We start from the raw sequence: 57,671 nt of genomic DNA, 5'->3' as shown, positions 1-57,671 counted from the left end.
TCTGCGCCCGCTTGAGCAAGGCTGACCGCCATCATCTGTCCTAGTCCTTGCCCCGCACCTGTGATTGCAATGACACTGTTTTTTAAATCCATATCTGTACTCCATTACTGGACAACTTCCATGCTCAAACGCCTGATAGGGAATCTCGCTTTTAGCCCTTCTGATTCTTATAGAATTCAAACAAGCTAGAGAAATCGAGTTCTGCATGACCTGCTGCGTTATGGAATGCATAAAGATTACGAGCCAAAGAGCCCATCGGAACAGAAGAGTTGGTTTGCAGCGCCGCATCCAAGCCTAAGCCAAGATCTTTGAGCATCAACTTGCTCATAAAGCCGGGATTGTATTGATTACTCGCTGGCGCAGAGTCCATCACACCTGGGCATGGGTTATAGAGCTCCAGCGCCCAGTTTCGACCAGAGCTTTGCAGCATGATATTGGATAAGACTTTCGGGTCGAGACCGTGATCAATGCCGAGATTGAGTGCCTCACAGGTTCCCGACATCAAGATACCCAACATCAGGTTATTACAGATTTTTGCCATCTGACCGTCGCCCGCTTTACCAGCGTGGAACACGTTCTTGCCCATGTATTGCAAGATCGCATTGGCTTTGGAGAACGCCTCATCCGAGCCACCAACAATAAAGGTCAGCGTTGCTGCTTTTGCACCTGCTACACCACCGGAGACGGGAGAATCGACAAACAACAGTCGTTTGTTCTGAGCTTCGTTCGCCACCAAGCGTGCGGAATCTGGATCGATGGTCGAACAGTCAATCAGCAATGCGTTGTCCTGCACAATGTTAAGCAGACCGACACCACCGTGTAAATCCCCCAAGTACACCGCGCGCACGTGTGCACCTGCTGGTAGCATGGTGATGACCGTTCCTGCGCCATCTACGGCTTCTTCTAACGTACTGGCAACCACCGCGCCAAACGGTTCAAGTTGCCTCGCCGCGTTCACATCCACATCGAACACTTGCACGTGAAACCCTGACGCCAATAGGTTTTGTGCCATTGGACTGCCCATGTTGCCCAAGCCAATAAATGCAATGGTACTCATGTTGTTTCTCCTTATTTTCCTAGCTGTGCAAGTGGATGTTCCTCTTCTGACCAAAGAGAAGTGAACAAGGTATCGATGACGCTCTCATCGACTTCACTGACGCTGTTAAACATCCATTTTGGATTGCCGTCTTTATCAACTAATCGAGAGCGCACGCCCTCTTCAAATTCACCGAGTAATGCGCTACGAACTGACAAGGTTAGCTCTAGACGGAAGCAATCCGCCAACGACAAACGATGGTACTCTTTGACTTGTCTAAAACAGATATGTGCGGTGATCGGACTGCCCGCAACAAACGATTTTTGTGCGTTCTCAAGCCATTGGGTGTCGCCTTCCATTGCTTGAATACGTTGGGCAATCTGATTTAAGTCATAGCCTTTGCAGGCTTCTTTAATTTGGTCGAGATAAGGGCAAATCTGAGTTGTCGGCTTGCTGTCGATGACTTGATCTTCCATCAATTGAAGTAACGCACTGACGAGCGATTTGGCATCGGCAGAGCCCCAATCGACTTGCTTCAGCTCTTCTAACAGTGCCGGATATTGCTCTTCCAACAGCAACCATTCTGCCAGCCCTATAGTGACAGCGTCACTTGAATTCACCATTGCGCCAGTCAAACCAAGGAACAAACCTACCTCTGGGTCGATTTGGCTTAAGAACCAAGTGCCACCCACGTCCGGGTAAAGCCCGATATTGATCTCCGGCATCGCAAGGCGAGATTTAGGGGTGACGACTCTGTGGCTAGTGCCCATAAACAAGCCCATGCCGCCGCCCATCACAATGCCCTCTCCCCAGCCAATGATTGGCTTTTGGTAGGTATGAATCAGGTAGTCGCATTCGTACTCAAGCGAGAAGTAGTCAGAACAGAACTCGGCAGTTTCTTCTTTACTTTTCTCGTGCATGACGTGGTACATGGTTCGTACATCGCCCCCTGCACAAAACGCTTTTTCACCCGCGCCATTGAGGATGACACACACCAAATCAGGGTCATCTTGCCATTCGATAAGTTGGTCGTTGAGCTCTGCCAACATGTCGTAAGTCAACGCGTTCAAAGAAGCCTTGTTGTCTAACGTCGCGATACCAATTCGGTGCACGCCGTCTAAGCAATCTATTTCGCTAATGGTTACTTTCCCTGTCATGCGACCTCCTATTGATTCTTCCAGTTGGGTTTACGTTTTTCTAAGAAGGCACGAACCCCCTCGGTTTGATCTTCGGTATCGAATAAGTTTAGAAACAGTTCTCGCTCTTTTATCAGACCATGTTTGAGTGGCGCTGAGCGCATGTTTTGGATAAGCGCTTTACATGCGGTTACCGAAGACGGCGATTGATTGGCAACCGACTCTGCAAGCTCAATGGCTTTATTAAGCGCTCCACCTTTTGCCACCACTTCTTCTGCTAACCCGAGTTCTCGCGCTTGTGCTGCACCGACTTGTTCACCACACAATATGATGCGTTTCGCCCAACCTTCACCGACCAATGCGGTTAGGTTTTGCGTACCACCAGCACAAGGCAGTAAGCCTACTTTCGCTTCTGGCAGTGCCAGCACGGCTTGCTCTTCCACCACACGAATATCACAAGCCAATGCGACTTCTAATCCGCCTCCCATGGCGTAGCCGTTAATGGCTGCGATGGAAACCCCTCGAAATGCAGAGAGCGTTTCAAAGGCTTCACCAAAGATACGCGCCATTTCTAACGCAACCGCTTTATCGCCATCAGCAAACAACTTGAGGTCTGCACCTGCAGAGAAAAACTTCTCACCATTCCCTGTGAGCACTAGAGCGTAAACGTCTTTATTGTCGTTTAGCGCCAGCACTAGCTCTTTCAACGCGGTTAAACTTTGTGACGTCCAAGTATTGGCGGGCGGGTTGTTCATGGTCACCACCGCAACATGATTGCTGATGGTATGTTGAATCGCTTGTTGTTCTGTTAGTGACATATCTCTGAATCCTTTCTTGATGAAAATGACCTGAGCTTTACGGATAAAAGCAGAGCTTGTCGGCGCATTTATAGCAATGCCGACTCCTCTGCGAGCAATCGACGCGCGATGATCAACCGCATGATCTCGTTAGTACCTTCCAAAATTTGGTGTACTCGAACATCACGGAAATAGCGCTCCATTGGGTATTCTTTGATGTAACCGTAGCCACCGTAAAGTTGCAGTGCTTGGTCACAAACTTGAAAGCCGACATCGGTTGCAAAGCGTTTTGCCATAGCACAATAAGTCGTGGCATCTGGGTCACCTCGGTCTAACTTGCTGGCGGCGTAACGTACCAGTTGGCGAGCAGCGACAAGCTCGGTTGCCATGTCTGCCAATTTGAACTGCAATGCTTGGAATTGAGCTAATGATTTGCCGAACTGTTTACGTTCTTGCATGTACTGCGCCGCTTGATTCAACGCTTGCTGAGCCGTGCCGACCGAACAGGTCGCAATGTTGATGCGTCCACCATCTAAACCTTTCATGGCGAACACAAACCCTTGTCCTTCCTCCCCGAGCAGATGTGATGCGGGAATAGAAACATTGTCGAAAGTCACCGCGCGTGTTGGCTGACTGTTCCAGCCCATTTTCGGCTCTTTACGTCCGTAGCTAACACCGTCTGCATCGGCGGGGACAACAAACGCGGATACGCCTTTCGCACCTGCATCGCCGGTTCTCGCCATCACGACTAAAACGTCAGTATCGCCTGCGCCAGAGATAAAGGTTTTGCCGCCGTTGAGTATGTAGTTACCACCTTGCTTAGTCGCAGAAGTCGTTAGAGACGCCGCGTCCGAACCTGCGTTTGGTTCAGTTAAGCAATAAGATCCGAGAAACTCACCCGTAATGAGTTTTGGGCAGAATGCGTCTTTTACTTCATCGGTCGCAAAGCTCGCGACCATCCAAGTCACCATGTTGTGAATGGTCATAAATGCGGTGGTCGATGTGCACCCCATAGAAAGTTGCTCGAAAATGATAGACGCATCTAACCGGCTTAAGCCCAAACCGCCTTGTTCTTCTGGGGTGTAGAGGCTCAAGAAACCGAGTTCTCCTGCCTCTCGTAGGATGTCTTTGGGGAAGATTTGTTTTTCATCCCACTCTGCTGCCATTGGCGCTAAACGCTCTGCCGCAAACTGCTGAGCCGTGTCGGCAAACATACGTTGATCTTCGTTGAGTTCAAAATCCATATGAGCTCCTTACTTCGTTAGCGCAAGTTAATAGTGAGATTTGGACCGGTTGGGATATCGTCATCAAACCAACGTGCCGTCACGGTTTTGGTCTCGGTGTAGAAGCGCACCGCTTGTTTGCCGTAGGCGTGCAAATCTCCGTAGAAGCTGCCGCGCCACCCAGTAAACGAGAAGAATGGCAAAGGCACTGGAATCGGCACGTTTACACCTACCTGACCGACTTGAATCTCATGTTGATACTTTCTCGCCGCCGCACCATTTGCAGTGAAGATGGAGGTTCCGTTGCCGTATGGATTGCGATTCACGAGCTCTATCGCTTCTTGTAACGTGTCGACCTCAATACACACCAAAACAGGTCCGAAGATTTCTTGGGTATAAATCGACATCTCGGTGGTGACGCCACTGAATAAGGTTGGACCAACCCAGTTACCCTCTGGGAAGCCTTCGACTTTGCATTGGCTACCATCAAGTTCACACACCGCCCCTTGTTGTTTGCCTTCTTCAATCAAACCGAGCACACGCTGTTTTGCTTGTGCGCTGATCAAAGGACCATACGCTGCATTCTCGTCATCCCAAGCGCCGGGATGCACTTTCGCCATTTCTTGTTTTAAATCGGCAATCCACTCTTTCGAACTGCCTACAAACACTGCGACGGATATCGCCATACAACGTTGCCCTGCCGCACCAACCGAAGAGCCAACTAAGTTGTTCACCACTTGGTTTTTGTTCGCATCTGGCATTACTACCATGTGGTTTTTCGCGCCAGCAAAGGCTTGAACACGTTTGAAGTTCTGTGTGCCTGTGGTGTAAATGTATTGCGCTACAGGTACAGAACCAACGAAAGAAACGGCTTGGATATCGGGATGTTTCAGCAACAAGTCGACCTGCTCCTTACGACCATGCACGATTTGCAGCACACCTTTTGGCGCACCCGCTTCTTCGAACAACTCAGCCAAGCGAATGGACGTTAGCGGCACTTGTTCAGAAGGTTTTAGGACAAAGGTATTCCCGCTCGCAATCGCAATTGGGAACATCCAGAGAGGGATCATGGCTGGGAAGTTAAACGGCGTAATACCGCAGCACACCCCAAGCGGTTGAATCAGCGAATAGCTGTCGATATCTGTAGCAACATTCTCGACGGTTTCTCCCATCATGTTGCTGGCGATATTGGCAGCTTGCTCGACCACTTCGATACCACGCCACACATCCCCTTTTGCATCCGCAAAGATCTTGCCTGTTTCATGAGAAAGTAACGTCGCCAATTCATCATGATGTTCTTTCAGTAGATGTTGGTAGCGCAGCATTAAACGCGCTCGCTCAGACACGGCGACATCTTTCCAACAGGTAAAGGTGGCTTTTGCACTTTCAATTGCCGCGTGCATCTCTTCATCCGTTGCGCATGGCAAACGCGCAATCACGTCATTTGTGGCTGGGTTTGTCACTTCTACCCAATCCGTTGCTTGAGATTCACGAAACTCACCATCGATGAATAAGGGAACCGTGCGAGTCATAATCTAGTCCTTCTTTACGTTATTCGATAATTGGAATTAAAGCGGTATCTCAATACCAATAGCAGTGGCTTCACCACCACCGATACACAGTGATGCAATACCTCGCATCACTTTTTTATTGTTGTTGTCGCCATCTACACCAAGCGATTGCAGTTGGCGCAGGCTATGAATGAGAGTCACTAAAATACGAGCGCCACTTGCGCCAATTGGATGCCCAAGCGCACACGCACCGCCTTTGATGTTTACTTTGTCTTTATTGATGCCTAATTGGCGCACCGCGATTTGCGTGACAACGGCGAACGCTTCGTTGATCTCCCAAAGATCGACCTCGTCTACTGACCAATCGAGTTGAGATAACAACTGCTCTATTGCAAAGACGGGCGCGAGGGTAAATTCGGCGGGCTTTCTGGCGTGGGTCGAGTGTCCTTTGATGATTGCTAATGGCGTTAAGCCTTGATGCTGTGCCACCTGCGAGTCCATTAACACCAAGGCTGCAGCACCATCGGATATCGCACTTGAGTTTGCAGCCGTCACCGAGCCGTTCTTATCGAATGCGGGTTTGAGTTGGGGAATCTTGTCGAGCTTAATCGAGCGAGGATGTTCATCGTAATCCAAAGTTGAAGCGCCATGACGAGTCGTGATTTCTATCGGCGAGATTTCGTCGTCAAACAGACGCTGCTCTTGCGCTTCCAACGCTCTTGTCGCAGATAGGATTGCCCATTCATCCATTTGTTCACGAGTAAACTCAGAACGGTCAGCCGTCTGCTGCGCATAGACTCCCATCAAATGCCCTTCATACGCATCTTGAAGACCGTCGAGAAACATATGGTCGTAAGTAGATTGGTGACCCATTCGCATGCCGTTACGCGCTTCTTTAAGCAGATACGGCGCATTGGTCATGCTTTCCATACCACCGGCGATGGCACTGCGAATGCTGCCCGCTTTGATAAGATCGTGAACCAGCATGACGCTTTTCATGCCAGAGCCACACACTTTGTTGATGGTGGTACAGCCTGTCGTCAGCGGAAGATCTGCACCTAGTGCTGCTTGTCTGGCTGGTGCTTGCCCACATCCCGCAGGTAATACGCAGCCCATATAGACTTCGTCGACTTCGCTAACGCCGCTCGCATCCATTGCCGCTTTGATAGCAAATGCCCCTAATTGAGGCGCTGAATAACCTTGTAACTGACCTTGAAAGCGCCCGATTGGCGTTCGCTTTGCACTGACAATCCAGATGTCGTTTCCCATGTTCTCGTCCCTTCTGACGATAATTCACAGTTCACGAACTCATCCCTCACACCTGCTACCACGGAGCTTTCACACAGAATGTGGTGTCACTCCAGCCTCTCATAAAACGATGAATTTTCGCACTGTGATTTCTTGACGTTTACGTAAGCATAGCACTAACATTTACGTTAACGTAAAGAAACACATTAATAACAACACAAATTTACTCTCATGCTTTTAGCTAGACCGTTTAGTTCAAGGCTTGAAGGGATTTTAAGAAGCCAAAACTATTCATTAGAGGGAAAAACCGAGTGGATAAATTCAAGATAAGTGACCTCGCCAAAGAGTTCGACATCACGACCCGAAGTATTCGTTTTTATGAGGATGTCGGGCTGATAGAGCCGGAACGAAAAGGAAATATTCGCGTATATCAACGCAGGGATAAGATCCGTCTCAAGCTGATTTTACGTGGTAAGCGATTGGGCTTTTCGCTTGCGGAAATTCGAGAGTTGTTCGAGCTTTACGATACCCAACAAAGCGATGGTCAGCTGCTTAAAATGCTAACCATTATTGATGAAAAACAAGCGCACTTACAGCAGCAACTGGACGATATTAGCGTTGTAATGAATGAGCTGGAAACCGCCAAAGAGCGATGCAAACAAGCGCTAAGCGACAATAAAACTACAGCCAATAACTAAAAACTTGTAACGACTAAAACAAACAAGAATAACCATAATTTCCAAGCCCAAGCAGTGTAACTCGAACTAACAACCGCAGTACTTTCAACAGGGAAATGTTATGAAAAGCAGCTACACCCCACTCAACTTTGGGCTTGGTGAAACCATCGATATGCTCCGAGACCACGTCAACGCGTTCGCCACCGAGCATATCGCCCCCATCGCCGCAGACATCGACCGCGATAACCAATTCCCCAATCATTTGTGGTCCAAGTTTGGTGAAATGGGCTTGCTTGGCGTAACCGTCGACGAAGAGTTTGGCGGTGCAGGCATGGGCTATCTTGCTCATGTTGTTGCGATGGAAGAGATCAGTCGAGCTTCGGCGTCTGTAGCACTCAGTTACGGCGCACATTCCAACCTTTGTGTTAACCAAATCTTTCGCAATGGCTCTCCTGCTCAACGAGAAAAGTACCTACCTAAACTCATTGATGGTTCTCACGTCGGTGCATTAGCCATGAGTGAGCCGAACTCAGGTTCTGATGTGGTTAGCATGCAGCTACGAGCCGAAGATAAAGGTGACCACTATCTGATGAACGGCAACAAAATGTGGATTACCAATGGTCCTGATGCCGATACCTTAGTGGTTTACGCGAAAACCGATCCCAGTGGTGGGTCTCGCGGCATCACCGCCTTCATTATTGAGCGGGATTTTGAAGGCTTTAGCCATGCGCAAAAGCTCGACAAACTTGGTATGCGCGGCTCCAACACCTGTGAATTAGTGTTCCAAGACTGTGTCGTGCCAAAAGAGAATGTGCTGGGAGAGTTAAACCGTGGTGTTGAGGTGTTAATGAGCGGTTTGGATTACGAACGCGTGGTATTAGCAGCTGGACCGCTTGGCATCATGCAAGCCTGTATGGACGAAGTGGTTCCGTATGTTCATGACCGCAAACAGTTCGGCAAATCCATCGGTGAATTCCAACTAGTGCAAGGAAAGCTTGCTGACATGTATTCACGCATGAATGCCGCCAAAGCTTACGTTTATACCGTCGCTGCCGCCTGTGACCGAGGTGAATGCACACGTAAAGATGCCGCTGGCGTGATCCTTTACAGCGCCGAACTTGCCACGCAAATGTCCCTCGATGCTATTCAGCTGTTAGGCGGCAATGGCTACATCAACGAATACGCGACTGGGCGATTACTCCGTGACGCCAAACTGTATGAGATTGGTGCTGGCACTTCTGAAATTCGCCGCATGCTGATTGGACGAGAGTTGTTCGAAGAATCTCGCTAACCCACCGACAAGGAAGTCACTATGGCAATCATTAAAAGTAAAACCAAGCCAACCGACGAGCTATTTTTGTCGAACAAAGCGGTCATGATCGAGTTGGTGAGCAACCTTAAAGCCAATATAAAAGCCATCAAACAAGGTGGCGGACAAAAAGCCATTGACCGCCAACGCCTGAAAGGAAAACTGCCCGTTCGTGAACGTGTTATGCATCTTTTAGATGAAGACAGCGAGTTTCTTGAAGTCGGACAATTCGCCGCGTGGAACGTCTACGAAGAATCAATTCCATGTGCAGGTGTCGTCGCCGGCATTGGCACCGTAGAAGGCATTCAATGCATGGTGATCGCCAACGATCCTTCCGTCAAAGGCGGCACCTACTACCCGCTCACCGTGAAAAAGCATCTACGCGCGCAAGAGATCGCCCAACGTTGCCAATTACCCTGCGTCTATTTGGTGGACTCTGGTGGCGCGAACCTTCCTCATCAAGCAGAAGTCTTTCCAGATAAAGAACACTTTGGACGTATCTTCTTCAATCAAGCCAGAATGTCAGCGCAAGGCATTCCTCAAGTCGCGGTTGTGATGGGGCTTTGTACCGCAGGTGGCGCTTATGTGCCAGCGATGGCGGACGTTTCCATCATGGTCAAAGAGCAAGGCACCATCTTCTTGGCAGGTCCTCCGTTAGTTAAAGCCGCTACGGGAGAAATCGTCACCGATGAAGAATTAGGCGGTGCCGATGTGCATTGTCGTAAGTCTGGCGTTGCCGATTACTACGCAGAAAACGACCAACACGCATTGCAACTGGCACGCGAAGCTATCTCCAATACCAATCAATCACTCCCTATTCAAAGCGACAAACCCGTGTTGCCACCACGTTATGATGCAGAAGAGATGTACGGCATCGTCAATGCGAATCTGCGCTTGTCTTTTGATGTTAGAGAGATCATCGCTCGTGTGGTCGATGACTCAGACTTCGATGAATTCAAAGCTCTTTATGGCAAGACCTTAGTATGTGGCTTCGCACGAATTCACGGCCATCTGATTGGCATTGTGGCGAACAACGGCATCTTGTTTTCTGAGTCCTCACAGAAAGGCGCGCACTTTATTGAACTGTGTGCCAAACGCAAAATTCCCCTACTGTTTTTGCAAAACATCACTGGGTTTATGGTGGGCAAAAAACTTGAAGCAGAAGGTATTGCCAAGCACGGTGCGAAACTGGTGATGGCGGTTGCGTGTGCGGATGTGCCTAAGTTCACAGTGATTATTGGCGGCTCTTACGGTGCAGGCAACTACGGCATGTGCGGTCGTGCTTATGACCCAACCATGATTTGGATGTGGCCAAACGCACGAATCTCCGTCATGGGCGGAGAACAAGCCGCTGGCGTGCTCACTCAAGTACGTCGAGAAGTGAAGAAACGCCAAGGTGAAGAATGGCCAGAGCCCGAAGAAAGTGCATTCCGAGAATCTATCGTAGACTTGTATGAGTCTCAGGGGCATCCCTACTACGCCAGCGCGCGTTTATGGGATGACGGCATCATCGACCCAAAAGAGACGCGTCAAGTATTGGCTCAAGCCTTAAAAGCCGCGCTCAATGCGCCAATTCCTGACAGCAACTTTGGCATATTCAGAATGTAGAAATGTAGAGAAGAAAGGACGTCACATGCAGGATCATCAACCGAGTATCATCCCCAACACCCAACGACAAGATGAAGTACTTTGGAACGTCGATGAATTCGGCGTCGCAACGCTTACGCTCAATCGCACAGAGAAGCACAATGCGTTTGATGCTTGCATGATTGATTTGCTGATCCACAGACTGGATTACCTCGCTTTGCGTACCGATGTTCGCTGCTTGGTGCTTCGAGGAAACGGCAAACATTTCTCCTCTGGGGCTGATTTGAATTGGATGAAATCCATGGCAAGTAGCACCAGAAAGCAAAACCTAGAAGACGCGCAGAACCTTGCACGCCTGATGCATACACTGGACGCTTTCCCTCAGCCTACTATTGCTGTTGTGCAAGGTTCCGCTTTTGGTGGCGCATTGGGCTTGATCTGTTGCTGTGATATCGCCATCGCAGCGGAGAATGCGAACTTCTGCTTGAGTGAAGTCAAACTGGGGCTGGTTCCCGCAACCATCTCTCCTTATGTCATGCGAGCAATGGGCAACCGACAAGCTCGTCGTTACATACTCAGCGCCGAAGTGATTAACGCCACCAAAGCTGAAAAGTTTGGCATTGTGCATGAGGTTCATAAGCTGGATAAAATCGAAGCCGTAGTAGAAAGCTTGATTGATTCTTTGCTGCTCAATAGCCCAGATGCGATGCGAAAAGCCAAAGCGTTATGCCATCAATGCCACCAAAATCCGATTGATGGTCAGCTTATTCAATACACGAGCCAGCTTATCGCAGACATTCGCGTATCGCCGCAGGGACAAGATGGCTTGCAAGCCTTTCTGGAGAAACGAGAACCGGGTTGGATAAATAAGCCAGCTAAGGGCAAGAAATGAATTTGCCAAACAAGGTAAATATTGTCGAAGTGGGTGCGAGAGACGGTCTGCAAAACGAATCACCAGTGTCCACGCAAGCCAAGATCCGCTTAATCGACCTGCTCTCAGATACAGGGCTCACCCATATTGAGGCAGGCTCTTTTGTGTCGCCTAAATGGGTGCCTCAAATGGCGGATTCGCGCGATGTGATGAAGAAAATCACCCGCCGCCACAACGTCACCTACTCAGCCCTAACGCCTAATGTGCAAGGCTTTGAAAAAGCGCTTGAAGCCGGCGCTACCCAAGTCGCCATCTTCACCTCTTCATCGGAGGGCTTTTGCCAACACAACATCAATTGCTCGATTGCAGATAGCCTTACCCGCTTTGAACCAGTAATGGAATTGACAGCAAAGCATAACATTCCCGTTCGGGGTTACTTATCTTGTGTGGCAGACTGCCCCTACGACGGGCCAACTAAACCAGAACAAGTCGCAAGAGTTGCCAACCTGCTGATGGAATTAGGCTGCTATGAGGTTTCACTTGGAGACACCATAGGTACAGGTACGCCTATGCGCATCGCTAAAATGCTCGAGGCTGTGCAAGTAAAAGTCCCAACCGACAAGCTCGCTGTGCATTTTCACGATACGTGGGGTCAAGCGTTAGCAAATATCTACCAAGCCTTAACAATGGGTGTCCAGACCGTCGATAGTAGTGTAGCTGGACTTGGGGGCTGCCCTTATGCTCATGGCGCTTCAGGTAATGTTGCTACCGAAGATGTGCTCTACCTTTGCCAAGGCTTAGGAATCGAGACCGGAGTAGATTTGGAGTTGCTCGCCAGAGCCGGATGGATGATCAGTGAAGAGTTGAACCGCCAGCCGACCTCAAAAGTCTCACTGGCGTTAAAGCAGCACTAGATCTCGTAATTCGCTTTGATACCGATATCAAAATGCAGCGGCATACGCCACTTAGCAAAAGACAGAAAGCCCATGACTAATCCAGCCAACAACATAGTAATGGCAGCAAGGATTGGAAGGTTAAACCACAATGCAAACGTAGCTACAGCGAGAAACGCGGGCACCATCTTCAAGCCTGGCACTTTAAAGCAAAAAGACTCTTTAAGCGCAATACCCGAAAAGGTCACAAAGATAAAGCCAAGCCCTAACCAAGTGCGCTGAAACTCCAAGTCACTCACCATCAATACCAAGCCAATCCAAGATGCCCAACTGATCACGGCTCGTACGTGTTTACTGTAAACGTGGACATTCGCGGCAGATAACGCGCCAGCCACACAAAGCACAATGACTGAGGTTTGGTAAACCAATGGTGAACTAGAAATTGCACCAGAGACAAGAACCGAAAAAACAAGCAGCGCCATTGCAAACAAAGTGATACCAAAGCGATACAAGCACACGCTGATTTTATCGAGTGAATCCAGCGTCTCTTGATGTTCTGTGTTTGCCATGGAAAGCATCCTGCCTAGAAATGAAAAGGAACAAAAAGCCAACGAGGGTGAAATCGTTGGCTCTATAAACTTAATTACGCCCGTTTGGGAAAGCGAAGTTTACCGCCAGTTCGGTAGATCACCAAAGAGAATAAGATAAGAGCGCAGCCGACGAGTTTATTAGAGGTCAGCACTTCGCCATACCAAATCACACTTAGAATCACAGTCCAGACAGGTTCAAGGATCATAATCAGTGCAGCGTTACCCGCTTGGACAAACTTTTGCCCCATGGTTTGCATCACATAACGCAAGCTGGTTGCCAAAAGCGTACTCAGCGCAAACCAAATCCAAATAGACGTCGATACTTCAGTTGGCACCGTTTCCACCAAAGATGAAATCAACAAACCAATCAAACCCGTGACAAACAATTGGATGCACGTCAGTAACAACACAGGCAATTTTTGCGAATACTTGCTGTTTACGTTGAAGTGCAGAGCGAGCATCAAAGCAGCGCCTAAGAACCAAAGTTGACTGCTAGATTGTTGCCAACCACCAGCTAAAGACAAACACCCTAAGCCAAGAATCGCGATTGGTAGTGACACCCAAAAAATTCGTTGAGGTCTTTGACGAAACATAATCCACGCGACAATGGGTACGAACAGCATTGATAGGCTCATGATGAATGCACCCTCACCTAACGTATCACTGATTGAAATCGCATAGATCCAACACATCAGCGCGCCTCCCAAAAGCACACCAACGCCTGCCGCGGCAAAAATATCTTTCTTGTTGGCAGCACGAAGCGGTTTGATACACAGAGGCAACAAACACAGTGAAGCGATAGTGAATCGCAGACCGATAAATCCGAATGGAGGGAGACCTTGAATGGTTTCTTTAGAGAAGATCCACCCTAATGCCGCTATCATCGTAGTAGCGACGAGCACGAATGCAGCTTTGCGTTCTGAGTTAAACATAATTACTCACAAAAAAGACCCTACGAAGGATTCGTAAGGGGTTCATATATCATTGATTTTAATGCGTGATTGCTAGTTATATTTACATCGCAAATGCTGGACTAAATGTGTACTTAGACTGAGGAGTGTTAACGTTTGCGAAGCGTTCACAGTATACATTGTGACTAATTCATCATCGAGAAAATTACTGTGAAACCCTGTCATTATTTTGTTATTTGAAACCATCAGAATTACAAGTAATCCTTTAGGTAAAAACTCAAATACAGTACGGAATAACCTAAGTCTAAATTCGGGGCAAAATGTTACAATAGCAACGAAACAAAATAGACGTCAGGAGGTACTTTATGAGACATTCAACCGTACTCTTTTTCATTCTGATCGCCTTGCTTATCATTGCTCCAATTGCGCTCGGCTCGCTGTTTAGTCTTATCTCCTCTTTTCGCGTGAGTACTATCGAAGCCGATCCAATATCCACCACACATATCTACGACATGATGATCTACCGTGGTCGATAATGTGTTTTGAAAGATCTCCTATTCTCTAACCGCTCTTGCTTATACCCAAGTAGCCTCGAGATGCTAGGTTCAGCGAGAATAACTTAGTTTGTAGACGCGGCGGCGATTTAAAAGTCTAGTGGGTATAAATCAGGGCGGTTTTCAATTTCCTTCATCCTCTTAAAACAATACTGAGCCCACTCAAATCAAACAAAACTCGCCATTTTTCAAAAGGCAAAAGCTAAGCACCTCTTTTCACTTTAGTTGTATTGGTAATGATTTTGTCCAATCCATCGAGTTGGCGCGTATTAGTAATGAAAACCACAACTAAATCGGCTTGTACATAGCGATATCGCCAGTACCTGCTTACTCTTTAACCTACAACAATAAAAAACAAACCCGTTCATTCACCTCACGAATAAGAGCGAAGAGCCTGTTTGTAAAACGCCCAAGTTAGTGAAAACGCATTCAAATTACTAGGGAATCAGTGATGAGATTAAAGAACACACAATGCATGAGCACAGTGCTGAAGACGGCTCTCGTCGTCACTATGTGCTTCTCTCCGATCACCTTCGCATCCGACACCAATACCGATGCTCAATTTGAGGTTGGTAAGGAAAAGGCGAAAGTATGTATGACGTGTCATGGTACCGACGGAATTTCTACTATCGACGCCTACCCGAATTTGCGCGGTCAGAAAAAGAGCTATCTAATTTCGTCTTTGAAGGATTACAAAGCGCGTGAGCGCACAAGTGGTCTGGCGGTATTAATGCAGCAGCAAGCTGATGCACTTTCTGATCAAGATATCGAAGACATCGCCCATTACTACTCACAGTTAGGTAACGAGCCGCAGCCTTAAACGAGGAGCGTTCTTATGGAACAAGCAGCAACTCAATACAACACTCAAGTTGTGAAGTATTTTGTGTTGGCATCGTTAGTGTGGGCTATTGCAGGGATGATCATCGGTGTCATTCTTGCCGCGCAGTTATATTGGCCCGTGCTCAACTTTGATTCTCAATACTTCCAATTCGGTCGCCTGAGACCATTACATACTTCCGGCGTGATATACGGTTTTGTCGTCAACATATTGATGGGTACTTCTCTTTACATCGCTCAACGCACCGGACGCTGTAATCTCTTCAATCAAAGTTTATCTTGGATGGTTTTCTGGGGATGGCAATTGGTGCTGTTCTTAGCACTCGTTACGTTACCAGCTGGCTACACGACATCTAAGGAGTATGCAGAATTAGAGTGGCCAATCGACGTACTGATCGTCTTGGTCTGGGTGCTCTACGCTGTGCTGTTTTTTGGCACGATTGCGAAGCGGAAAGTTGACCATATCTTCGTTGCGAACTGGTTCTTCGCCGCCTTCATCATTGTTATTGCGATGATCTTCATCGTGAACAACCTTGCCATGCCCGTCTCTTTGATGAAGTCCTATTCAGTGTTTGCCGGAGCGCAAGACGCTATCGTGCAATGGTGGTGGGGTCACAATGCAGTGGGCTTCCTACTGACTGCTGGTGTGATTGGTATGAACTATTATTTCATACCTAAAGCCGCTGACCGCCCTATCTACTCTTACCGTTTGTCTGTGATCCACTTTTGGGGCTTGGTTGGTTTTTACACTTGGGCAGGTACTCATCATTTGGTTTATTCATCAGTACCTGTTTGGGTGCAAAACATTGGCATCATCATGTCTCTCATCCTTTGGCTTCCTTCTTGGGCAGGCGCTTTCAACAGTGCGATGACACTTCTACAAAACAAAGAGAAGCTCAAGTCTGACTACATTTGCCTGTTCTTCTTCTCGGCAATTCTTTACTACTGCTTGGCCACATTTGAAGGACCTCTATTGGCGATTCGCTGGTTCAATATGCTAGCGCATAACACCGAATGGGTGATCGGGCACGTTCACTCTGGCGCATTAGGTTGGGTGGGCATGTCCGGCATTGCTGTGTTCTATTACTTCATCCCGCGTCTGTGGAACAAAACCGAACTTTGGTCGCAGCGTTTGATCAAGTGGCACTTCTGGCTAGCCCATGCTGGTGTCGCCATCTACGCTATCGCACTTTGGGTAGCAGGTATTGGCGAAGGCTACATGTGGCTAACCCAAAACGAGAATGGCGAACTGGTTTACAGCTTTATTGAAGCCATGAACTTTAAAGCGCCATGGTTGTTCTTACGTTTCTTCGGTGGCGCACTCTTTGTACTTGGTTTGTTCCTGATGGCGTTTAACTTGTATAAGACCGTGCGTTCTCCATCCGTACTAGTGGCAAAGGAGGCATAAGATGAGCAAAGACTTTACTCACTCGGTTATCATCTTAATCATCACCACGGTGGTTGTAGCTTCTTTTTCACTCGCAGTTTGGGTTGTGCCGAATATTCTTCGCACGGATGACATCGCCAAAGGCAGTTTAGCTAAGCCCCTAACCGCAATTGAGCTTGCGGGGCGCGATATCTACATCAGCGAAGGTTGCCATGTGTGCCACACACAAATGGTTCGCCCATTGGAACCAGAAATCAAGCGCAATGGCCGCGCTAATCAAGAGTCTGATGATATTTACGAGTTTCCAAATTTGTGGGGGTCTAAACGTACTGGACCAGACTTAACCAACCTAGGTCGGAAATATTCGGACCAATGGCATGTATTGCACCTTATCGATCCACGCCAAGTTGTACCAACATCCATCATGCCTGCTTACCCTTGGTTGTTTGAGCAAACTCTGTCTGGTAATGCCATTGGCAACAAGATGGAAACACTGCGTACGTTAGGCGTACCCTATACCGACCAAGAGATATCAGACGCACGTCTACAAATTCGAGGTAAAACCAAGGGTGAAGCTTTGATTCGTTACCTTCAAAGCCTTGGTCAAGACACAGCACAGGAGGTGGCACCATGAGCACATTCTGGAACTGGTGGGCAGTTGCCTGCACCATAATATTTTTTGCCCTTATGGTAAGTGTTATCGTCAAGTATTGGCGAAGCAACCACAAAGCAGATCAAGACCACACCATTGCTTCTTTTGATGGTATAGATGAGAAAGATGCCCCACCACCTAAGCTGCTGTTTATAAGTTACGCTGTCGCGTTTTTACTCTCTGCAGGCTATTTAGTGTTGTATCCAGGGCTAGGTGAATGGAAAGGATTGGTGAATTATGACCAAGGAAATGACAAACTCAGCTCACCTTCGACCACACTCGATCAGCAGTTTAGCCAAGTAACAAACACCTCTTTGGCGGTACTTGCACAAAATACCGACATCGTACGCACTGGACGCATGCTGTTTCAGACCCATTGCGCCGCTTGTCATAGAGATAACGCGCAAGGGCAAAAACACTTTCCTAACCTTATCGATAAAGAATGGATGTATGGTGGAGATGACGATGCCATTATTCACTCCATCGCAAAAGGGCGTAACGGTGCTATGCCGGGATGGGTAGAGGTAATGAGAAAAGACGAAGTAAATAAAGTCGCCTATTACCTCGCCTCTCTCAATCAACGCCACAGTGACGTGCCAGAGGTAAAAGTTGAACTTGGTAAACGTCTGTTTGTGGAATACTGCGCTTCATGCCATGGAGATGGCTCCATCGCAAACCAACAAACCGGTGTGCCTGATTTGTCAGACAGCGTTTGGCTTCATGGCGGCAGCATCGAAGAGATTCAACACACCATCAATTACGGTTTGAATAATCTGATGCCAGCGTTTGAGAACCAGCTTTCTGAGCACGAAATCCTCGCGCTTGGTGCTTACATCCGTAAAGCGGGTGAAGAGCAAGAGCAGAAACTCGCAGCGCTTAATGCCGAGTCTGTCGAACGTGGCGAGTACTTGGCACACGCCGGTGATTGTGTCGCTTGTCATAGTGCGGAAGGTGGCGAACCTTTTGCGGGCGGTCTGCCGTTTGTTACGCCTTTTGGTACCATCTACTCCACTAACATCACGCCTCATGCCAGTGAAGGTATTGGTGAGTATAACTATGATGACTTTCGTGATGCACTCGTGAAAGGTAAAGGCAAGCACGGTTATCTCTACCCTGCTATGCCTTACACCTCATATCAATATCTGACTGAACAAGATATGACGGATTTGTGGCAGTACATGCAGTCTATCCCTGCCGTGGCGCGTCGTAACGATGAAAACCACATGATGTTCCCATCGAACATTCGTCTTGGTCTCCTTGGTTGGAACATTGTCTTTATGGACACCGATCCTATCGACTACAACCTACCTTCAGAGCTTGAGGGCGTGGTGGAGGACGTCGAGAAGTGGCAGAAAGGTAAATATTGGGTGGCAGGTTTAGGGCACTGTTCAGAGTGCCATACGCCGCGTAACATTGCTCAAGCGCTAATCCCTGAACGCATCTTCCAAGGCAACTTGATAGATGGTTGGAACGCACCTGACATTACGTCTACAGAGCTAAATGTAGGCGGTTGGGATGAGAAAACACTAACCGACTTCTTGCACACTGGCCACTCAGACAAAGGTACCGCTTTTGCCGGGATGGCTGACGTGGTCAAAAACAGCTTGAGTTTGATGACGCGCGAAGACATCGAGTCCATGTCCTATTACCTACTCAGCGGTGACGTAAACAACTTCATTGCTGCCGATGCGGTGCCTTTAGAGCCGAAAGGGTTCGATGAAGCTGCCTATCAAGATCCGATCTATGCTACTTACAAACAAACGTGTGGCGCGTGTCATGGGAACGATGGTAAAGGTCGAGACCCTATAGCACCAACGCTCTTGAACAATGGCATCATCATGCACAGTGACCCATTCAACACTATTGCGGTAACGGTGCGTGGCTTGCAGCCTACCTATATTGATCCGGAGCGTAACTTCATGCCGATGGCTAGTTTTGAGGATATCCTCTCTGACGCACGTTTAGCCGAGCTCATTACCTTTGTACGTAGGCATCTCGGGGATCAACAGCAGGAAGTGACGGCGGCAGATGTGCGAGAAGTGAGAGAAACATTGGAAGCGGCTGGATATGCTGGCGGTCTGCACACCACCCCAGACATGTACGACAGGCGCGACAACACTATCAACATTCGCTAGGGTCAGCAGACTTCAGGACCTGTTTTTCCAAGCTAACAGGAATAAAAAAAGCCAATCACAATTGGGTGATTGGCTATATATTTCTGTGAACAATCTGGTTCACTAACAACGTCAGTTGGCTAGGTGACCCTCGGCTTAAAAGGGTCGTATAAACTAAAGCATTAGACATGCCAACTTTTCGATGCAGTAAAACCGATTGTTATTTAATCATTTGCAGTCAAATTGAACGAATAATCACACTAACCACTTTCCACTTATTGCATATTGCGAACAAGACCTTGCAATATGCAAATACAATCTTCAATTCATTTATGGCTTACGGGCGAGATCTCTCGCTAAAATTAATGCCAAACCGAAGACTTGAAGAAACAAACCAATACTTTTATACCAAGCCATCTTTTCTTCCAAACCTGTCATCACTTCCGTGGTTTCCAAGCTGGCAAGGTAATAGCTGTCTATACGATTACGGTAGTTATTTTGCGCCTGATTGATCTCAGACATCAGATTAGGTAACTGTTCAATTTGGATTGGACTTACTTCCTGCCCTGTCCATGCTGACAAATGCCCTCTCAACACTTGGTTCATTTCTTCTGAAACAGGTTCACTCTGAGCAAGGTGCAAATGCAACAACAATACTTCCCGCTTTCGCTCCAATGTTTCGACACTATTCCAAGCGAGTTGTATCGAATAGAGGTTATCGGCTTTTTGTTCAGCCAGTAAACTGATCTCTTTACCGAGTTTATCTAACACAACACTGGTTAAGATAATCGCAGCAATATTAAGAACCAGTCCAACAAACACCAATAGCCATGCAGGCGGTAAGTATGTCGATTTTTTTACCATAAGCTCCCGTAAGGTAAATAGATCAAGTTAAGGGCTACTAAACCAATCATAGTAAAGAAGGTTAACTTCATCCCTGTAATTCGACCTTTTAAATCCTCACCGAGAATTCCCTTTGCGTGAATCACACGCCCAATCACAAATACAATACCAGCAAGGTGTATCCACAGTAGCGAAGCGCCGTTGTATTCTAATAACGCCATTAAAATGAGAGTGATAGGAACGTATTCACTTGCATTGCTTTGTGCGCTGCGAGCGATTTGAAGCGCCTCAACTCCACCATCGGCGTAAGCGATTTTGTTGCTGCGGCGTTGCTTGATGACTTGAAAAGCGAGCCAGATGAGCAGTAATGCGAGAATAGATGCGTAAAGCGCGGTAACCATAAAACTTCCTTCTTTAGATATTATTTTGAGCTAATTATTCTATAAAAAACATATTTATAAAATACATACATTCTTGATTTAGAGTGACTAGATCTTTAAATCGCCGCCGCGTCTACAAACCAAGGCATTCTACCTGAACCGGGCATCCCGAAGTTGCTTGGGTATAAATTAGCCCTATAAATCTAAAGAAAGAAATCATCAAAGAGAGTGGTTAGCGAGCTTTTTACGCTTAGAAAGCTTGGCGATACCTTCGCAGATCGTGAACAGCAGACCCACCCAAATAAAAGCAAATGTCACCGCTTTTACACTATCGAATAGTTCACCAAAGAACACGACAGCCAATACAAATTGAAGACTCGGTTCAATGTATTGCATCAACCCTACTGTCGACAGGTTAGTAATTCGGATCGCAATCGAATAAAAAATCAGTGGGAGAATAGTTACTGGCGCACTTCCTAAATAAAGCATGAACGTGGTCATGTCGACGGTTGAAGATAACTCACCGATCGTCCATTGCTTAAACATCAGATATGCCAATGCGATTGGGGTAAGCACCACCGCTTCAATAAAGAGTGTTGTACTCCAATCAAAGTTAATCTTTTTCTTAAATAAGCCATAAAGAGAAAAGAATAAGCCCATTGTCAGTGCCACTAATGGTAACTGACCATATTGGATAACCTGATAAACTACACCGATGGTTGCTAAAAGAATGGCGATGAACTGACCTTTTGACAGCTTATCACCAAGGACAAAAACACCCAGCGCAACAGAAACCAAAGGTCCAATAAAGAAGCCTAAGCTCGCATCAATAACACGGTTATTGGTTAACGCCCAAGTGAATGCAACCCAAGAAATACACATTAGGCTACTTGCAACAAAGGTATACCAAAGGGACTTTTTATCTTTCCAGATAGCAGCCCATTTCGGCATGTGATGCGTGATCGCCAGTACCAATAGAAACCCCACAGGTACAGAGCCAATGATGCGCAGCGCTAACAGTTCATCCATTGATGCATTTGGCAGAAAACGATAGTAAACAGGCAACAATCCCCAGATAACAAAGGAAAGTGCAGCCATAAAATTACCGTAACGATTGTTGTTCATAACTGACTCGACAAATAAAAAAGTGACGCGATTCTATAGAGCAAATTTGGTTTGTAAAGCGAAACAAAAGGACCAATATTCGCTATAAGGCTAGGCCTTGAATTACCGCGGTAATTCCACTAATAAAACACAGCGCTAGCGCACCGAAACGCACTTTTTCTTTAGGCAAGGACTGTGTTGTTTTTATTGCCAACCAATAGCCGAACGCGGCTGCAGGCAGTAAAGGCAAAGTAATGATCAAATGATGAAGATTGAAGAATCCCACCGGAATTTGAACCACCAACGAGATAATAGAGCTAAACACAAAGAAAGCAGAAAGGTTACCGCGTAACTGATTCGCTTCTTGATGCTGAAGTAGTAACGCCATCGGCGGGCCACCGATCGCGGAGCTTGTACCAAAGAGCCCCGAAAAGAAACCTGCAAACGTCATGCGTCCTGGTGTTGGCTCAATGCGAAAAGGTAAGACACTCACAGCCACAGCAAAAAGCACGAGAAAACCAATCCAAAGCGTTAACGCTTCTGTCGAAACATAAAACAGCAGCGCCCCACCCGCTAACGATCCGGGAATACGACCGATCAACGCCATCTTTAAACCACCGAGTTCAACATTACTGCGGTGCTTCATCGCATTCATTAATGAAATAAACAATGCAACTAAACAGATGGGAGCAGGAACGTATTCCGGAGCCCATAGAATAAGTAGTGGGGCCGCGACAATAGCCAAGCCAAAGCCAATAGCCGTTTGTACATAAGAGCCGAGGAAAATCAGCCCCATTGCAAGCAAATTAGTAGAATCGAATTCCATCGATGCGTTCTTATATTTTATCTATTTATTAGAGAGTTAGTTAAATATAAATTATCTATTATTCACCTACTCTCGCCCTGCGTAGGATTCATCAAACCTATCTAAAACACAATCAAAATATTTCAATAACCGAACTTTAGAGGCTCACTTTCTGCAACTTCGAATTTTGTACAAAGATGCAATGTTTAATTTATCAATACACCTCTATCCAGAACACAAAATCGACATTATAATCAGCGGCTTTTATAGCGTGAATGCACTATCAAAATTCACCACACGTAGAATTTCACAGTCTAAGGCACTAAATAAAAATAAATATTAGACTATCGTATCAACCTAACTTAAAGATGGTTTATGAAAAGAAAATCAGGTTTTACTTTAATTGAGCTTGTTGTTGTAATCGTAATTCTTGGCATCCTTGCTGTCACTGCCGCCCCCCGCTTCTTAAACATTCAAGATGATGCTCGCGAAGCGCGTTTGGAAGGAATGAAAGGTGCAATTGCATCAGCTCTGAACATTGGGTATGGAAAAATGGCGATCGCGGGTCTCGAAGGTCTCTCCTATGTTTCTAATGATACTGACTATAAAAATCATGATGGAAGCATGCTAGTCCCGATGCAAGGTTTACCCTTTGATGGATGTGAAAAAAGTTCAAGCACGCATTGCGCGTTTGAATATGGTTATCCGCAAGCAGATACAACATCATTAACTGTACTTGTGCAAGAACTAGGTAGTCATGTTGAATCAACTGATTGGATGATACGAATGCTTCCAAACAGAACGGCTTACATAACAGCTCGTGATGACAAATCCGCCAACGAAAATGAATGTAGTATTATCTACGCTCCGCCAGAAAACGCTAAAGCCAAATACACTCTAAAAATAAACAAATGTTCATAACCAAAAAAGGCTGCCAATCGGCAGCCTTTTGTCATCTTGTTCTCTGCTTATGCAAAGTTAAACACGTATTTATCCATCATATTGACCATACGACCAATCTCTGGCTTAGTAATCGTGTCATTTGCCCCTAGTGATAGTGCTTTCGCACGGTTATCTTCACTCATTAGAGAAGAAAACATCACGATTGGCATTTCATTGTAGGCTTCCGTTTCACGTAGTCGTTTTACCAAGTGCATACCATCCATACGCGGCATTTCAACGTCGGTAACAACAGCATCAAGCAGCTCACGCACTGGCAGTTGTTCTTGTTTCGCTACTTCGATGAGACTCATTAACTTCTCGTAAGCTTCGCCGCCGTCTTTACATGTGATCACGTTATAGCCTGCTGATGCTAAAGTATCTTGAATCAGTGAGCGAATAAACGCTGAATCGTCCACAACCATAACGGTTTTCGCATTACGCTTACCAACCATACGCTGGTTAAGGTCAACCGATTTATCACCCGTTACGTCGTATTTTTCCATACTCAGCTCTGGGTTGATGTCTGCAATGATTTTCTCGAAATCGAGGATCATGATCAGATTGCCATCTTTGCGAACAACAGCAACCACACAGTCCTGTTCACCAGCTTCTAGGAACTGGCTCGGTGATTCTACGTCATTCCAAGAAATACGGTGGATGCGTGAAATGCTGTCAATCAAGAAGCCATTCGTCATCTTGTTGAAATCCGTCACAATCACAAACTTACGCTCTAAGTCGCGACGAGTCGGAACGCCAAGCCAACCAGCAAGGTCCACCAACGGAGTTAACACTTCACGGGAAGAGAACACGCCAATCATATGCGGTTGTGCGTTCGGATAATCGGTAGTCTCTGGTACGCGAATCACTTCGCGAACTTTAGCGACGTTAATACCGTAATAACATGTTTTTGTGCTGCCATCTGGCATCTGTTTTTCTAGGTGGAACTCAATGATTTCAAGCTCATTGGTACCACTCTCAGTCAATATAGTGCTGGTTACGTTACTCATAAACACAATTATCCAAAATACGCACCAAGAAAAAGGCTTGATGCAATGCCACAGAGAATCACTTCACAGGCGAAAAAATCCAAGAGTCCTTTTGTAGTCGTTGAGACAGAATTTGTAAATAATCAAAAGGATGCTGACTGCACACTTCTATATCAAATGCTTAAAATTTGTCTCATTTTTGTACAAAACACATTCAAGTATTCAATATTGCAGCTGGGTTCCTTAAGTTAACGGCAGGGAAAACAAAAAGTTTAGCCATAATTAGTAAAGAATCAGTGAGTTTTAATGACCGCTTCGTTATCTACGCGATGACGCTCGCCATAAACCCCTTCTTCGGTTCTGATACCACAACTGATGATCATGGTGATTTGATCACTGTCTCTTAGATTAAGCAACTGTTTTACACGTTTTGAATCGAAGCCTTCCATTGGGCAAGTGTCATAGCCTTTTTCTCTCATCGCGTACATAAAAGTCATCGCTGCCAAAGAAACACTCTTATGCAAACAAACACGTACGTCACTTTTAGCCACTTCTCTTACCATCGGCTTGTTTCGACCTAGCCACCAGCTGTATAACTTGCGTACCGCCCCGCGTATGCCAAATGCATCATTGTTATAAACCATTGGGATAAGTTTTTCGTAATACTTTAGAGCGCGCTTGGCCGCAGCGTCGTCACGGCCTTCAAAAGCTTGGCGCACAGTCTCTGCGTTGCGCTTTGCGCGCTCTTCCCAGTTATGAGTAGTCGCCACAAAAACGACTAACTCATTCGCCGTTTTTGCCGCATTTTGTCCCATGCAGAAGTCGGCTAGTTTCGCTCGCTTCTCCGCTGAAATCACTCGATGAAATTCCCACATCTGCATATTACTGCTGTTTGGGCTAAGCGTGGTCAACGCGAGCGCCTTGGCTACATCATCATGGTTAAATTCAGCATTCGTATCGTACTTTCTAACGGAACGACGTGAATGAACAATAGATTCAAAAGAAGATTGGCTCATAACGGACTCAAAACTTAGGTAAAAGCGCGATCTTTACTGATTCATTGCTTAGCTGCAAGTATAAATACACCATCAGGTAAAATTTCGCTCCTAACATCTCTCTATTGCAGCTTAAAGAATCGAATTTGATCAGATAAGTTAACCGACATTCTTGCTAGCTCATCTGTTGCCTGATTGCAGTCTTGAATCATATTAACGGTTTGCTCCACTTGATCGCGTACCGAAACCACGCTTTGATTGATCATTTCAGCCGTGGCACTTTGTTCTTCCGTCGCCGTAGCGATTTGAGTGTTAAGCGCATTCGTCTGTTCAATATTCCCCGAAATACTCACAAAGGCTTCATTCGCTGAGGCTGATTGCTGTACCGTTTCTTCTAGCATGCGTTGCCCAGCATTAATGGAATCAACCACCTGAGTCGTATTCTGTTGCAGCGTACTGATGCGATGACCGATCTTTTCTACCGCCTTCTGGGTTTCTTGAGCCAGTTGACGCACCTCATCCGCTACAACAGCAAAACCACGACCTTGATCGCCAGCACGCGCGGCCTCAATCGCTGCATTGAGTGCCAGAAGGTTTGTCTGTTCAGCAATGGTTTGAATCACTTCCGTAATATCCGCAACCTCTGCTGTCCCATTAGACAAGGTAGCCACCTCTTGGCTCATGGTTCCCATTTGCGTGGCTAAACCGCCCACCTGCTCCATGGCTCGTTGCATGACAGTCTGGCCTTGTTCAGAGACACTCGTCGCCAACGCAGCTTCTTGTGATGCCCCACTCGCACTTTGGGCGACTTCGGTGATGGCTACCGTCATTTGGTTCACCGCGGTGGCAACTTGATCAGTTTCTAATTGCTGGGCTTGTGCATTCGTCAGAATTTCTCCGTTTACTGCCGACAACTCTTCTGATGCCGAAGCAAGCAAGTCACTACAAGACACCACACCTGACACCGTTTTATACAGCTGCGCTTCCATATGGTGCAACGCATCAAGCATTTCAGCGATTTCATCATTCCCTTTCACCTGGTCATGACTCATCCCGATTTCACCACGACTCAGCTTTTCAGCTACTTGCTTAGCAAACTGAACATTCGCGGTAATATCATACGAAATATACAGAGATAAGAAGGTGACGATTGGCAATCCAATCAACAAAGCTAACGTCACATTGATGATTGCCTCTTCAGTGGATTGTTGAATCTCACCTTTCAATGCATTTTGATCATTAACGGCATCGACTCTGATGCCATTCAGTTGTTCAGCAATATCAAAACCAATCTCTTTAAGTACTTCCCAACGATCGTTTCGAGTCCGAATCGTGCTGGCAACTTGAGACAACGAGAGAGCAAAGCCTTCTGTCAGTTCAATGAGTTGTTCTTGGCTTGCGAAGCTTAACTTGGACAAATCATTTTTCCATTGCGATAGCTGATCTTGAAACTGTTCGTAATCTTGCTCGTTATTGGTTAACAGATACTCCGTTGCTTCTTGCGTCAACGCTTTGAATACCATAGCTACGCGAGAAACTTCCGCACGTTGCTTATTAAGCACTTCTGACTCACTCAGTCGTCGCGATATTTTTGCTTCAATCTGCTTTTGAAAAGAAACCAGTTCAAGAACAGAAGCGTCACGTTCTCGCATTAATTGCGAAACTTCAGTCAAGTTTGTTATATAACTTTCGAGTTGCGAAGTGACTTTTTCAAAGCGCCCCTTCCGTTCATTATCTGTCGACTTCAAAGCCTGCTTTTGTGCCTCTTGTTGCGCTAATTTCAAGCTTTCAATTGCTCGATTAAAAAATTGAGGGTCGCGGTTTGTACGATACGTCAATGCATTGATTCGAGCCTTCAACAGATTTGCTTCAACGTCTGTCGCTTCAAAAGCCGCCTCATCGATTGATTGAAAGTGAATAAAATTTGAATTGACCTGTTTGGTCGTAAAAAAGCCAACAGCAGACACTGTAGACAGCACCAAAATAACGGCACTCAAGATCAGATAAAATTTATGTTTTATTTTTTTAATTCTATTAAGCATTCCGCATACTCCATAACAACAGCAAGTGGAAATACTAAAAACCTAACGGATAAGTCGCAAACTCGCCCCAATACACAAACAACACTACCTTGTTGTTATAATTGAATTTATTCGAATATGTAAGCCTTTTCCGACGGCAAAGAAAGATTGGTACTTCAACTGAGGTCAGTGATTCTTTCGTGCCGTATCTCTTTGATTCCATTATCTACCACGCGACACTTTCTAAAAAATGAGACACACCTTTTCAAATAATGAAATTGTCATTTTCACCCACACAGCAAGGATTTTTCCTACAATCCCTTCTCGTTAAATGAGTGCTGAATGGAAGCGGCAAGTAAATTGAAATATAAGGTGAGGCACAAAATATGAATAACGTTCTTATTATCGACGACCAACCGTTATATAGCGAAGCGCTCGCTTCTCTTGTTCAAAACGCTTTCCAAACTGTGAACGTTGTAGAATCAACTGACAGTGCCGAAGTTATGGAGCTCATTCGCAACCAGCCTGTTGACTTGGTTATTTTAGATGTAGTTTTAGGTGACAGAGACGGTATGCGTTTGGCAAAGAATATTCTGGCAACTGGTTATCAAGGAAGAATCTTATTTATTTCCTCTCGCGATTACAGCAGCTTGTCCAAAGCCGCGTTTGAAATGGGTGCGCATGGATTTTTAAATAAGAATGAATCGAAAGAGACCATTATGGATGCGATTGTTAGCGTGACGCGTGGTTATTCCATGTTTAAAGCAACGCACAATCAATCAAGCGGTAACGTTGCTTTATCGAACCGTGAAGCAATGGTCTTCCATTATTTGGCTCAAGGCTATTCAAATAAGAAGATTTCTGAACAGCTGTCATTAAGTGCAAAGACCATCAGTACTTATAAGACTCGCATATTGAAGAAATACCATGCCGAGTCCGTTGTAGAGCTACTTAATACACTTCCGCAAGATGAATGCGGCAGCTTGTGCTGCTAAGAAATGACGTACTTCGCGATAGCATCGGTTAATAGCTGATGCATCGAGTTGTAGCGATGAGATTGCTTCATTTGTATCACGACCTTTGGTCGCCCTTGAGGGTAAAAACTCTCCGGTACAGGGATAAAGGTATAGCCTTCAATTGGCTTTTGATACTCAAGTAATATTGTCGCTGCAGCCTTGCTTCTTATGACTTTGAGTAGACTCGTGATATTACCAATCGTCGCAACACGGTTTATATTAATCCCACTTTGTTCGAGCGCTCGCTTGGTCACCTGCTCCCTATCCTTCCAACCGGCTAACTCAAGCAAAATGAAATCGAGCTTACACGCGGTTTCGAGATCGTTGATCCCAAGCTCTTCGGGTACCACGATGACAGCTGGCGCATAACCAATAAATTGTTGATGGATGGTTTTTGGATACTCTTCGTTAAAGTAATGCAATTGCATATCTACTTTATCAACCAAGATATCGTCTATTGTGCTATCCGTACTGCTTTCTACATTGATGTAGGCATTAGGAAATAATTCCATTAAATCAATAAGAAGCAGATCACCAAATGACTGTTGTGCTGATTGAGGCAAGCAGATTGAGATGCTTTTCTCGTACGAGAGAGGGTCGAACTCACGGCGAACTAGACAAGATTCTAACTGCCCTAGCGCATCAGTAATTTCTGGTAATTTACGCTTTAGATAATCCGTTGGTTCAAAGTGATGTGCATGGCGGATAAAGAGTTCATCTTCCAATTGAGTACGCAGGCGAGTTAGGTATTTGCTGATAGAGGCTTCGCTCTTGCCCAATGCTTTCGCAACGGGTTTCAATTGACGATGACGCTCCAGTAGCACCAGTATTTTAAGTAGGTTTAGGTCGAGATCTTTATTCACAGCACAGCTACCAAATAGGGTCAGAGATGAAAATTGAGTTCTTTATTTACCTTCAGCCAAATACACAGAAAGCAGCCTAATGAGTAAGGCTGCTTTACTATAGAAGACCAAAGTCACGTTTTGGTCAAGTTTATCAAACTCTTATGCCGTTGCTTAATGACATTAAAGTCAGTTAAAGCAATTTTCAGGTTTAAGACACTGTCTTAAGTTAGTTACTTAGCTACTTAACCTACTTGGATACTGAGTTACTTGTTTACTTAGTTACTTAGTTACTTGGTTACTTAGCTACTTGGTTACTTAACTACGGTGACGCTTAGATTCATAAAGGTCCTCATCAGCGCGCATGATGACGTTGTTCAGCGTCTCATGTTCAGTGCTCATTGCAATACCAGTACTGACACTCACTTCTACATCCATACTTTTTAAGCGATTTTCTTTCACTGCAGCGCGTAGTTTCTTCGCCAAAATTAACGATTTGCTCTCACTGCAATCGGGTAATATCGCAATAAACTCATCGCCTCCCGTGCGAATAAGATAATCCGTCGACCGAAAGACCTTTTTCATGGAGTCAGCAATTATCGATATGACTTCATCTCCAACGTGGTGCCCAAATTTATCGTTAATTCGTTTAACTCGATCGCCATCAATGGCAATCACAGTAAACGGTGTCATCTTAATCTTGTTCTTAAATGCCTGCTCTTTGAACACTTTTCGATTAAACAACCCGGTTAGCTCGTCTTTCGTTGCGTCACTGATTGCGTTAGCCAGTTGAATTTTGCTCTCTTTTGACTCTTGCGCTTTTGAATAATACGCAAAGATCACAACAAAAAAGACAAAGAACAAACAGCCAAAATCGATAAGTATCTTGCTAAACGGGTATTTGTACACAATCAGGTTATTATTATCTGCTACGTACGTTTGAGTGTATGCAAACTCAGGCCAAGGATAATGAGGAAAGTACACCACAATGTGCTTATTTCCGTTGTTAATATCGACTTTGAGTTGCTTTCCTTCTGCCTTTAGCGAATCGAGAAAGATTTGCTCTCCAAATTCACCAACCAGCTCCCCTTTGAAGTAGACCGGGCTAATAATGCTAAAGGCTCGACTATCCGAATAGGTGGTTTTAAAAGGTTTAGAAATCAGAATACGGTCAGACAACTGATCTTTCCATGCCGCCAACGAACAAGAATTTGTCTCTTTACACCAATCAATATCAAAAGGCTCCGTCAAATCTTGTAGTCCATCAATAGCATTTTCAAGAATCAACTTGTTTCCTGTGTATGAACGAAAATAAAGGACGATATCAATCCGCTCGTAGACATTGGATAGATAACCTTCAGCTTCATGTAGCACTTTACGCGCAACGGCTTCCACAAAGTCTAGCTCGCTCTTTGGATCAAGCTTGTAAATCGCATCTTGAAAGCTGAACTCGGTCGCATCAGTAATCTCCTTAGCCGAAGTTCCTTCATAACGCGCTAGCTCAGACTCCAATAAGAGCCCTAGCATGATGACTTTTTGTTTGGTTTTTGAAATGCCTTGTGTGTAGATTTTAAATTGCTTCACCTCATGAGAAATGAGCATGGCTCCAATCATGGTCATTGAGGTTACAAACAAAAGCACAGCAAAGAAGAATGACAAATAAACGTTTCTCAGGTTCATTCTTTCTCCTACTACGTACCTAGCACTTTAGAGAGTTCAACGATATTCTTCACATCGTACTTATCCAAAACTCGGCGCTTGTAGGTACTTACCGTCTTATCACTGATCGAGAGTACATCCGCGATGTCTCGATTGGTTTTCCCTTGCAGCAATAACTTCATCACGGCACTCTCACGGCTGGATAACGCTGGTACATTACGATGCTCTTCAACACTCTGTTTGAATTTGAAAAACGAATAACCTTTGGAAACCGCCTCAATCGCGTCTTTTAAGATTTCGTGGTTTTCTGATTTACATACATAACCATCAGCACCAGAGCGAAATGCCATTTGGCTATACATATGACTCGTCTCCGCAGAAAAGAAGATCGCTTTTCCTGCAAAACCGTGCGATTTAATGCGCTTGTAGAAATCGTAGCCATCGCAATCAGCGAGATTTACATCCAAAATGAGCAGCCCAATTTGTTGCTCTTTCAATATTTTTAAGGCGTCTTTTGAATTGGTTACCGTTAAAACATCATTTGCAGTGCCTAGGCTCTCGACCAAAGATTTAATGGCAATGCAAACCAGCGGGTGATCATCAAAGATCAGATAGTTCAGTTTATTCATCATGCTTTTATTTCAGTATCGTTATTGCTTCTAATGGCATTGGTTTATCGATGTAATAACCCTGACATACGTCAACCGTGTATTGGCGCATCGCGTTTAGCGTCGGTTCGTCTTCCACCCCCTCTGCGACAACACTAATGTTTAAGCTTTTTGCGAGTGCACAGATGGCTAATACTATGTTTTTCTTTTTAGGGTCATTGACCAAACCTTGAATGAAAGATCGGTCTATTTTCAGTTCGTTAAAAGGCAGTTGAGCGAGCTTTTCCAACGATGATGATCCCGTACCAAAATCATCAATGCTGACGGTTACTCCACTCATTCGGAATTTAAGTAGGTTCTTGTAAAGTGCGGCATTGGTCTCAAACGTGTCTCGCTCAGTAATTTCTATCGTAAACTGGTCTGGACTGATGCCATGCTCACGGCAACGTTCGATAAAGCGAGTCGCAAATTCCGGATCTTCTAAGTTGTCATGATCAACATTCAGTGAAACATGTAACCTCAGCCCACGGTTCTTCATGTCGTATAACGCATTACTAAACACCGCATCAAACAACTCCGCAGATAAATGGCAGCGCTTCACAATAGAAAGGAAGTTGTACGGAGCTAAAACGCCGTAAATGGGATGAAACCAACGCGCTAAGGCTTCATAGCCTATGATCTCTCCCGTGTTTGCGTCCGCTAGTGGCTGGTAGTAGTTTTTAACTCGCCCCTCAGCCAAAGCAAACAAAAACTCTTGGTCTTGCACGCAAACTTGTTGCTGAAATGAAGTAAATTTCGCTGGTTGAACACCCGACTTGTTGAGCATTTCGACCACTTGCTCTTCATCGTAAGGTTTTAGAAGTTTACCGAGAACCTCGAAACTGAACGATTCGCACATCGCTCTAACGGTGGCGACAATCATCAGTTCCATTGCGCTCACTAACACAACCTTTCCCTGGTAGCCGATTTGGTTGAGCATCATCATCATGTCGACACCATCTTTATTCGGCATCTGCAAATCACAAAAAATAATGTCCACGTCCGATGTTTTGACGTGCTGAATCGCGCTATCAACATTATCGAATGTCGAGACGTCAACCCCATGCCGAGATAACATTTGCTTTAGCAAAGTGATTTGCAGTGGATGGTCATCAATCACCATCGCTTTAAGATCTTTATTCATGTGCTTTAATCCAATGTTCTGCAAGGTTGATTTCTTGTTCTATGCGCTCAATAAGGTCGGTGACATGAGCTTCAAACTCACCATCACTGGCCTTCTCGGCTTCAATGCATAACTCCGCTAAAATGGTTACTCCAATGGCGCCAAGCGCGCCTTTTATACCGTGAATAATGCGTTTTTTATCTTGTTTGCTTTTCGCAGCTTTTAGGTTTGCCACATCGTGCGTCATTGAGCTTTTAAAAACGTTGGCTATCTCCTTAGCGTCTTGCTTTCTAAATTTCTCAATCCATTCTGGCCACTGTGCCATTTTCTCTTGCCCTAAGAACGGCAGCAGTTTTGACCTTAACTTTTCAAGGTCATAAGGTTTATAAAGAATGTCATCGATGCCAATGTGTTTAGCCCGTTCGTTTGCTAAGCGAGAGTCTTCCGCGGTGACACCAATAACAGGAATTGAAGCCAGCTCTGGTGCTGCTTTGAGCTTCTTCACCAACTCAAAACCGTCCATTTCGGGCATGTGAAAATCCGTAAGAACCAACGCCACCTGATGATCGCGATTCACGTATTGCCATGCTTCAAGACCATTACTTACGATGACAGGCTCAATGCCAAGTTCTCGCAGTTGCATCGTGATCACGCTTTGGTTGATCGGGTTATCTTCTGCGACCAAAACAGTTCCGTGCTTCCAATCAAGATTGCTATTCGTGTCTTCTGTTTCATCTGTCGGCTTTAAGGTGCAATCTTGACGCAACAACGCCAGTAAGGTATCTGGATACTTAGCTTCTGACGGCGTTAACTCGCAGCTTCCTTTACTACCACAATCAAGGTTTAGTCCTTGGTATTTCCCTTGCGGTGAAAACTGCCCCACCAAATTTGGCTTCACATCTGTCGACGCCATCCCCCACGCAAGACACCAATCACGGACATTGGCAGGCAACATCGGTGAAAATGTATAAGACAGTGCCGCTTGAGGCTCTGGTTCACAGAAGGTAATAGGCAACTTCACAACCATCGTGGTGCCAAGACCGAACTGGGAATTAATACATAACTCCCCTCCCATGCAATCCACGAGACGGTCGACAATACTCAAGCCAAGCCCTGTTCCTCCGTACTTGCGCGTAATGGTGTCATCTGCTTGAACAAACGGCTGCAAAATACCTTCGAGTTGCGTTTCCGTCATACCGATACCTGTGTCCGCGATTTTTAAGATCAATCGCCCTTCATGAACGGCAATGCTGACGCTGATTTCTCCTTCGTTGGTAAACTTAACGGCATTGGAGAGTAGATTGGTCGCGATTTGGACTAAGCGCACTGCGTCCACTTTCAACCATGGATTCAAGAAGGGTTTGAAGGTCACTCGATACTCTAACCCTTTACTGGACACTTTTGGTTCAAAGCTACGAATCACGTCACACAAGGTGTTTACAGCATGAGTTTTTACTGGCGTCACTTTCAGCTGACCAGCTTCTAGCTTGGAATAATCAAGGACTTCGTCCACCAGCAGGTTCAAATGGTTTAGTGAGCGCATCGCTTGGGTGATAAGCTCTTTACTCCCCTCACTGCTGGTCTGACGGTCTAACAAGTCGAGTAGACCATTCGCAGCGGAAAGTGGTGTTCTTAACTCATGGCTCATGGTTGCCAAGAAATTCTCTCGAGAACGAACCGCAGTTTGCGCTTTTTCTTGCGCATCAATTAACGCAAACTCTCGCTCTTTTTGCTCAGTGATATCTTGAAGTACGGTCAGGACAAATTTCTTTTTGCTACTTGGAGAAAGAATGGCTTTACGTTCTCGGTAAACATGCTGAATACCAAGCTTACAGCCATTGGATGCTGTTATATCTGCGATGCGTTTACCTGCAATCACCTGACGCAATTCGATCACATTGTCGACCAAAGGTTTGGCACTTTTTCGACTTTGAATCGTGCAGCCTTTGCAACGATGGTTTTTATATAAAGAGCAATTGCTCATTTGAATTTGGTTATCTTCGCCATGAATAAAAACAATGCTGTTGATTTCTTGAATAATCTCCATCAACCACTGCTTCTCTTTCTCCTCATTCGTTGCGTTTAGCTCTGCCAAATTGACTTTGAGCTTAAGGTGTGCCAACACGAAATACGCAACCGCCAAGAGGATCACAAACACAACCACAACAATCAGTATCATGGTGAAGATATGTTCTTCATCGTAACCGTAGACGAGATTGAAGTTTCGGTAAGTTCTATTAAGCTTTTCTATCTCTTTGGCATCAATGGTATCAATGATGCTGTCGAGTATTTTCTTTAGCTTGGTGTTATGGTCCGCTACCGCAAAAGCAATCGACAAGGTCAGCGTATCTTTTTCACTGATCAGCAACCCATCAATGTTGTCCTGCGCGATCATGCTATGCACGATGTCATCAGGGATATACGCAACTTCAACCTTGCCCTGTTTGAGATCAGTCAACAGTTGCCTAAGGTCTTCATAGCGAGTAAAGCGCTCTTCCTTCCATGAGTCGAGATTAACCAAACCTTGTTTTTTTAAACTCATTAGAATGCCAGATCGCGCGTCGTGTGCGGGATGCTCTTTCGGGTCCAATGCTTCTATTGCAACAAAGTTGTTGTGCATGAACGGCTTGGTGACTAACCAATCTGATAAGGGGGGATTCTCTACATAAGCCACAGGAACTAAGTCGGCATTGAACGCCGTCAATCCACTGTTTAAGCTGCTGCTAGGCTTTTGATATTCGAACTTCAAGCCAGTGCGAGACTGGATCAAATCGATGAAATCAGGCAGAAACCCGTCCAACTCATCGGTGTGAGGGTTTCTGAATAAGAAAGGAAACGCTTCTTCACTGCTGCTGTAGGTAATGATTTGCTTGTTTTCTAAATCTCTTCGGTATTCCACCAGCAGTTTGTCGTTGACATGATATGGGTTCGTAGACGCAACCGAGCGAATGTTTTTACCATTGCGTTCCCAGCTTAAAATTTTGTTAATACGGTCAACAAGCGCTTGGTTTGATTTGGAAGCTATAAATCTCGATTCTTCTTCATTCAGCCAACTGGGAATATCAACCGCACCATTGACAATGTCGTTCTCGTCTAAATATTGGTTGATAGCAACGTAACTTGAGATCAAAGCGTTTGCGCGACCGCCTCTGACTTCTTCAAAGGCTTTAAGGCGACTTTCCACTGTGCGGACTTTCGTCGCCCCCATATCTTCGAGGTATTCACAGTAAACGGTGCCGATAACACAAACCCATTGGAGTTCTCGTGGATCACGTTGGTAATAGCTGTCTTCACGATACCAAACCGCGATGGTGCTAGAGAAAAAAGCATCCGAGAAGATAAAGCGAGATTCTCTGTCCGGCGACTTACTAAAACCAACAGCACCGTCTATCGTGCCATTCTCAATATCAGCGAACAGTTCTGGAATCGTATTGTATGAACGTAACTCAAGTTCAAGATTGAGCACTTTGGCGATGTTAGTCAGGTAATCGAGGTTGATCCCATAATAAGTGCCAATTTTGTTGCTGATTTCTGGATCTTCTGAGCGTAGCGCTATCACACCGACAAGCACGGTTTCACTAGACTCATCGCTAGCAAAGGAATATGACGGAGAGATTGTGCCGATAAATGCGACAAAAAGTATGACGGTTTTTCTTAAAATGCTGAACATAACGACTTCCACAACTTGGGAGATCAGACTAATTTGCACAGCATAAATGTCAAACTTCGACAATTTTTGAATTGTGTTTACTTCATTGTTATAAAAGCATTTTTTTGATTTCAGTCAGGACATTCTGACAAGATTATCCACCTTGGACTACAACATATTTGGGTAGGATATCCCATCATTAAACTGAAATGTGCTGTTCAACAACTAAACAGCTCAACGTTTATCGCATGCTCAACAAATTGCGTAGTATAAAAACCATGCCCAAAGACATGGTTTTCCGTCAATCAAGTAAACAAACCGTTTCAGCGCCGCTGTGGTACCGGTTTTTCCCCGCTTTTTTCGCTAAATACATCGCAACATCCGCTTCGTTGATCTTTTCATCTAACGTCGCAGAGTCTTCACGAGACCAATAACTGATACCTATGCTTGCAGAAACTTCACACGTCACGTCTCCCAGAAGAAACGGTTTTTCGAGGCTCTCGATGATCCTCCTAGCAATAGGCTCACTGCTCGACGCATCACGGACCCCAATTAAAAACTCATCTCCAGCCAAGCGCGAAACCAGATCGCGTCGTGCGACACAGTTCATTAATCGTTGCGCCACAACCTTCAACAATTGGTCTCCAACTGCATGTCCATATTGGTCATTAACGGCCTTAAAACCATCCAAGTCCACAAATAAGATGTGTTGTGAGGCACCAACGTCATGCTTCTCTTGGAGCCGACGAACCGCTTTCGCGCGGTTGGCAAGACCGGTCAGGGGATCATGGTTTGCCTGATAATTGAGACGTTTGAGTTCAATATCTATCGTCAAATCAGTAAAGGAAACCACAAAGGCTTCTGCTCTGCCCGTTTCACTTTTTAATACTCGCACTTTCAACTCGCATGGTATCACCCGACCTTGCTGGTTTTTCAGCTCCACATGTGTTTTGTAATGTCCTGTTTTTAATAAGCGTAACTTGATCGCTTTTGTTGCTTCAAATGGAGAAAGCAATTCCAGAGTTTTAAGCGCATCCACTTCACCAAACCACTGCGTCGCTGAGTTGTTCTGCGTCTTAATATTCAAAGCACGATCGAGTACTAAAATAGCGTCTTGGTTTTGGTCAAACATCAAATCCAAAAGTTTGCGTCTTTGTTCTGACAGCGCATGCTCCGTGATATCTCGAAGCTGAATCAGACTGCTCTTTTCAGTATCCATGGGGTTGCAAGAAATAAGGTAGCGCTTAGTTTTATCGACACTGCGTACCTCGATTCCTTCTACCGTGGTATGCGTGTCAATAGCAAACATAATGCGCTCGATTTTTAGCTGAGGCTCAAAATAGTTCATCAACAAATTGCGGGCACTGGCGTTCACTTCTATGCCACGAAGTTCGCTTTCTGCCACTGGGTTGAAATAGGTTACTTGCTCATTCGACGATACAACAAGAACGCAACGTTGCATCGCATCGAGCGCGCTTCGAATATAACGGTTTTTGTCTTCAACTCGTTTCAATACTTGAGCCACTTGAGATTCTCGCTCAGCAAGGCTCATTGTCATTTCGTTAAAACACTCGGTCAGTTTCCCCACTTCATCTTGATGATAAACCGGTAATGCTTTGCGAATAACACCGACCCGCCCCATATGTTCAACTGAGCGATGTAAAGACAACAAAGGAAGCGAAATTAATGAATGCAATAATTTGGCTAATGCCCAAGCACAGATTGAGAGTAACAGGACAATCACACCCAAGGATAACCACATTTTACGTTCATGAATTAGCAAGCTTTCAAGCGAAACCCAAATCTCAAGTGCACCGAGCTTCTCCCCTCCTAACAATACATCATTGTGGCGCATGACTACGCTTTGATTAGCGCACAACAATTCACGACCATGCCAAGCACACTCTTTTGGTAAATCTTCAATAGAAGCGATGGTTTGGTCGTGTTGGTTGATCACCACAGCAGAAATAATATCTGGGTCAAAGCTTAAGTTAATCAATTGCTCTTTTGCAGAATACGCATCGTCAAACATCAAGGATGCTTGAAGTGTATTTGCCACGCCTTGACCAAGGATATTGATTCGGCGATCTAAAGCACTCTCTTGCGCAATCACCAAGTATTGTATGGCTAGGGTGCCTAAACCAATCACGATCAAAGTTATCATCAACCACGTTGGAAGCATCATTTTGTGACGCAAAGGCAGCCGAGCAAGGCGAGAACGGATCATGGAGCCACCTCATCTTCAGCTAAGATAGAAATACTCAACAATTGCGCGCGTAGTTGGACTTTTGTTGGAGCAATGTGGCTGCGAGATATCATGGGCCGGATGCGGTTGTTCTCTTTCACAAATGCCACCATACCGCCTTTTTTAATAAACTTATCTCCGTCACCAATTAAGAGTGAATGGGGAAACTGTTTTCGTCTGGTGGCTATTTTTGAACTATCCGCCTGAGTTAAATATAAAATATGGCAAGAACTTGGCGTCTCGCCTTTGGATAAATCATAAAACCGTGACAATTGGGGTTTGCGTGCGACGATCCGTTGGAGGTGCTCTGCGACCGAGTCATTTTCAGATACGCAATATTCTACAGGAGCAACAGGTTCGCTCGTCGCCACCCAATCCGCCAACAGGGCAAAACGATACAAATACACGGCTTTTAAATCCGCATCTTCGTAGTGAGCAAACGCAAATGTTGCACTAAGCAGCGCCCAAAAAGCTATCAGCCATTTAACGACGACAACCTTTTCTGTTCGTTTTACCATTTGGCGTAATTCCAATCTAGCGTTAGCCAATATTGAGTGCCATTAGCAAAAGAACTGTAGTTAGTTGGAAACTCTTTGCTCTGGTCAGCGCCTAAATTCTCAACTGATGCCGTGATCTCTGGCAGGCAGTCGTTATACTGCCAGCTAATGGATGCATCAAAAGACACGACTTCGGGCCAGTTATAATCTTTGTTCGCCACGTTGATTGGGTTTAGTGCAGACTCGTAGTCTTTATGCAACTTGGATTCAGACACATATTGCCCACTGACACTCACCCACCATTGAGCTGTGATATCCCACATCACTTGCGCGTTCACAAAATGATTTGGCTCGTTTTCGATACTGCGTTTTACCGCATTGTTTGTACCACAAATATCACCTTCACAATGACCAACAATGCGTTTGTAACTGTAGTTAGCATTGATCTGTACATCATCTCGGGGCTGCCATTTGACCGCAACTTCACCACCAAAGCTTTCACTCCAAATAGGATCAACCAGCGTGGAGGTATATTGCTCCACAACGGTGCCAACCGTACCTGGAGAAGAACCACCCGTGATGATGTTCTGAGTAGCAGATTCTGTCTTATAAACTCGAATATTCTCATGACGGGTATAGAAACCTCCCACGCTAAATTGCAATGCATTGTCGTCCCAAAGACGATAGCCCACTTCATAAGTCGAGACTGACTCTACATCTAAATCTTCATTTCCTTCGAGAAGCACACTGTAGTAATAATCGTAATATTGGTTATTGCTAAATAGCACATGTTGCATGTACTGATTTTCACGCATGTAGGTGCTCAGCTCCAAACGCGATGGGGTTACGATTGCTTTACCCCAGCCAGCCCAAATCCTTTGGTTATCGGCAAGCTCATAGCTCAAGCGGACTTGGGGTTGTGGGTCGATATCATGAGTAAGGTTGTTATATTGCCATCGACTACCAAGGGTTAATTTGGTTCTGTCCGTCAGTGGCACACTCCAGTTTGCGTATAGACCATAAGATTGATTTAAGAAATCAGGATCTTCTGCCACGCGCAAATATGGCATGGTGAGTTCATCATACTTTGAAAACGTACCGAACTTTTCGTCAATAAGGCGAATGTTTCCACCAATGGTAAACTCCGTTCCCCAAAGATCGGAAAAGGTATAGTGAGAGTCTAAGTCGGTTCGAAAAAACTGCGCATTGGCATGAGTGCTATCATTAGAACTGTACGTAAACCAGACTTCGTTTTCCCAGCTATCACCATTGGCACGATCGAAAATATGATGACCGCCGACGAAATACTCCTGCATCGTCATTTCTGTTTCGTAGGTACGCATGGGTTCAGAGCCCGGCATGATCATATGCGGCTGATAATTACCCCAGTTGTAATCTTCACGAGAACGAATACCGCCGGCTTGGACACTTAGGGTGTGTTCACGCTTCTGGTAATCCAAACGCCCACCAAAACGCTCGGTATATACATTGAAATGTTGAAACGGTTGTACCCTAGCCTCTTCACTGGTCCAAGGCATATGGTCTACAAATTCACCATACAGACTGTAATTGGCATACTCACCAACTGCACCAGCATGATGAAGTTGATACTCACGATAGTCGTAGTTGCCGAAACTGGCGGCTAGCTGCCCTTTTGGTGAACCCTCTGCTTCTTTTGTAATAACGTTAATTACCCCAGTGACGGCATTTCCCCCCCAAATCGTCCCAACAGGACCGAGTACAATCTCGATTTGAGCAATGTTGTCCATACTGACTGGAATGAGATCCCAATCCACACCAGACGACATCGGGTTGAACACGCTACGTCCATCGACCATCACCAACATTTTATTGTTGAGCGTTTCGTTATTGCCTCGAACCGTCACTCCCCAATCATAGTTAGAATATTTAGCGACATGAAGACCGGGTGCCAAAGATAACGCATCAGCGACAGAGCGAGCTCCTGAGCGCTTGATCTCTTTAGCGGTGATAACATAAACGGACGCTGGCGTATCCGCCAAAGACTGAGAGGTACGAGTAGCTGAGACCACTTTGGTTTCCGCTAGAGAGCACAAAGGCATCTCCAACAGAGAATCGAGGTCATAGTTGGCAAACACAGGCGTAACAACGCCAAATGAAGAAGCAAAAACGAAGCTGAACGACAAACGCATAAGGTATTTCTCAACGTTTGAACGCTTGGTTAGCTAATTAGCGGGGGGAGTGGTTCAAACGCTAAATGACAATGTATCTATATGAGTACAGTGTACCATTAGCACCCTATCGGTTCATTTTAAACCACCTTATTTTACGCTGAGTAATTTTTATCGAAACGATTAAACTTGTAGCAGTTTTCAATCAACAGCAACCAATAATTGGTCACTGTTGAAGGGCAAGTTATCTTGCGTCTATTAGACAGCAACACACATCGGAGTATCAGAAATCGGGTCACGGAATACTTTCGCTTTCAGGTCAAAAACCTCATCAAGTAATGACTCAGTAAACACTTCATCCGGTGCCCCCTCTGCAATAAGTTGACCTTGTTCAAGGACAATGAGATGGTCGCAGTAACGGCATGCTTGGTTAAGATCATGCAAGACAACCACCACGGTTTTTCCATTGGCATTCATTTGTTGCATCAAATTCATCAACTCGACTTGATGCGACATATCAAGGTAGGTGGTAGGTTCATCTAACATCACGACCTCTGTATCTTGTGCCATGACCATCGCAATCCATGCTCTTTGACGTTGCCCGCCGGATAATGATTCAACCGGTTTATCGGCAAATTCGAATACGCCTGTATCATGCATTGCTTGTTCCACAATCGTTTTATCATCCTTCCCTAACCTTCCCCAATGGGACAAATAGGGAGAACGACCGTACTCAACCAGTTTTCTTACTGTGATTCCTTCTGGGCTTACTAAGATTTGGGGCAACAGTGATAACGAGCGAGCTAGGCGTTTATCTCCATAACTCGACAACGGTTTTTCATTAAAAAAGACATCACCAGATAAAGGTTTATTAATCCTTACTAAGGTCTTCAATAACGTCGATTTACCGCAGCCGTTTGGTCCTATCAACGCGGTAATTTTCCCTTTTGGTATTGAGACTGACAAATTCGGAATGATTGTATTTTTGCCATAGGCGACGGAAAGGTTCTGCGTCTTTAGCATGATTACCAACCTCGATAACGATATAGAAGAAAAATAAAATAAGGCGCTCCGATAACGGACGTAAGCACTCCAGCAGGTAATTCAATCGGTGGTTGAATCCCACGAGCCAAGGCATCAGCACAAGTAACCAGTAATGCGCCAACCAGTGCAGATCCGGGAATCAACAATTTATGGTTATGCCCAAACAACAAACGGACCAAATGTGGCGCTAATAGTCCGACGAAGCTAATCGTTCCGGCAACAGATACACTGATACTGGCTAGAAGCACCGCTGCTAACAACGCAACCACTTGGATCTGCGTTGGCTTCGCCCCTAAAGTGGTTGCGCTTTCTTCACCCAACCCCATGACATCTAATCGCCATGCTAACCACAGCGCTAGCGGTATCAGCAATAAGAGCGCCCCCCAAATGAAAGGCACTTGCTGCCAGTTTCGCCCCCAAAGGCTACCTGTTAACCAAACCATCGCAGTGTTGATTTCAATGGGATGCGTGACCAACAAGAAGTCGATACCACTGGCGAGAAAAGCACTAACGGCGATACCAATTAACGCTAATCTTGCAGGTGTAGGTTTTGAACGCCAAGCCAGCATCGCAATGAAACCTGCTGCAAATAGACCTCCTGCCATTGCAATCAAAGGTAGCCAACTGAGTGAGGTATTAGGAAACCATACCAAACTTGCCGTTGCCGCTAACCCCGCTCCTGCGCTAATTCCCATCAAGTCCGGAGAAGCTAGCGGATTTCTAATCACACCTTGAACTAATAATCCTGATAACCCGAGCCCAGCTCCAACGCCAATTGCGAGTAAAGTGCGAGGAAAGCGGTATTGATGAATAACAAAGTCGTCGTTTGAAAAAGAAACAAGGAGCGTCATGACTTGAGAAGCAGAAAGCGAAGCGGCTCCAACTAATAAGCTCGCAACAGCAGCCAAAGCAACAAGCCCAAACAACAATGCCAGTTTTGTTTGATGAAGCATTACGACCTCCTCATCGCAACAAGGATAAAACAAGGTGTGCCAATCAACGCGGTAAGCACGCCAACCGGTGTTTCAGTGGGAAACGCGATGGCACGTGATAATGCATCAGACCAAGCAACCAGAGCCGCCCCAGCCAATGCCGAGCATGGGATCAGTAAATGATAGTTATGACCGACTATTGGTCTTACTAAGTGAGGAACGAGAAGACCAACAAAGCCAATAGGCCCAGCAATGGCAACGCACGTTCCCGCCAATAAAACAATAGTGATGCCCGTAACGAGCCGAGTCATCTGGATGTTGCTACCTAATCCAACCGCGACTTCTTCTCCAAGAGCCAGTAAATTGAGATTGCGAGCCAACCCCATTGCGAGAACCAATCCAGTCAATGCTGGCGGCCACAGTTGGTTCCATTGTTCCTCGTCCACACTTGCTAAAGACCCCGTCAGCCAATGCAATACACTATAAGCCATGTCATCCGCAAGAATAAGCGCCGCTCGGGTAAGACCAAGCAGTAGAGCGCTAACTGCTATACCTGCTAAAACCAAACGCAGAGGATGCGAGCGAATAGAAAAAAAACCACCAAGCATCATTACAGAAACGCCACTAAGTAGTGCGCCAAGTACAGCATTAAGAATTGGGTTGATATCGCTGACTATCGGCACGCCAATGGCAGCGAAAGCCATAAAACACGCTGCACCAGCGTTAATACCTAAAATTGAGGGCGATGCCAACGCGTTGCGCGTCAAACCCTGCATCAATAAACCAGCAACAGCGAGGCAAGCTCCAATTGTTAACCCAGCAAACGCTCTCGGAGCACGTAACGTAGCAAGGATTTGATGGCTCATGTTGGTTTCATCAAATGAAAACCAATACCCCACTAAATCATTGAGTGTGAGTGAAAAGTTTGACCAGCCAAGCATTGAAGCTACGTACCCTGTCAGAACCAAAGCCAAAACAATAGCGACAACAAACATCGCTTTCCATGGCACTTGAGGCTGATGAGGGCTTTCTTTCAATATCGTTGCTTTGTTCATGACGAACCCAAAATCTGTTCTAAGTTCTGCGCCATTTTCTCTGCTGCTAGCATGCCTCGATTAAGAGACCAAAGCTCCGGTGACACTTCAACAATATGCTGTGCTTTTGCTGAAGATAACAACTTGAACAACGGGTTCTTTTTCCATTCATCAATGATGTTTGGTTGCGAGTATGCACCAATCAGCAACCAATCCGGGTTTGTTTTTAATAGCAATTCAAAGCTCGCAGGCAGATAAGCTTTTTCCGTAGCCTGCACTAGTGGGCTCGTAATGCCTAACTCGCTAAGAACACCACCAGCATAGGATTTAGGGCTGTGGAGCCACATACCTTTGTCTGACACCACCGCAAACTGTACCGTCTGTTTAAGCGCAAAATGCCGCTTATACTCAGCCATGGTTTGTTGATGCAATTGAATACGCTTGTTCATCGCTTTTTGCTTGTTAAGTGCGATTCCTATCTTACGCGCAGACTCTAGATTTTCATGATACGTTTCACCACGGCTTTTTAGCAGCAACGTGGGTGCGATGCGATTGAGGTCTTGATAGATCGTGCGGTGGCGCTCTGCATCCGCAATGATCAAATCCGGTTTTAGCACAGCGATAGCCTCTAAACTCGGCTGAGAACGCATACCAACAGATTGCCATGGCTGAACTAAATCACGTACTGCTGTGATCACTCTTGATGCATCGTTGTCATCTGCAACACCGACGGGTGACACACCAACTGCGGCTAACGCATCCACAAAAGAAAACTCCAAAACGACAACGCGTTTGGGTGTGCTTTCTAATTTAAATGTCCCTTGTTCATCTTGTACGACACGAGTTTTTGCTGAACTTGGAAAAGACATAACGCTTATGAACAATAAGAGAAATGCAGCAAGCCGTAAGTTCATCGATAGAAACCGAGATTCGTTTTCCATGTTTTTATATCCCCAACACTAAGATCGTGAAAGTCGCCAACGTAAATTGGCGACTTTGAATTGTGTTAATATCAATCAATAACGAGCTAGAACTGGTAATTCAGGTCCAAGGTGTAAGAACGTCCCGGCGCCGGGTATCGACCAACAGGGCTGGTATCAATACCTCGGAAATAGTAGTCCTCATCAAACAAGTTGTTCACGGCAACATTCATACGTAGCTTACCCTTGTCATCCTTGTACAGATCAGTACCAAGGTTGAAGTTCCAAACCATGTAAGCCGGTACTTTACCCTTCGCACCTGTCGCGTCTTCGTCACTCGTATTTGCGTTGTCAGAATATGCGTCACTGAAGTAGTAGCCAGATAGTGTTGTATCTACTTTTGAGAACGCGTAGGTAGCATCCCAGCTAAGCTGATGTTTTGACGTATAAGGAAGTTGATTGCCCTTATTTGCGCCCTCTTCTTCTAACGTTGCGTCTAAGTAGTTGTAGCTTGCACCTAGGCTAAGTGCTTGTACGGATTCAGGAACGTAACGAGCCGATAGCTCAATACCTTGGTGAAGCGTCTTACCAATGTTTTCAAAGGTTTGGGTTGCACTTTGCCATTGTAGTTGGTCTTTAAAGTCAATGCGGTACAAAGCAGCGTTAAAGCTGGTTGAATCATGTGTATAACGAGCACCCAACTCGTAGTTCCACGCAAGCTCACTGCCCTCTTTACCTAAACCTCGAATGTATGCAATTTGAGGTGCGCGCAACGATTTCTGAGCGTTCGCATAACCAACCCATTGCTCAGTCAGATTATACGCGACCGTTAGACCCGGTAGCCATTCCGTCACTTTGTTATCTGTACTCTGTGCTTTTCCTAAGTCATCAAACGTCATGTCGACAGACTCGTAGCGAATGCCCGGAGTTATTTTTAACGCATCATTAAACAGACCCACTTCATTGCTAACATAACCAGCAAACGCATCGGTATCCAAATGCCAATCACGAGGTACTTTCGTCGCACCGCCAGCAATTGGAGTTTGAGTCAGCTTGTAGTCGATGTCTTCGTTTACGTAGCGAGCACCAACGATCCAGTTTTGCGTCACCGCACTGCCTTCGCCAAAGTGCATCGCGAGCTTAGGTTCTACTCCATATACTTTGAACTCTCGTGGAGAAGTACGCACATCAGTTGAAGGCAAAGCTGGATCTGCCCAGTGACCACCTGCGCCATTAAAGCCCCACTGGAAGAAACGCTCAGAGTTATGACCAAAGGCTTGAACTTGCAGCTCTGCACTGTCCGCAATATTTAAGTCTTGAATGTATTTCAAACTCCAACGCGTTGATTTCCCCTGATATTCATCGTAAGGACGCTTAGATTGGTTGCGATCTTTTTTATAATCGTCTGGCGACAAGGCACCGGGCATTTGTGTGTCCGCATCATACCTTTGAATGAATGCTTGCAACTCTTGAGTGTCGCTCAACAACCAGTTTGCTTTAACTTGGAAGTTTTTTACGTCTGTATCAGAATGTTCTCTGAAGCTTTCGCCTTTTAAAAAATTACCTTCTAATTGAATCGCAAACGTATCCGTTAACCACCCCCCCGTTCTTAAATAGAAGTCGTTCAGTGGCGTATCGCCGCCTTCAAACACAGTTAAGCGGTTACTTATTTCAGTCTGCCAAGTGTTTGGAATCGGTTTAGTCACCAAGTTAATGACGCCACCCACGTTGTTTGGACCATATTGAACAGCCGCACCACCACGTACAATATCGATGCGATCAATCATGGATAACGTTGCTGGGAAAATGGATTGTCCGGTGTGACCATATGGCGCCAGCGTAAGAGGGACACCATCCATCAAGAACTGAGCATGACCACTACGACTTGCTTTTAAGCCTCGTACCGAAATGTTAGGCAGTACACCGGTGCCAGTTTCATCTTGCACCTTAATACCAGGTACACTTTGCAGCGCTGAATCGATTGAATGAGCGGCCGTCTTTTCAATTTGCTCACTCGTCAGGACCGTACGTGCTCCTGGGTATTCTTTTACATCTTCTATTGCTGAATTGCCGATAACACTCGCAGTGACAACAACCGTCTCCATCGTAGTGGTTTGAGGTTCAGAGGCAGCAAATGCATTCATGGAGGTGACAGAAGCAATCGCGGTCGCAAGCACGCTTAAACGCAGCTTAGCTTGGGGGTTACCATCCATATTTTGGTAAAGCATGGGGGTCTCCTTTAAGAGAAGTAAGGGTCAAAGAGAAAAAAGTGGCTTTGACCCTATGGGCTATCAATCCTCAAAATGAGGCAAGAAAGCTCGCTAACCAGTAGCGAGAATTCGAAAATAATTAGAATCGGTATCCATAGCTGAGCATGAATTCTGCTGGCGCACCGTAACCAATCTGGTTCAATCCAGACTTGCCATTGGTGGCACCTAGGATGTATTTCTCATCAAACACGTTGTAAGCGTTTGCTTGGATTTTGTGACGGCCTGTTGTGTAGGCAGCCATCAAATCCACTGTAGTGTAATCACCAAGTGCCACCGCTTCATCGTTACCAGCGTAGCGGTCACCTACGTACTTAACACCACCGCCTAAACGCCAGTTGTCATCAAGCTGATAAGTACTCCACAATGAGAACAGATGGTCAGACACGTCATTTGGTTTTTTACCCGTGTCTTTGTCTTCCGCATCAAGGTAGCTATAACCAACTGAGATATCCCATTGCTGCGTGATCTGACCGCGCGCTTCCAATTCGATACCCTGATGGCGAGCTTCAATCTTATTGATCACATCACCATCGATATTGGTTTGCGGTTGTTCTTGGTCGATTTGGAACACAGCAGCGTTCAGCATTAGAGCGTTGTCTAATAGATAGGCTTTTGCGCCAACTTCTTTCAGGTCGGTATGGAAAAATTCAGCCAGTTTTGGATTGATGTAAATACCAGAGTAAGGTAACTGCCATGAACGCGCTAAACTCGCGTACACAGACATGTCATAGTTAATTCGGTAGACCAAACCAGCACGGTAGCTGACTTTGTTATCGTCGAGATCTTCTTTCGCTGCCCCGGCTTTTTGCTGCTCAAGATCCATTGAGTCATAACGCACGTTACCAATCACAGAAAGATCACCAAACGTGTAAACATCTTGAATGTAGATGCCCGCTGTTGTGGCCGTGTTATCACGGAAAGGTTTAAAGCCAGGGTTTGGCGTTGGTCCTACTGTAGGGTTGTAAATATTTTTTGGAGGCAGCGTCTTGTCACTGGCTAAAGTCAAATCAATATTGATCTGGTTATAGTCTGCGCCAATCATCATTTGGTTGGATTCTGTCTCCCAAACTAACTCAGATTGCAGAGTCGTTGTTGTGCGAGGGTCGTAGCCAAAATTGTTCACCGTTTGAGAAACTTCATCACCCACAACAGCGCCTTGACGAGTGCCCTTTTGTTCCAGTTCAATGCGGTTGTATGAAGCACGGTTTGTCCAAGCCCATTCATCGTTTAAACGCCATTCATAATTAACTGCCATACGAAGGCTGTCCGATTCTTGGTAGTCATTGGTTCCACCAAAGAACGTGCTTTCTGAAACGTCAACTGGCTTGCCGTTTTTTGATGGCACACCTCGGTAAGGAACTAGCTCTTGATGAGCATATTCAACATCAAAATCAATGGTATGCCCATCAGCAGGCAATACGCGAATCGTCGGTGCAATAAAGAAATCATTAGAATCGACATGGTTTACGTAAGAGTCTGCTTGGCGATACTCTAAGTTAATACGACCATTGACCTTGTCGCTAAATGCCATAGAACTATCAATCTGACCAACAAATTGATTGTTACTGCCAACACTGCCATTCACATTCGTGAAATTGTCACCATTAGCACGTTTGGTCACCAAATTAATGATGCCACCCGCCGAGCCTCTGCCATACAGCGCACCAGCAGGTCCTTTTACCACCTCGACACGTTCAATGTTTGCCAGACTACGGTAGGACTGCAATGTACCGTCATCTCTCATTCCATCACGATACATATCATTAAGGGCGTCGAATCCACGAATCACAAACTGATCTCGGCTACCCTCGCCTAAGGTATTGTTCACACCAGCGACACCATCTAGCGCGTCAACTAAGCGCACTGCTCCGCGATCTTGCATTTCAGTCTTAGTCACAACCGATACCGCTTGCGGAACGTCTAACCATTCAACGTCCGTTTTGGTGCCTGACTGTGGCATGTGCTCGGCGTAACCTTCGTACCTATGACCAACAACTTGTACGGTTTCATTCGCTTCAACGTTTTCTGATGCCGATACACTCGGCACGACTGCCACTGCAGTTAACGTTCCACCTATAGCTAATGCTAATGGGGACAAGGTCAACTTCATTTCCATTTTTTTAATTCCGTTAGTTTATAAAATTGCCAACAGGTGCGAATGTAAACCAATATCATTTGTGTTTGCAATATAAAAATTATGATCTATATTTGTTTGCCCCATGTAACTGGGGAAATAACAAAATAATCAATAAAATCAGAATAATAATAAAACCTTTCCCTAAAATGCCGCGAAAGAGACGCATTGGAAGCCGGCTGTGAGCACGCAGTAACAACGTTAGAAAAATTAGGAAAGTCCCATGAAATCAACGATGATCATCGTGAGTCATGTCGTTAATGATGCAGTCACCCACGGCTTCGTACCTGCAGCAAAAGCGATGGGTCTTCACGTCGTGTTGATCACTGACCACAAGTTCAACCATCTCAAGTTGGCCAGTGAAGATAACCAGTTCACCCCCGATGACATTCTAGAATGTGATGTTTTCAATCCACTTGAACTCATCGAGGTCATCACGGAGCACGAATTACACCCTAGCGCTATTTTTAGTAACAGCGATCATTTGCAAACTTCAACGGCTATCTGTGCTCAATTCTTTAACTTGCCCGCTAAAGACTGGACTGTGACGTTAAAAGCTAAGAACAAGCACCTAACTCGCCAAGTCCTCAATGACAAATCATTGCCAAGCACACCAAGTATCTTGCTGCATCAAGGTGACTCATCGCCTCGCAAGACACTCAATTTCCCTGTCGTCGCAAAGCCAAAGGAAGGCGTTGCAAGTTTGGATGTTCAACGCTGCGACACCGATGCCGCACTTGGGGATTATTGCGATGCATTCTGGCAAAAACACCCAACCACTCCTGTCTTGGTTGAAGAGTTTTTGCAGGGCCCGCTTATCACAATAGAAACATTAGGGGATGGCGATAACTTACTCGCCGTTGGTGGGTTTGATGTCGAACTGTCTGCCCCACCGCACTTTATCGAGATGGCGGCGTGTTGGAATGGTACTCACAGCGTCCAATTTCGTAACGAATGCCTCCGCCAGTTGAAAGTTTTTGGTGTCGGATTCGGCGTGTGCCATAGCGAATTTATTATCACCGATTCCGGTCCCGTGTTGGTGGAGGTCAATTATCGCAGTATCGGAGATGGACGCGAGTTTCTACTTAATAACCTGAGCCATCATCAGTGGTTTAGCACCATTTTAAAACTGCATCTTGGCGACAAACTTGAACTGGACTTCACTATCCAAGGTAGCGCTCAAGTGCACTATGTTGTCGCCGACACGAGCGGAACCATAGCAGGTACATCAACATCTTTCATTCATCAAGAAGGCGATATTGTTACGCAACAACAGGTTCTTAAGCCCGCTGGAGAGCACATCCAACAAAGCTATTCAAACAAAGACTACCTAGCCAGGATTTCCATTAGCTCACCATCCGGACAGTCATTGCAGCCTTCACTCAAACAGGCTCTCGCCACTTTCAACCTTGTGCCAGTCGAAGAGGTAACGGCATGAACGACAACGTTTTATATCTCACCCAGCGTTTAATCGATACGTGTCTACGCGAAGATTTATTTGGTTTAGTTTCTCAAGGCGCTTTCATTAATGCTTTACCCAACAAATTGAACATCAATGCTTATGGCGCAGACCAAACTTGGCTCGCCTTCTCAACACAAGATTTAAATCTTTACTTACCTGTTACGCCTTTTTATTACATGCAGCGATGGGTCTACGGCGTGACTAACCACCATGCGCCAACCTGCTGGTTTGTAGAGAAAAATCGAACCGTTGAATCACAGCAACATTACCGCGATTGGATTGAAGTATTAAAAGCTTGTGCTCACGAAAGCTCTCATTCGTTACTCGATGGATATCTACAAGAACTCGAATGTGCGGAAAAGCATAAAGGCTTATGTGACAAAGCATTCGAGCAAAACTCAGCAGCATTGATGCAGCCAATATCGGAACTCAATGGTTGGGAACGTAAACTGTTACAAGCAGACCAAATCGCTTCATATTTGGATCATCCATACTATCCGACAGCTCGAGCAAAATTTGGACTGAGTGATAATGACTTAGCGCAATATGCACCGGAGTTTGCCAAGAGTTTTACTTTGCGTTGGTTAGCCATTGATAAATCACTAGTGACCTTAACCTCTGCGCCTCCTGAGTGCTGGCCGACAATGGAGCAAGTTGGATTGCCTGCCGACTTCTCACTGAGTCATGACTTGTTCCCTGCTCACCCGTTGACTTTACGCAGTTTAGAGTCACTACCTGAAGGCGTGATTGAAGCGCCACTCGCTTTTCTTGAGGTGACACCAACCTTATCGGTGCGCACTGTGGTAGTGAACCAAACACCGAATGTTCATATAAAAGTGCCACTTATTATGCGTTCGTTAGGAACTAAGAACATTCGTCTTATTAAACCATCGACACTGTATGACGGTCATTGGTTTGAGCGTTTGTTAACGCATTTAGAGCAAAGTGATAGTGAGCTAAGTGGCACGCTTTTCCACTGTAACGAAAAGCATGGTGGGCACGTTGGCGATGATAAAACGTTCGCTTACATTGTGCGCGAATACCCTGTTCACCACTGCGAAGACCAAGCATTAGTGCCTGTTGCAGCCCTTACCAGTCCAATGCCTGATGGTCGCTTATTCCTTGAGCATCTCGCCGAACAATACTACCAGCAAGATACATTGGCTTGGTTTACCGACTACGTTGATCTGTTATGTAAAGTGCATCTGACTCTTTGGTTGCGTTATGGCATTGCTTTGGAATCCAATCAGCAAAACGCCATCATTGCGTTCAATAAAGAAGGCAAAATGACGTTAGCTATGAAGGACAATGACGCCGCTCGTATCTGGCCAAATCGTTTCAAAGCGTTTGAACAGCATTCCCCTGTTCAGTGCGATCAATTACTGGATCAACGAATTAAGGTCGATAATGAACTCGCGTTGGGTCAGATGTTTACCACGATTACGCTACAACTGGATATTGCCGCGATTGTAGAGGCAATGGCAGCGAAAGGGATTGCTTCAAGCGCCTCTTTGTACGCAGTAGTCGCACGAAGCCTCGCTTATTATATCGACTACTTAGGCGCACAAGGTCACGAAACAAAATTGGCACGTGAACTCTTATTTGATTCCCCAGATTTGTACGCCAAATATTTGTTGAGCTCAGGGAGTCTACTTTCCAAAGAAGCATCAGGTGCAAGCGATATCAACAAATATTATGGGTTATCCGCGCCCAACTTCTTGTTGTTAACCAGCGAAGACGCTCAACATGCTTATCTCACTGCCATTAAACAGAGCGTGAGCTAATTAATCATGACCAAACTCATCTACAGCGTACTGCTTTGCCATTTTATCGCTGCATTTGCTGCGTTAGGCATGCCGTTGTTCTTACCGACGGTGTTACCCACTTTTGGAGCCCACATAAATGCAGACTGGGCAGGTGTTTTGTTTATTCTCCCTACCTTCTGCACTGCTATGGCCGCTCGTTTTTGGGGGCAGTTTGCCGACCAATACGGCAGACGCCGTTCTCTACTGCGCGCTCAAGTTGGTCTCGCCGCGGGGTTTATGCTGTGTGGCTTAGCAACAACGCTACCCATGTTTGTGTTTGGTCTCATTATTCAAGGAACGTTTGGCGGAACAATGGCAGCGTCTAATAGCTACCTTTCAAGCCAAATAGAAGATACGAAAGCGCTGAGTAAAACGCTCAATAAAACCCAACTATCTGCTCGTTTGGCTCTGATAGTGGCACCCATTGGGCTAGGATGGACGTTATCGGAATCCAACCCGCTGAATGCATACCTGTGGTTAGCCGTATTGCCACTTGTGGCATTTGCGATCACGCTTACCCTACCCGTCGATCAAACCGAAACGCCTTCCCCCCAATCGGACGCTCTTGTAGACAAATCTGATGTTATGTCGGACTGCTCGTTACGTGCTCTATATTGGGTGTTTGGCGCTCAGTTTAGCTTTGCTTTCGCTATGATAGTGACCTTCCCGTACTTCTCGCCTTATGTTGAGCAATACGGCAACGTGAATCCGGCATGGATCGGCTTCTTGTATGCGCTTCCGCATGGTGTTTATCTTGTGTTTGCAACCAAGATTCATGCACTTTCAGAGAAGATCAACCGCCACCAGCAGCAACGTACACTTTGGTTGGGTTTTACCTTACTCTCCCTCAGTTGCGTCATGCACCTCGTTCAACATGAAGTCTTATTGATCGTAGCTCGCATCGTGTTTGGCTGTGGCATGGTTTGCTGTTACCAAGGTTTACATCAAGCGCTTGCAACCCGACTTAATAGGCAACAATGCGGCAAAGTGTTTTCTCGCTTTGATGCAATGTCTAAATGGGGCGGAGTTGCCGCAGGTCTTAGCGCATCTTCTATTATCCGCTTCTATTCGCTCGACGTTCCTTTTCTCCTTTCTGCGTTGGTCAGTGCTTTGACTCTTATCGCACTGATCATCCATTCAAAATTTGGGCATCAACATGTTACAAACGCCATTGTCTCCAAGTGAAACGCTTGCGAAAAGCCAAGCACAACTCAACAATAGAAAAGCTCAGCTCAACACCATAACGGGCGTCGTCAACTGCTATCTACGCGAATACGCGATCCCTAACAAGCAAGTTGAATGGCAGTACCGTTCAACATCTTTACCACAAACATTGAAGCGTAACTATTCACAACAACAGCGCGTGGGCATCCATCTTCCCCATCAAAACGGTGTTTTGTTGTTGCCTGCTGAGTACGTGAGTCAGCTTGGTAAAGTCAAACTGATTGATATGCCCTGGAGCAAAATGCCGGGCTCTGGATGGCATAAATTAGATGCAATCCAAACACTGACACTGTTACTGAACTATCTAAAACAAGTGTTAGCGATTCCATTCAACAACGAGCTTGTGGCTCAAATGGAAAACAGCCTGTTGGTAACGGAGCAATTTCTAAACGCAAACACAAGACCTCAACAGCACAATGCTTTTATCGCTTCAGAGCAGTCATTGCTTTGGGGGCACTCCTTCCACCCAACGCCAAAAAGCCGTTCCGGCGTGAGTATGGATGATCTATTAGCATGCTCACCAGAAGTGGGAGCCAGCGTCCCGCTATATTGGTTTGAAGTGGATAATACATTGCTCGATGTGCTTCGCTCGGATGAACGTCATACTCCTAAGTCGATGATTGAGCAATTGGCACCAGAAAAGCCGCACTCTGGAGACGCCACCCTCTACCCTTGCCATCCATGGGAGAGCTACACGATCTTGCAAAACCCATTAGTTCAACGAGCGATTGAACAAGGCAAAATGACGCCATTAGGGCTAGGCGGAGAAAAAATGCTGCCGACATCATCGGTGCGTACCATGTACCACCCTGAAACAGAATGGTTCGCCAAGTTCTCGATTAACGTCCGCTTGACCAATTGTGTGCGTAAAAACGCATGGTATGAACTCGATAGTGCGGTGCAACTGAGCTCGATTTTGCATCCGATAAAAGAAAGTGAGCAATTACAGAATCCGGTTTTCAAAGTGATGACAGAACCTTTTGCCACCACCATCAACTTGGAATCGATTGATTCCGAGCAAAGAGAAGATCTGACGAAAGCCCGAGAGTCGTTTGGTATCCTATATCGAGAAAACCTATCCTTGTGTGAAATTGATGTACTAGAACCAACGTTAGCGGGAGCACTATTCGCCTATGATCGCAATGGCGACAGCTGTATCGCTGCTCAATTAGAAACCAAAGCACAAGCATCAGAAACAACGTACCACGACATCGCGACTTTATGGTTTGAGCGCTACTTACACTGCTTAATTCCCGGCGTATTCAACTACTACTTTAAACATGGCGTCGCATTTGAGCCTCATTTGCAAAACACACTCATTGGGTTTGAAAAAGGCATGCCCTGCTGCGTGTGGATACGCGATCTAGAAGGCACCAAATTGCTTCCAGAATTCTGGTCACCTGAGTCATTGAACCAGCTTTCTGAACGCGCTCACCAATCGGTTTATTACAGCCGGGAACAAGGTTGGAATCGTATTGGTTACTGTACCTTCATCAACAACATCAGTGAAGCCATTTTCTTTATTGCGGAAGGAGACCAAACGCTTGAGAAAACGCTTTGGAACTCGGTTAAAAGCGCAATTGTTCGCTGGCAATCCGTCAATGGCAAACAACCTGAGCTTGAATCCTTGATAAACGGCGGCAATTTCCCGAGCAAAAACAACTTTACTACGCGCTTAATGCAAAGAGCGGATAAAGAATCCAACTACACCCAAGTTCCAGTGCCATGGGCGAATCACCAAGGAGCCAATCATGCTTAATTCTTCACAGCTTCCGTTGCACGTCCAACAAGAAGTTTTGCAATTGGCAGAGCAACACATGCAGCCACTATGTGCCTACCTTTATGACCTAAAGGCGCTGGAGCAACACATTAAACAGATGAAACACGTTCTACCCAAAAATGTTGAGCTGTTTTATGCCGCGAAAGCCAACCCATCAGAGCCAATCTTGAAAACACTCGCGCCTTATGTCGACGGTTTCGAAGCTGCGTCCGGCGGAGAGCTTGCTCATCTGCACGAACAACAACTCAATATGCCCTTGATCTTCGGCGGTCCGGGCAAAATGCCAAGCGAACTTAAGCAAGCGATTGAGCTCAACGTAGATGCAATTCATGTCGAAAGCCTCACTGAATTGCATCGCATTGGTGCATTAACAGAAAAGCTGAACCGTTCTGCCTCGATTTTTCTACGAATGAACATCGATATTGGCGATATCACCTTAAGCAAACTCGCCATGGGTGGGAAACCCACGCCTTTTGGATTGGATGAAAGCGAGTTAAGTAACGCACTCACTCTACTGCGTGATTTTCCAAACGTGCACCTAAAAGGTTTCCACTTCCATTTAATGTCTCATCAACTCGAGGTAGATCGTCACCTAGCATTAATGCAACGTTACTTCCAAGTCGTTAAAGCTTGGCAAACGCAATTTGAGCTGGATGAAGTAATGCTCAACCTTGGCGGAGGTATGGGCATTAACTACCAAAATGATGAGCAGCACTTCCCTTGGATTGAATTTTGCGACAAGTTAGAGTTTTTGATCGCGAAAGAACAAGTTCAAGATTGGAAACTGCGATTTGAATGCGGACGTTACATCTCTGCACCATGCGGCTATTACGTTATGGAAGTGTTAGACATCAAGCAAAACTTGGGCGAGAACTTTGTCATTGCGCGTGGTGGTACACATCACTTCCGCACCCCTGCGGCACAAAGTCACGATCATCCATTTGCGATTTTAGCGAGTAATAAACCCAAAGTCATATCACAGCCGATTACGCACTCACACGCGACATTCGTCGGTCAACTTTGTACGCCAAAAGACGTTCTTGCGAGAAATCAAAACATTACTCACCTCGATATTGGAGATTATGTCGTGTTCACGCTTGCTGGCGCCTATGCTTGGAACATCTCTCATCAAAACTTCTTAATGCACGAACCTCCACTATTCCACTATTTCTAACACTCGCTATCAAATAGTTCCGCAGAATAAATGGTTCCACAGAATAAGCCCCTATCGCTAGGGGCTTTCATACCAATTTTTTATGGCACATTTCTCATCAAGTTCATGTCACAACTCGTATACACATACTGATTTGCATACTTTCTTGCGGCGATAAAACGCTCAGGCTTTCACAACCAAAGTTATGCGCATCAACATAATGACTTTGAGGCTCAAGGCAAAGGAAGTTGCTTTCACCCGAGGGCTTATAAACTTGCAGGTAACGGCAAGGGCTCGACACTAATACCGACACGCCATTTTTGTGCCTTAGCATCGCCCTAACTCTGCTATCACTCATCTGATATCCATTATTGATCCATAAATCGGGCACTGTTTTTTCGCTATTGAAGTTGTAATCTGAAGGTATGTGCCTAACGAAACGATCAGGAAGATTCTGCTTATCTTCAAACCAAAAACCTGTCGCCGGGAATTCTACAAGTGTATCTTGCTGAACTGAGAAAAATGGATGGAAGCCAGCCCCGAAAGGAAAAGCATCATCCCCAAGGTTGGTCAGAACCATGGTAACAATAAGGGCGTCATCACACAGTTGATAAGACTGTTTGGCATGGTATTCACATACGCCGTCGATACTTGACGTTAACTCTAATTCCAAAAA

General features: G+C 45.6%; 48 protein-coding genes (2 of these 48 cut by a window edge). 17 read left to right on the top strand and 31 right to left on the bottom strand.

The annotated features are described in order from the left end of the window. From ABMY42_RS03265 to ABMY42_RS03235, 7 genes are all read right to left on the bottom strand, one after another. Positions 1 to 92 carry the beginning of an SDR family oxidoreductase gene (locus tag ABMY42_RS03265; RefSeq protein WP_349265970.1) on the bottom strand. Its footprint begins 667 nt before the window's first position, so 92 of the gene's 759 nt are visible here — the first part of the coding sequence; its start codon is at positions 90 to 92; its stop codon lies beyond the left edge, outside the window. 59 nt (positions 93 to 151) lie between these two features. Further along, positions 152 to 1,057, bottom strand: a complete 906-nt coding sequence (gene mmsB, locus ABMY42_RS03260) for a 3-hydroxyisobutyrate dehydrogenase (RefSeq protein ID WP_045418338.1) — start codon at positions 1,055 to 1,057, stop codon at positions 152 to 154. 11 nt (positions 1,058 to 1,068) lie between these two features. After that, a complete protein-coding gene (locus ABMY42_RS03255; protein ID WP_349265969.1) occupies positions 1,069 to 2,193 on the bottom strand; it encodes an enoyl-CoA hydratase/isomerase family protein in 1,125 nt (374 codons plus the stop codon). An 8-nt stretch (positions 2,194 to 2,201) separates the two neighbouring features. Further along, positions 2,202 to 2,990, bottom strand: coding sequence for an enoyl-CoA hydratase (locus tag ABMY42_RS03250; protein ID WP_009701914.1), 789 nt, complete (start codon positions 2,988 to 2,990; stop codon positions 2,202 to 2,204). A 68-nt stretch (positions 2,991 to 3,058) separates the two neighbouring features. Further along, complete coding sequence (locus ABMY42_RS03245) at positions 3,059 to 4,213, bottom strand: acyl-CoA dehydrogenase family protein (protein WP_349265968.1); 1,155 nt, start codon at positions 4,211 to 4,213, stop codon at positions 3,059 to 3,061. A gap of 17 nt (positions 4,214 to 4,230) precedes the next feature. Beyond that, positions 4,231 to 5,724, bottom strand: a complete 1,494-nt coding sequence (locus tag ABMY42_RS03240; protein ID WP_154202552.1) for a CoA-acylating methylmalonate-semialdehyde dehydrogenase — start codon at positions 5,722 to 5,724, stop codon at positions 4,231 to 4,233. A gap of 36 nt (positions 5,725 to 5,760) precedes the next feature. Beyond that, complete coding sequence (locus tag ABMY42_RS03235) at positions 5,761 to 6,972, bottom strand: acetyl-CoA C-acyltransferase (protein ID WP_349265967.1); 1,212 nt, start codon at positions 6,970 to 6,972, stop codon at positions 5,761 to 5,763. A 290-nt stretch (positions 6,973 to 7,262) separates the two neighbouring features. Here ABMY42_RS03235 and ABMY42_RS03230 point away from each other — a divergent pair, with 290 nt between their 5' ends. The 5 genes from ABMY42_RS03230 to ABMY42_RS03210 all read left to right on the top strand — a co-directional run bounded on the left by ABMY42_RS03230 (position 7,263) and on the right by ABMY42_RS03210 (position 12,309). Beyond that, positions 7,263 to 7,649 (top strand): MerR family DNA-binding transcriptional regulator, encoded by a 387-nt coding sequence (locus ABMY42_RS03230; protein WP_349265966.1) that lies wholly within the window; start codon positions 7,263 to 7,265, stop codon positions 7,647 to 7,649. 100 nt (positions 7,650 to 7,749) lie between these two features. Continuing rightward, entirely contained in the window at positions 7,750 to 8,919 is a 1,170-nt protein-coding gene (locus ABMY42_RS03225) for an isovaleryl-CoA dehydrogenase (RefSeq protein ID WP_274877724.1), read from the top strand. 21 nt (positions 8,920 to 8,940) lie between these two features. Next, entirely contained in the window at positions 8,941 to 10,545 is a 1,605-nt protein-coding gene (locus ABMY42_RS03220) for a carboxyl transferase domain-containing protein (RefSeq protein ID WP_349265965.1), read from the top strand. A gap of 25 nt (positions 10,546 to 10,570) precedes the next feature. Then, positions 10,571 to 11,416 carry an enoyl-CoA hydratase-related protein gene (locus ABMY42_RS03215; RefSeq protein WP_038898721.1) on the top strand — a complete coding sequence of 282 codons (846 nt, stop codon included), beginning with the start codon at positions 10,571 to 10,573 and terminating at the stop codon, positions 11,414 to 11,416. Beyond that, entirely contained in the window at positions 11,413 to 12,309 is an 897-nt protein-coding gene (locus ABMY42_RS03210) for a hydroxymethylglutaryl-CoA lyase (RefSeq protein WP_349265964.1), read from the top strand. Before ABMY42_RS03215 ends, ABMY42_RS03210 begins: the two co-directional genes overlap by 4 nt. On the opposite strand, the gene ABMY42_RS03205 is transcribed toward ABMY42_RS03210, so the two are convergent. Further along, on the bottom strand, positions 12,306 to 12,857 hold the full coding sequence (locus ABMY42_RS03205) for a DUF2301 domain-containing membrane protein (RefSeq protein WP_349265963.1): 552 nt from the start codon (positions 12,855 to 12,857) through the stop codon (positions 12,306 to 12,308). The genes ABMY42_RS03210 and ABMY42_RS03205 overlap by 4 nt on opposite strands. Positions 12,858 to 12,931: 74 nt before the next feature. Beyond that, a complete protein-coding gene (locus ABMY42_RS03200) occupies positions 12,932 to 13,810 on the bottom strand; it encodes a DMT family transporter (protein ID WP_005440674.1) in 879 nt (292 codons plus the stop codon). 344 nt (positions 13,811 to 14,154) lie between these two features. On the opposite strand from ABMY42_RS03200, the gene ABMY42_RS03195 reads away from it, so the two are divergent. The 5 genes from ABMY42_RS03195 (at position 14,155) to ABMY42_RS03175 (ending at position 19,354) form a co-directional block, all read left to right on the top strand. Further along, positions 14,155 to 14,325 (top strand): hypothetical protein, encoded by a 171-nt coding sequence (locus tag ABMY42_RS03195; protein ID WP_349265962.1) that lies wholly within the window; start codon positions 14,155 to 14,157, stop codon positions 14,323 to 14,325. Positions 14,326 to 14,794: 469 nt separating this feature from the next. Then, positions 14,795 to 15,163 carry a cytochrome c gene (locus ABMY42_RS03190; RefSeq protein ID WP_017819538.1) on the top strand — a complete coding sequence of 123 codons (369 nt, stop codon included), beginning with the start codon at positions 14,795 to 14,797 and terminating at the stop codon, positions 15,161 to 15,163. Positions 15,164 to 15,178: 15 nt separating this feature from the next. Then, entirely contained in the window at positions 15,179 to 16,588 is a 1,410-nt protein-coding gene (gene ccoN / locus ABMY42_RS03185) for a cytochrome-c oxidase, cbb3-type subunit I (RefSeq protein WP_005451576.1), read from the top strand. A gap of 1 nt (position 16,589) precedes the next feature. Further along, positions 16,590 to 17,201, top strand: a complete 612-nt coding sequence (locus ABMY42_RS03180) for a cbb3-type cytochrome c oxidase subunit II (RefSeq protein WP_005451574.1) — start codon at positions 16,590 to 16,592, stop codon at positions 17,199 to 17,201. After that, positions 17,198 to 19,354 carry a c-type cytochrome gene (locus ABMY42_RS03175; RefSeq protein WP_349265961.1) on the top strand — a complete coding sequence of 719 codons (2,157 nt, stop codon included), beginning with the start codon at positions 17,198 to 17,200 and terminating at the stop codon, positions 19,352 to 19,354. Before ABMY42_RS03180 ends, ABMY42_RS03175 begins: the two co-directional genes overlap by 4 nt. 309 nt (positions 19,355 to 19,663) lie before the next feature. Here ABMY42_RS03175 and ABMY42_RS03170 read toward each other — a convergent pair whose 3' ends face one another. The 4 genes from ABMY42_RS03170 to ABMY42_RS03155 all read right to left on the bottom strand — a co-directional run bounded on the left by ABMY42_RS03170 (position 19,664) and on the right by ABMY42_RS03155 (position 22,486). After that, complete coding sequence (locus ABMY42_RS03170) at positions 19,664 to 20,197, bottom strand: hypothetical protein (protein WP_061066363.1); 534 nt, start codon at positions 20,195 to 20,197, stop codon at positions 19,664 to 19,666. Continuing rightward, a complete protein-coding gene (locus tag ABMY42_RS03165) occupies positions 20,191 to 20,577 on the bottom strand; it encodes an MAPEG family protein (RefSeq protein ID WP_005449392.1) in 387 nt (128 codons plus the stop codon). The genes ABMY42_RS03170 and ABMY42_RS03165 overlap by 7 nt, the downstream gene beginning before the upstream one ends. Positions 20,578 to 20,775: 198 nt before the next feature. Next, positions 20,776 to 21,681, bottom strand: coding sequence for an EamA family transporter RarD (gene rarD, locus ABMY42_RS03160; protein ID WP_009696156.1), 906 nt, complete (start codon positions 21,679 to 21,681; stop codon positions 20,776 to 20,778). A gap of 82 nt (positions 21,682 to 21,763) precedes the next feature. Beyond that, positions 21,764 to 22,486: a sulfite exporter TauE/SafE family protein gene (locus ABMY42_RS03155; RefSeq protein ID WP_005449394.1), complete on the bottom strand. Its 723-nt coding sequence runs from the start codon at positions 22,484 to 22,486 to the stop codon at positions 21,764 to 21,766. 354 nt (positions 22,487 to 22,840) lie between these two features. On the opposite strand from ABMY42_RS03155, the gene ABMY42_RS03150 reads away from it, so the two are divergent. Continuing rightward, positions 22,841 to 23,386, top strand: a complete 546-nt coding sequence (locus ABMY42_RS03150) for a type II secretion system protein (RefSeq protein ID WP_009696154.1) — start codon at positions 22,841 to 22,843, stop codon at positions 23,384 to 23,386. Between the two features lie 47 nt (positions 23,387 to 23,433). On the opposite strand, the gene ABMY42_RS03145 is transcribed toward ABMY42_RS03150, so the two are convergent. The 3 genes from ABMY42_RS03145 to ABMY42_RS03135 all read right to left on the bottom strand — a co-directional run bounded on the left by ABMY42_RS03145 (position 23,434) and on the right by ABMY42_RS03135 (position 27,430). Next, positions 23,434 to 24,414 (bottom strand): chemotaxis protein, encoded by a 981-nt coding sequence (locus ABMY42_RS03145; protein ID WP_005449396.1) that lies wholly within the window; start codon positions 24,412 to 24,414, stop codon positions 23,434 to 23,436. Positions 24,415 to 24,686: 272 nt separating this feature from the next. After that, positions 24,687 to 25,409 carry a nitroreductase family protein gene (locus tag ABMY42_RS03140; RefSeq protein ID WP_005449398.1) on the bottom strand — a complete coding sequence of 241 codons (723 nt, stop codon included), beginning with the start codon at positions 25,407 to 25,409 and terminating at the stop codon, positions 24,687 to 24,689. A 101-nt stretch (positions 25,410 to 25,510) separates the two neighbouring features. Then, the gene (locus ABMY42_RS03135; RefSeq protein ID WP_349265960.1) at positions 25,511 to 27,430 is read right to left on the bottom strand and encodes a methyl-accepting chemotaxis protein; all 1,920 of its coding nucleotides are present in this window, start codon (positions 27,428 to 27,430) and stop codon (positions 25,511 to 25,513) included. 365 nt (positions 27,431 to 27,795) lie between these two features. Here ABMY42_RS03135 and ABMY42_RS03130 point away from each other — a divergent pair, with 365 nt between their 5' ends. After that, positions 27,796 to 28,404, top strand: coding sequence for a response regulator transcription factor (locus tag ABMY42_RS03130; protein ID WP_005449400.1), 609 nt, complete (start codon positions 27,796 to 27,798; stop codon positions 28,402 to 28,404). Here the strand turns inward: ABMY42_RS03130 and ABMY42_RS03125 are convergent. The 14 genes from ABMY42_RS03125 to ABMY42_RS03060 all read right to left on the bottom strand — a co-directional run bounded on the left by ABMY42_RS03125 (position 28,401) and on the right by ABMY42_RS03060 (position 49,553). After that, positions 28,401 to 29,288, bottom strand: a complete 888-nt coding sequence (locus ABMY42_RS03125; RefSeq protein ID WP_005449401.1) for a LysR family transcriptional regulator — start codon at positions 29,286 to 29,288, stop codon at positions 28,401 to 28,403. The two genes, ABMY42_RS03130 and ABMY42_RS03125, sit on opposite strands and share 4 nt — an antisense overlap. Before the next feature lie 297 nt (positions 29,289 to 29,585). Continuing rightward, positions 29,586 to 30,947 (bottom strand): GGDEF domain-containing protein, encoded by a 1,362-nt coding sequence (locus tag ABMY42_RS03120; protein ID WP_029789546.1) that lies wholly within the window; start codon positions 30,945 to 30,947, stop codon positions 29,586 to 29,588. A gap of 11 nt (positions 30,948 to 30,958) precedes the next feature. Next, positions 30,959 to 31,558 (bottom strand): response regulator transcription factor, encoded by a 600-nt coding sequence (locus ABMY42_RS03115; protein ID WP_349265959.1) that lies wholly within the window; start codon positions 31,556 to 31,558, stop codon positions 30,959 to 30,961. A 4-nt stretch (positions 31,559 to 31,562) separates the two neighbouring features. Further along, positions 31,563 to 32,717: an EAL domain-containing protein gene (locus ABMY42_RS03110; protein WP_009696149.1), complete on the bottom strand. Its 1,155-nt coding sequence runs from the start codon at positions 32,715 to 32,717 to the stop codon at positions 31,563 to 31,565. Next, positions 32,710 to 36,366 (bottom strand): transporter substrate-binding domain-containing protein, encoded by a 3,657-nt coding sequence (locus ABMY42_RS03105; protein ID WP_349265958.1) that lies wholly within the window; start codon positions 36,364 to 36,366, stop codon positions 32,710 to 32,712. The genes ABMY42_RS03110 and ABMY42_RS03105 overlap by 8 nt, the downstream gene beginning before the upstream one ends. A 280-nt stretch (positions 36,367 to 36,646) precedes the next feature. Next, entirely contained in the window at positions 36,647 to 38,572 is a 1,926-nt protein-coding gene (locus ABMY42_RS03100) for a diguanylate cyclase (protein WP_349265957.1), read from the bottom strand. Further along, positions 38,569 to 39,108: a YfiR family protein gene (locus ABMY42_RS03095; protein WP_274877688.1), complete on the bottom strand. Its 540-nt coding sequence runs from the start codon at positions 39,106 to 39,108 to the stop codon at positions 38,569 to 38,571. Before ABMY42_RS03095 ends, ABMY42_RS03100 begins: the two co-directional genes overlap by 4 nt. Then, the gene (locus ABMY42_RS03090) at positions 39,102 to 41,258 is read right to left on the bottom strand and encodes a TonB-dependent receptor (protein WP_274793039.1); all 2,157 of its coding nucleotides are present in this window, start codon (positions 41,256 to 41,258) and stop codon (positions 39,102 to 39,104) included. Before ABMY42_RS03090 ends, ABMY42_RS03095 begins: the two co-directional genes overlap by 7 nt. A 237-nt stretch (positions 41,259 to 41,495) precedes the next feature. Continuing rightward, positions 41,496 to 42,260, bottom strand: a complete 765-nt coding sequence (fecE, locus tag ABMY42_RS03085; RefSeq protein WP_274793038.1) for a Fe(3+) dicitrate ABC transporter ATP-binding protein FecE — start codon at positions 42,258 to 42,260, stop codon at positions 41,496 to 41,498. A 2-nt stretch (positions 42,261 to 42,262) separates the two neighbouring features. Continuing rightward, the gene (locus tag ABMY42_RS03080; RefSeq protein WP_349265956.1) at positions 42,263 to 43,234 is read right to left on the bottom strand and encodes an iron chelate uptake ABC transporter family permease subunit; all 972 of its coding nucleotides are present in this window, start codon (positions 43,232 to 43,234) and stop codon (positions 42,263 to 42,265) included. Next, entirely contained in the window at positions 43,234 to 44,208 is a 975-nt protein-coding gene (locus ABMY42_RS03075) for an iron chelate uptake ABC transporter family permease subunit (protein ID WP_050933535.1), read from the bottom strand. The genes ABMY42_RS03080 and ABMY42_RS03075 overlap by 1 nt, the downstream gene beginning before the upstream one ends. Before the next feature lie 56 nt (positions 44,209 to 44,264). Continuing rightward, positions 44,265 to 45,188 (bottom strand): Fe(3+)-dicitrate ABC transporter substrate-binding protein FecB, encoded by a 924-nt coding sequence (locus ABMY42_RS03070; RefSeq protein ID WP_009696141.1) that lies wholly within the window; start codon positions 45,186 to 45,188, stop codon positions 44,265 to 44,267. Positions 45,189 to 45,274: 86 nt separating this feature from the next. Further along, a complete protein-coding gene (locus ABMY42_RS03065; RefSeq protein ID WP_349265955.1) occupies positions 45,275 to 47,395 on the bottom strand; it encodes a TonB-dependent siderophore receptor in 2,121 nt (706 codons plus the stop codon). Between the two features lie 121 nt (positions 47,396 to 47,516). Next, positions 47,517 to 49,553: a TonB-dependent siderophore receptor gene (locus ABMY42_RS03060; protein WP_349265954.1), complete on the bottom strand. Its 2,037-nt coding sequence runs from the start codon at positions 49,551 to 49,553 to the stop codon at positions 47,517 to 47,519. Between the two features lie 241 nt (positions 49,554 to 49,794). Between ABMY42_RS03060 and ABMY42_RS03055 the strand changes: the two genes are divergently transcribed. The 5 genes from ABMY42_RS03055 to ABMY42_RS03035 are packed head-to-tail and all read left to right on the top strand — an operon-like array spanning position 49,795 to position 57,016. Continuing rightward, entirely contained in the window at positions 49,795 to 51,009 is a 1,215-nt protein-coding gene (locus ABMY42_RS03055; RefSeq protein ID WP_349265953.1) for a hypothetical protein, read from the top strand. Further along, positions 51,006 to 52,817 carry an IucA/IucC family protein gene (locus ABMY42_RS03050; protein WP_349265952.1) on the top strand — a complete coding sequence of 604 codons (1,812 nt, stop codon included), beginning with the start codon at positions 51,006 to 51,008 and terminating at the stop codon, positions 52,815 to 52,817. Before ABMY42_RS03055 ends, ABMY42_RS03050 begins: the two co-directional genes overlap by 4 nt. Before the next feature lie 6 nt (positions 52,818 to 52,823). Continuing rightward, positions 52,824 to 54,023 (top strand): MFS transporter, encoded by a 1,200-nt coding sequence (locus ABMY42_RS03045; protein ID WP_349265951.1) that lies wholly within the window; start codon positions 52,824 to 52,826, stop codon positions 54,021 to 54,023. Then, entirely contained in the window at positions 53,995 to 55,821 is a 1,827-nt protein-coding gene (locus tag ABMY42_RS03040; protein ID WP_349265950.1) for an IucA/IucC family protein, read from the top strand. The genes ABMY42_RS03045 and ABMY42_RS03040 overlap by 29 nt, the downstream gene beginning before the upstream one ends. Further along, complete coding sequence (locus tag ABMY42_RS03035) at positions 55,814 to 57,016, top strand: type III PLP-dependent enzyme (protein ID WP_349265949.1); 1,203 nt, start codon at positions 55,814 to 55,816, stop codon at positions 57,014 to 57,016. The genes ABMY42_RS03040 and ABMY42_RS03035 overlap by 8 nt, the downstream gene beginning before the upstream one ends. Before the next feature lie 103 nt (positions 57,017 to 57,119). Here the strand turns inward: ABMY42_RS03035 and ABMY42_RS03030 are convergent, their stop codons facing one another. Beyond that, positions 57,120 to 57,671: the 3' portion of an aldose 1-epimerase gene (locus ABMY42_RS03030; RefSeq protein ID WP_349265948.1), read on the bottom strand. Its footprint extends 321 nt past the window's final position; only the last 552 of its 873 coding nucleotides appear in the window; the start codon falls outside the window, past its right edge — the gene reads right to left on this strand; it ends in the stop codon at positions 57,120 to 57,122.

The organism is Vibrio sp. SSH13-20, from assembly GCF_040104475.1.
Taxonomy (GTDB): domain Bacteria; phylum Pseudomonadota; class Gammaproteobacteria; order Enterobacterales; family Vibrionaceae; genus Vibrio; species Vibrio harveyi.
The sequence above is the reverse complement of the archived record's forward strand: the minus strand, read 5'-3'. Positions and strand labels throughout refer to the sequence as shown.

Bases quoted from the DNA above. Each gene is read 5' to 3' on its own strand.
- ABMY42_RS03105 (WP_349265958.1), bottom strand. From the start codon at position 36,366: ATGTTCAGCATTTTAAGAAAAACCGTCATACTTTTTGTCGCATTTATC.
- ABMY42_RS03195 (WP_349265962.1), top strand. From the start codon at position 14,155: ATGAGACATTCAACCGTACTCTTTTTCATTCTGATCGCCTTGCTTATC.
- ABMY42_RS03220 (WP_349265965.1), top strand. From the start codon at position 8,941: ATGGCAATCATTAAAAGTAAAACCAAGCCAACCGACGAGCTATTTTTG.
- ABMY42_RS03145 (WP_005449396.1), bottom strand. From the start codon at position 24,414: ATGAGTAACGTAACCAGCACTATATTGACTGAGAGTGGTACCAATGAG.
- ABMY42_RS03120 (WP_029789546.1), bottom strand. From the start codon at position 30,947: ATGAACCTGAGAAACGTTTATTTGTCATTCTTCTTTGCTGTGCTTTTG.
- ABMY42_RS03040 (WP_349265950.1), top strand. From the start codon at position 53,995: ATGTTACAAACGCCATTGTCTCCAAGTGAAACGCTTGCGAAAAGCCAA.
- ABMY42_RS03135 (WP_349265960.1), bottom strand. From the start codon at position 27,430: ATGCTTAATAGAATTAAAAAAATAAAACATAAATTTTATCTGATCTTG.
- ABMY42_RS03130 (WP_005449400.1), top strand. From the start codon at position 27,796: ATGAATAACGTTCTTATTATCGACGACCAACCGTTATATAGCGAAGCG.
- ABMY42_RS03115 (WP_349265959.1), bottom strand. From the start codon at position 31,558: ATGATGAATAAACTGAACTATCTGATCTTTGATGATCACCCGCTGGTT.
- mmsB (WP_045418338.1), bottom strand. From the start codon at position 1,057: ATGAGTACCATTGCATTTATTGGCTTGGGCAACATGGGCAGTCCAATG.
- ABMY42_RS03095 (WP_274877688.1), bottom strand. From the start codon at position 39,108: ATGGTAAAACGAACAGAAAAGGTTGTCGTCGTTAAATGGCTGATAGCT.
- ABMY42_RS03065 (WP_349265955.1), bottom strand. From the start codon at position 47,395: ATGCTTTACCAAAATATGGATGGTAACCCCCAAGCTAAGCTGCGTTTA.
- ABMY42_RS03155 (WP_005449394.1), bottom strand. From the start codon at position 22,486: ATGGAATTCGATTCTACTAATTTGCTTGCAATGGGGCTGATTTTCCTC.
- ABMY42_RS03080 (WP_349265956.1), bottom strand. From the start codon at position 43,234: ATGCTTCATCAAACAAAACTGGCATTGTTGTTTGGGCTTGTTGCTTTG.
- ABMY42_RS03140 (WP_005449398.1), bottom strand. From the start codon at position 25,409: ATGAGCCAATCTTCTTTTGAATCTATTGTTCATTCACGTCGTTCCGTT.
- ABMY42_RS03210 (WP_349265964.1), top strand. From the start codon at position 11,413: ATGAATTTGCCAAACAAGGTAAATATTGTCGAAGTGGGTGCGAGAGAC.
- ABMY42_RS03240 (WP_154202552.1), bottom strand. From the start codon at position 5,724: ATGACTCGCACGGTTCCCTTATTCATCGATGGTGAGTTTCGTGAATCT.
- ABMY42_RS03100 (WP_349265957.1), bottom strand. From the start codon at position 38,572: ATGATCCGTTCTCGCCTTGCTCGGCTGCCTTTGCGTCACAAAATGATG.
- ABMY42_RS03170 (WP_061066363.1), bottom strand. From the start codon at position 20,197: ATGGTAAAAAAATCGACATACTTACCGCCTGCATGGCTATTGGTGTTT.
- ABMY42_RS03175 (WP_349265961.1), top strand. From the start codon at position 17,198: ATGAGCACATTCTGGAACTGGTGGGCAGTTGCCTGCACCATAATATTT.
- ABMY42_RS03035 (WP_349265949.1), top strand. From the start codon at position 55,814: ATGCTTAATTCTTCACAGCTTCCGTTGCACGTCCAACAAGAAGTTTTG.
- ABMY42_RS03250 (WP_009701914.1), bottom strand. From the start codon at position 2,990: ATGTCACTAACAGAACAACAAGCGATTCAACATACCATCAGCAATCAT.
- ABMY42_RS03110 (WP_009696149.1), bottom strand. From the start codon at position 32,717: ATGAATAAAGATCTTAAAGCGATGGTGATTGATGACCATCCACTGCAA.
- ABMY42_RS03245 (WP_349265968.1), bottom strand. From the start codon at position 4,213: ATGGATTTTGAACTCAACGAAGATCAACGTATGTTTGCCGACACGGCT.
- ABMY42_RS03060 (WP_349265954.1), bottom strand. From the start codon at position 49,553: ATGGAAATGAAGTTGACCTTGTCCCCATTAGCATTAGCTATAGGTGGA.
- ABMY42_RS03200 (WP_005440674.1), bottom strand. From the start codon at position 13,810: ATGTTTAACTCAGAACGCAAAGCTGCATTCGTGCTCGTCGCTACTACG.
- ABMY42_RS03075 (WP_050933535.1), bottom strand. From the start codon at position 44,208: ATGTTTGTTGTCGCTATTGTTTTGGCTTTGGTTCTGACAGGGTACGTA.
- ABMY42_RS03235 (WP_349265967.1), bottom strand. From the start codon at position 6,972: ATGGGAAACGACATCTGGATTGTCAGTGCAAAGCGAACGCCAATCGGG.
- ABMY42_RS03180 (WP_005451574.1), top strand. From the start codon at position 16,590: ATGAGCAAAGACTTTACTCACTCGGTTATCATCTTAATCATCACCACG.
- ABMY42_RS03055 (WP_349265953.1), top strand. From the start codon at position 49,795: ATGAAATCAACGATGATCATCGTGAGTCATGTCGTTAATGATGCAGTC.
- ABMY42_RS03150 (WP_009696154.1), top strand. From the start codon at position 22,841: ATGAAAAGAAAATCAGGTTTTACTTTAATTGAGCTTGTTGTTGTAATC.
- ABMY42_RS03090 (WP_274793039.1), bottom strand. From the start codon at position 41,258: ATGCGTTTGTCGTTCAGCTTCGTTTTTGCTTCTTCATTTGGCGTTGTT.
- ABMY42_RS03070 (WP_009696141.1), bottom strand. From the start codon at position 45,188: ATGGAAAACGAATCTCGGTTTCTATCGATGAACTTACGGCTTGCTGCA.
- ccoN (WP_005451576.1), top strand. From the start codon at position 15,179: ATGGAACAAGCAGCAACTCAATACAACACTCAAGTTGTGAAGTATTTT.
- ABMY42_RS03045 (WP_349265951.1), top strand. From the start codon at position 52,824: ATGACCAAACTCATCTACAGCGTACTGCTTTGCCATTTTATCGCTGCA.
- ABMY42_RS03215 (WP_038898721.1), top strand. From the start codon at position 10,571: ATGCAGGATCATCAACCGAGTATCATCCCCAACACCCAACGACAAGAT.
- ABMY42_RS03205 (WP_349265963.1), bottom strand. From the start codon at position 12,857: ATGGCAAACACAGAACATCAAGAGACGCTGGATTCACTCGATAAAATC.
- ABMY42_RS03165 (WP_005449392.1), bottom strand. From the start codon at position 20,577: ATGGTTACCGCGCTTTACGCATCTATTCTCGCATTACTGCTCATCTGG.
- ABMY42_RS03190 (WP_017819538.1), top strand. From the start codon at position 14,795: ATGAGATTAAAGAACACACAATGCATGAGCACAGTGCTGAAGACGGCT.
- fecE (WP_274793038.1), bottom strand. From the start codon at position 42,260: ATGCTAAAGACGCAGAACCTTTCCGTCGCCTATGGCAAAAATACAATC.
- ABMY42_RS03255 (WP_349265969.1), bottom strand. From the start codon at position 2,193: ATGACAGGGAAAGTAACCATTAGCGAAATAGATTGCTTAGACGGCGTG.
- rarD (WP_009696156.1), bottom strand. From the start codon at position 21,681: ATGAACAACAATCGTTACGGTAATTTTATGGCTGCACTTTCCTTTGTT.
- ABMY42_RS03225 (WP_274877724.1), top strand. From the start codon at position 7,750: ATGAAAAGCAGCTACACCCCACTCAACTTTGGGCTTGGTGAAACCATC.
- ABMY42_RS03050 (WP_349265952.1), top strand. From the start codon at position 51,006: ATGAACGACAACGTTTTATATCTCACCCAGCGTTTAATCGATACGTGT.